A 57671-nucleotide genomic window follows, 5' to 3' on the forward strand; every position below is an offset into this window, starting at 1 on the left:
AAGGGGCTGCCAGCGCCGTGCGACATCCGTGATGAAGCGCAGGTCGCCGAAGCCGTCGCCAAGACCGTGGAGAGGTTCGGCGGCATCGATATTTGTATCAACAATGCCAGCGCCATCCAACTCACCGGCACGCTGGAGACCGACATGAAACGCTACGACCTGATGCACCAGATCAATACGCGCGGCACTTTTCTCGTCTCCAAAATGTGCATTCCATACTTAAGGTTGGCGGAAAATCCTCACATTTTGAATCTGGCACCGCCGCTCGACATGAAGGCCAAATGGTTCAAGAACCATGTCGCCTACACGATGGCGAAGTTCGGCATGTCGATGTGCACGCTGGGCATGAGCGCCGAGTTCGCCAGGGATGGCATCGCGGTCAATTCGCTATGGCCGATCTCTACCATCGACACGGCGGCGGTGCGCAACCTCTTGGGCGGAGCGACGGTGGCAGCGATGAGCCGTTCGCCCGACATCATGGCCGATGCGGCATACGCCATCCTGGTCAGGCCGTCGCGCGAGGCGACCGGCAATTTCTACATCGACGAAGAAGTGCTGCGTGCCGAGGGCGTCAGCGATTTCTCGACCTATGCGCCGGGCGCGACAGGCCCGCTCGCCGGCGACTTTTTTGTGCCGGACGAGGTGTTCGGGCGGACTGATACCAAAATCAAAGCTATCTACTGACGGAAGTATCTACCTACAGAAGTATCCTCAAAAGACCGGCACAGACGCATGCTCACTCCCCGGCTTTCTTGGCTTTGCCCAGGCCCATCAGCCGGTCGATATAAGCAAGCATGAATGCCGAGGCGACGAAGGCCAGATGAATGATGGTCAGCCACATCAGCTGGTCGGTCGTGTAGGAGACCGAGTTCAGGAACACCTGCAAGAGGTGGATCGAGGAGATCGCTACGATTGTCGAGGCGACCTTGACCTTCAGCGAGCCGACATCGATCGTGCCCAGCCAATGCACCTTGCCGTCATTTTCATCGAAGCGGCTGACGAAGTTTTCGTAGCCCGAGATGATCACCATCACCACCAGTGAGGCGACCAGCGCGGCATCGATGAGGCCGAGCATTTTCAGGATGGTGTCGGTGTCATCGAGCGTGAAGGCGACAGGAACGAACTCGAACAGCTTCTTGCCGAAGGACACGGCATAGATGGCAAGTGCCGCGCCCAGTCCGAGATAGAAGGCGACCAGCAGCCAGCGCGAGGCGAGAATGATCGATTCGATGGCAAGTTCGATGCGCTTCATGTGACGGTTCCGGGCTTCTTTGCGGAGCGCCGTATTTCGGGCAGGCTGCGGCGGTTTGCAAGGTCCTAAAAAAACGAAACCCCGCCGGGAGGGGACCGGCGGGGCTCGCGTGTCCCGCTGGAGTCGGGACAGGGCAGGGAAGCCATGTCCAGAATTTGGGATTGGTAGCCGCGCGTTTCAAGATTGATGACCGCGCGACTCAATGGTTGATCGAATCGCGCGGTTCACATTGCGGTTTATTGGGCGCTGGCCACCGGCGCCACCAGGGGGGTAATCCGGCGGATGGCGACGCGCCGGTTCTCGCGATTGGGTCCCGACGTGTTGACCTTGAGATACTCCTCGCCATAACCCTGCGTCGTCAGGTTCTCCGGCGGGATGCCAAAGGCATTGGTCAGAGCTTCGGCGACCGCCTCGGCGCGGCGGTCGGACAGAGCGAGGTTCGCCTCCGGCGTGCCGACTGCATCGGTATGGCCTTCGATCAGGAAGGTCTCGGCCGGGTTTTTCTTCAGCAGCTTCTCCATGGCGTTGGCAACACCCTCCAGCTTCTGGACCTCGGTGTCGGAAATCGAAGCCGAACCGAACTCGAAGTTGAGCGTATCGAGGTCGATCCGGCGGGCGATGTCACGCACTCGGGCCGAGCGCTTGACCTCGTCGACCGAATAGAGGCGCTGGACCCTCTCCACCGGCGGCCGTTCGAGGAAGGTGTAATAGTCGTCCGGATCCTCGACCTCTTCGGAATCCAAAATGTACTCCTCTTGCGGAATGGTAAGGCGCATCGGCGGCAGGTCGTCGCCCGGGTCGCGCCAGTCTGCATCATCGTCATAGTAGCGCTCGTCGACATAGCTCAGCACATATTCGCGCCCGTCAGGCGCGATGCGTGAACGCTGGATGACGTCGCCGTAGCGGTTGCGGATAGTGACGATCCGGACACCATTGTCACGCTCGACGATTTCCCGGGTGCGATCGCCCGACAGGTCCTCATAATAGACATTCCTGGCGCCGCGGTGCATGCGCGGGGCATCGCTGCTTTCCACGAAGGTCTGGTTGTTGAACTGCAGGATGACGCGGTCGCCGAATTCCCTGACGACGTTGGCGCCCTGCGGGCGCGGACGGCGGCGAACATCCTCGATGTCGGGCGCACGCTCGACGCGCTTGCCTTTTTCCTCGGTCACCGGAACGATCTTTTCAGGCTTGATCTCCTGCTGGGCTGCCTTGTCGTCGGTAGGTGGCGGTCCCTCCTCGATCGGAGCAGGCTTCGGGGCTTCCACCTGGTTCTCGCCCTGCTGGGCTGGCTGGTTGCCCTGCTGCTTACCGGCATTTTGGCCGCGCTCCTTGCCGCCCTTGCGCTTGCGCAAGACATCCTTCTGGCTGTCCAGTATGGGCGCCTCGTTCGGGTTGGCGGCGGCTTCGCCCTGAGCAGGGAGCCCACCCTCGGCGGGTGCTGCCTGTTCGCCCGTCGTCGTGGGCTGCTCACCGGTTGCGGGCTGCTGTTCGCCGGTCACCGGCTCTTCCACAACGGGCTTCTTGCCACGCTTTTTCGCCTGGTTCTCGGGCTGTTCGCCTTGAGCAGGAGCCGCTTGCTTCTCGGTTGGAAGTGGCTCGGCCTGTGGGAGAGGCTCACCGGCGGGGCGTTCCTTCTTGCGCGGCGCCTGTTCGGCCGGTGCCGCCTCGATCTGCTGGTCTTGCTTGTTCTTCCTCTTGCGCGGATTGACTTGCTCGTTGTTGTCGTTCGCGGGTGCAGCCTGCTCGGCCGGCTGTTCGGCAGGCGCGGCCTCCTGCTGTTGCTGGTCGCGCTTCTTTCTCCTCGGCTTGAGCTGCTGCTGATCGTCGTTCGCGGGTGCAGCTTGCTCGGCCGGCTGTTCGGCAGGCGCGGCCTCCTGCTGCTGCTGGTCGCGCTTCTTCCTGCGCGGTTTGAGTTGCTGCTGATCGTCGTTAGCAGGCGCGGCCTGCTGGTCAGCCGGAGCGGCTTCGATCTGCTGCTGGTCGCGCTTCTTCCTGCGCGGTTTGAGTTGCTGCTGATCGTCGTTAGCAGGCGCGGTCTGCTGGTCAGCCGGAGCGGCTTCGATCTGCTGCTGCCTCTTCTTCCTTCGTTGATTTCCTTGCTGCTCTTCGCCGGAAGGCGCGAGCTGTTCAGCAGGCGCGGATTCACTCTGTTTTTGCTGCTCGCGCTTGTTCCTGCGCGGCTTCTGCTCGGGCTCGCCCGATTGTTCGGCGGGCGCCGCTTCGGATTGTTTTTGCCGGTCGCGCCTCTTGCCGGGCTTCTGTTCCGGCTCCGACTTTCCGCCTTGAGCGCAAGCTTCGGCCGATTCGCCCTCGGCACAATTCGACTGCGCCGGGATAAACATTGCGCTGTTCCGGGCGGGGCCGAATGCAGCATTGCCTTGCAGCGGGAACGCGCCTAACGGCGCGGACGCCATCAACAGGCCAAGCGCCGTGCCTGCCAGAATCCGTGGTTGGCGTTTCATCATAAACACTCCTTGTGGCGTCCCATCCGTGCCCAAACTTTCAGCAACCATGTTTGGTTCCTGTTTGTAGGTCTTAGCGGTGGTACAGGGCGATTGACCGGCGTTTTGAAGGCGACTTCGTGTCATTCGTATGTTCCTGGCGTATCGTTCGGACGAGGCGCAAGTGTTGCCGTGCTTGACCTTGAGGCGTCCGAGGGCCACATGCCGACAATGGACAAGCCGTTCTGGAAGACCAAGACGCTCGAGGCGATGACCCCGGCCGAGTGGGAATCACTCTGCGACGGCTGCGGCAAATGCTGCCTGTCCAAACTCGAAGACGAGGACACCGGAGAAATCTACTGGACCAGCGTCGGCTGCCGGCTGTTCGACGCTGGAAGCTGCCGCTGTTCCGACTATGCCAACCGGCTGGCGCGTGTTCCGGATTGTGTCGGGCTGACGCCGCAGAATGTGCGCACCATCAGCTGGCTGCCCAAGACTTGCGCTTACCGGCTGGTCGCCGAGGGCCGCGATCTCTATTGGTGGCACAGGCTGGTGTCTGGAAGCGACGAGACCGTGCACGAGGCAGGCATCTCGATGCGCGGCCGAGTCAGCGCCAGCGAGACCGACCTTGCCGAGCCGGACGACTATTTCGACCATATTCTCGCGGACGAGCCTTAGGATTTTATCGCAAAATCGAGAATCCGGAATCGACGGCAAAACGGACGTTGTCCATCCACCATGCTATCCACCCTATGTAGCACCGCCGTCCATAGCACCGCCTTCAGAAGCGAGAGACTATCCCGGTTCTGCCTCATGAACTGGAGATGAATGGCCGGTTCGCAAAAAATTCAGACAGGCGGGTGCATTCTCCTCCCATCGGTTCGACGAAACGGGTGGAAACCCTCAACAAGGAGAGAAGACAATGTTCAACACCATCAAGACGGCGGCTCTTTCGGCTCTTGTCGGCCTTGGCACGCTTGCTGCCATCCCCGCTCATGCTGACAGCATCTATCTCGGCTTCGGCAACAACCAAGATCCGCGCGTCGGCGTCTATACCGGCGACGAAGATGATGGTTACTATCGCGAACATCGCCGTCATGGCGGCTGGCGCCGGTCCTGTTCGCCGGAGCGTGCCATCGACAAGGCCGAACGCATGGGCCTGCACCGCGCCCGCATCATCGACATCAACCGCCGCACGGTCAAGGTCGCCGGCCGCCAGTATGGCGACCGTGTCGTGATCGTATTTGCCAACGAGCGCGGCTGTCCGATCATCTATCGCTAAGGTCTTCGGGCCTGCGGCCGGTTGACTTGCAGCCGGTCGAGTAGCGGAGCCCTTTCCGCCAGGACGGAAAGCGCGGCTCAAAAACCCCGGAGGATCGATCCTCCGGGGTTTTGCATGTGCAAGCGATGATCATTTCAATTCGAAAGTCACCGTCACCTGTGCGGTATAGGAATTCTCGCCGGCTTGCACCGGGACCGACGCGCCAGCGGCATCGAATGCCTTGGCGTTGATCGGCATCGGCGGTGGTGCGAAATTCTGGTCGGTGATTTCCAGGACCCGGCCGATGCCGACGCCGGCCGCTTCGGCCAGCGTCTTGGCCTTGGCCATGGCATTGGCGACGGCCTTCTTGCGCGCCTCGGTGACGGCTGCCGCCGGATCGTCATTGGAGAAGGAGATGCCGCCGCCCTGGTTGACGCCGAGCGACACCGCCTTGTCGAGAATGTCGCCGGTCTTGTCGATGTCGCGGATGCGCACCGACAGCGTGTTGGTCACCTGATAGGCGACAAGCTCGGCCTCCTGGCTGCCGTCGGGCTTGTTGGTGTAGTTATAGCGCGGGTTGATCTGGATGCCCGCGGTCTGCAGGTCGCGCTCCTTGATGCCGGATGATTTCATTGCAGCGATCACCGCGGCCATGGCGTCGTTATTGGCATCGAGCGCTGCACGTGCCGTCTTGGCTTCGCGCATGACGCTGAGCGTCAGCAGAGCCAGATCGGGTGCTATCGCCGCCTCGCCTTCACCGGTGACGACGATACGCGGCGGCGGTGGTGAATCGGCGGCGGCCGCGATCGCCGGAAATGCGACTGCGGCGGCAATCGCCAGGGGCAAAATACGTCTGGTCATAAAATCTCCTCGATCTGCGATCCCAAGACAGCCGAGTAGGCGGTGTCCAATGGGCGACGTGCAATAGGTTATCAATATGGGCTGATTTGGGCGATCTCTGCCAGCTCCTTGGAACGCCTGCTCGGAAAGCCCTCGGAAAGCCTTGTGCGGTTCAGGGAAAAACACTAATCCAGCGCCGTGGGGCCTGTAGCTCAATGGTTAGAGCCGGCGGCTCATAACCGCTTGGTTGGGGGTTCGAGTCCCTCCGGGCCCACCATTGGCTTTTGTGGCCGTTGATTTAATTGGATTTTTTGGCCATTTTTGTCCCACCTCTTTCAACCCCCTCAGAAAGTGGGACAATTTTGTTCTCTTTTCGATCGATAACCAGCAGGTATTTCGCCGCTCTCGCTACCTTCCGGCGACGCGCTTTCTTGATGTAGTGGTCGGGCTGCTGGTACGTAGTCCACCCATATATCGCCTTCAGCTGCTCGTGCGTCGCGCCGTTCTCAGCGGCGATCGTCGCGCCGGCCTTGCGAATTCCATGAGCACTGCAGTGCGGCAGCTCAGCTTGATCACACCACTGGCGCATCTTGTTGCCCAGACCGTTCTCCGAGAACGGGCGACCATACTCATTGACCAGGAAGGTCATCTGGTCGGAGGGCGTGTGCTCAAGTTCCGCCTCTAGTTCGGGCAGAAGCGGGAGCTCCACCAACACCGCATCCTTGTTACGACTGGTCTTCCCAGGCTTAATTCTGATCCACTTCTCCCACTGCTCGGTCTCCTCGTTGTAGACGAGCGTGATGTGCTGTCGACCGAAGATCGCGACGTCGGACAACCGCAGGCCAGTAAACATGAAGATCGAGAGCGCACGTCTGGCTGCGGTACCCAGCGGATGCCGCTTCTCATATTGAACGATCTCCGACACGTCCCATGGGTGCCAGCCGTCGCCGCTCTTTAGCCGTCTGATGCCGCGGGCGGGATTGGAGTCGACGCCCGGAATCTCTGTGTCCTTTGCCCACTCAAACATCGCGCTGATGGCTTTTACGATATTGTTTGCCGCGCCAAGGGCGTCGAGCCTGGTGTCCCTGATCTCCTTAACATGAGACCGTTTCATACCGGCGAATGGCAGAGATCCCTTGGTGGGATACTGAGGATCCGGGTCACCTTCGAGGGGATGAGGTAATTCGCATACGCGCTCCAGAATTGCTCGTCGGCGCGCCATAGTGTCTTGGGTGATTTCCGTGCCGCCCCGACGGTAATACTCCTGGCAAAGCCACAGCAACGTGCCTTTCTTCGCTGGCTCGGAAGGCTTGGGGAGGCGCCGGCAAATCTCGGGAAGAGTGCCGGGCCGAACATAAGTGACCTCGGCGCGCGCGCACCGCAGTTCCTCGAGGAACTCGTCGCTGCCGGTCGGTTCACGGAGCCGGACCTTCTTCCGACCCGGTGCGCGAAAATAGTACCGATCATTGCCGTGGCGATCAGTGTCCTTCACTACGCCCTTAAGATCGATTTTCACGGGCTCATCCGTCATGTTCGTGGTTTTCGATCCCAAGGATTGTCTAGTGGCGGCGAATCTTCGTCAAGCTTTGGTGCTCCTCCGATTTGGCGGTGAGGGAGCTTTCGAAAGGCCAATACAAGTTCCTCGACGTCCCAAACAATGCGCCCCTTGCTCGGCATTCGTGGCTGGGGCATCCGGCCGTCCTGGACCATTTCATCAAAGGTCGTTGAGCTTACGCCGATGAACGTCGCAGCCTGCTCGCGATTGATTCCTACCGGCGGGAGCGAGGGCGGCAAGACGCTCGGGGTGCGTAGCATCGGTTTAGCGCGTTGAAAGCGCGTTTTTGACGCCTGCCAGTCTTCCTATGTACCTGTCCGAATATTGCAGACGCTCAATCATGTCCTAGCCCTGTGCTTGCAGGCTCACCCTAGGTCTCCAGACCTCAGGATCGCTCAAGACACCGGACTCTTTTCCAGCCTTTGTGTACGATGATGGGTATCTTAATGCGCTCGAGGCCAAGAACTGAATGGTCGGCGACTTGGAAGGGCAAAATGACCGTGGAACCACGAATCTGAGTCAGAGGCGGAATCATGGCTGTGGTTTCAGACGGTTATGACTCTCATGCATGCGTAACAACCAACAAGAATACCAACAAAATGTTTCTGTGGTTACTTTCATTCCTCATGGAATGCGCGACTGATTTGGTCCGACAGCGGCTTCACAAAATAAGAAAGCGCCGTACGCTCGCCCGTCTGGATCATCGCTTCGGCCGGCATGCCGGGCACGAGCGTCAGGTCCTTGAGCTTCGTCAGTTCCGCATGCGGAACCGACAGACGCACCAGGTAATACGAAACGCCGTTTTTTTCGTCCGTCGCCAGATCGGCTGCGATCCGGCTGACATATCCGTTCAATACCGGCGTGGTCCTCAGATTGAAGGCTGACATCCGCAGCACGGCCTTGTGACCAAGCTGGATTTGGTCGATGTCCTTCGGGGCGATTCGTGCTTCAAGCGCAAGATCGTCGCCTTCCGGCACGATTAGCATAATCGGATCGGCGGGCGTGATCACTCCTCCGACCGTATGAACTGCGAGTTGTTGAATGGCGCCTGACTGCGGCGCGACAATATCGATCCGTCGCAGTTCCTGTTCAGCCGCCACCTTGCGCTCAACATACTCCCCAACCTGCGCCTGAACCTCTCTGAGCTCCTGGCCGACTTCCGTCTTGAAATCCGGATCGATCTGCAGGATCTGCAGGCGCGTTTCGGCTATGCGGGCTGCCGTCTGTGCCTGATGTGCAATCTTCTCACCGCGTTCGCCGCCGAAAGTGGCAACCTGCGTCTTCAGACTGTTCAAGCGTTGGTCCGAGACAATGCCTTGGTCGCGCAGCCCACTCAGGGCAGCAATTTCCTTTTGGAGGATCTCGGTGCTTTTCTCACAAGCGATTGCCTGCGCCTTGAGCCCCTCGATCTCGTGCTCATATTGAGTGATGCGTTCCGCTAGCTGCGCCTGCCTTCCGTCGCGGGATTGTCTGCGGAATTCGAACAGCCGCGTCTCGCCATGTACTGCCGAAGCTACGTCCGGAACATCTCTGCGGGCGAGCAGCCAGTCCGGGAAGGCGATCTCCGCCAGATCGTCACGCTCAGCTTCGAGTCGTGCCAGGTTGGCGGCCAGCTCATCGAGCCGCTTGGTGACTACAGCGAGAGTGGCGCGCGTCTGGGTGGCGTCGAGCCGCATGAGGATGTCGCCGGCTTTTACTTTATCACCTTCGCTCACCAGGATTTCTCCCACCACCCCGCCGGTCGGGTGCTGCACCTTCTTCACATAGGAATCGACGACAAAGTGTCCGGACGCGACAACCGCGCCGGAGAGATTCGTGAAGGCCGCCCAGGCTCCGGCTCCTCCCACAAAGATCACGCTCGCCAGCAGGCCCGCCACCAGGTGCCGGCGAATGGACCTGGAAACGTCATTGTTCTGATGAATGCCGGACACCGGGATCCTCCATGTCAGCGCGCTCGTTATCCTGTGTAGACTCGATGGCCTTGACCCCAGCGCCTGATGCCATCGCTGCCCCCTTAAGGACTTTGGAAAGCGCCTCATCACGCGCACCGAATGCTCGCTGCCGTCCACCTTCCATCACCAACACCAAATCCACGGCGCGGATGGCGCTCGGCCGATGGGCAACGACAACCGCAATGCCCTTGCGCTCGCGCACGGAGGCGATCGCCTTGACAACCGCAGCCTCGCCTTCCGCATCGAGATTGGCATTGGGTTCATCCAGCACAACAAGGAAAGGGTCTCGATAAAGAGCACGGGCAAGACCGATACGCTGGCGCTGCCCGGCGGAAAGTGCCGATCCGGCCTCACCAATCGGAGTTTCGTAGCCGTGCTCAAATCGGAGGATCAGTTCGTGCGTGCCCGCTGCTTTCGCCGCGGTGACAATAGCCTCAGGGTCAGGATTATCTTCAAAACGAGCGATGTTTTCGGCAATGGTGCCGTCGAATAGTTCAACACCTTGCGGCAAATAGCCGATATGACGGCCTAGCGCTTCCCGGTCCCATTGATCGAGGCTTGCGCTGTCGATGCGAACCTTTCCGGCGACCGGCGCCCATGCGCCGACGATGGCGCGCGAGAGTGTCGACTTGCCCGAACCCGATGCACCGATGATCCCGAGTGCGCTTCCCGCCTGAACGGCAAACGCAAGGCCGGTCACGGTCGGCTTCCTTTCGCCGGGCGGAACGATTGTCACGCCTTCGAGGCGGAGTTCGCGTTCAGGTGCAGGCATTGGCATAACAGGAGCGGTTTCAGGAACCTTTCCCAAGAGGTCCTCCAGCCGCGCCCAACCCTGGCGCGCCATGAGGAAGGGTTTCCAGCTTGAAATGGCCAGATCGACCGGAGCCAGCGCACGCCCCATCGTGATCGAACTGGCAATCATGACCCCGGCCGTAGTCTCCTGCCTGATGACAAGGTACGCGCCGACGGCAAGAATGGCCGATTGCAGCAGCACGCGCAGCGACTTTGAAATGCCACCCAGCCCACCTGCCACGTCCCCGACTTTCCGGTTGGCGGCCAGATACTTGGCATTGGCCTTGTGCCATCGGGCAGCGATCCGCTTTGCGAGACCGAGAGCTTGCACGACCTCGGCATTGCGGCGCGCTGCTTCCAGTAGACCATTGCGTACCATGTTGTGGTCAATGGTATCGCGTATCGGCCCTTGCGAGAGAGTGTTGGTAAGGAGTGTCAGAGATGTGAGACCGATCGCCCCGATAAGTGCCGTCATGCCGATCCAGAAATGAAAGAGGAAGCAAATGCCAAGATAAAGCAGCATCCATGGCAGATCGAAGAACGCTGTCGGGCCGTTTCCACCTAAGAATCCGCGAACATTGTCGAGATCGCGTAGCGGCTGCAAGCCGTCGCCCGGCATGCGCGTTAAAAGCGGAAGGCGAACGATCGCATCGTGAACGCGTCCGGAAAACTGTTCATCGAAACGCTCGCCAATCCGCAGCAGCACGCGGGCGCGCAAAACGTCGAGCAGGCATTGGAACGCATAAAGCCCTGCAGCAAGCACGACGAGCCCCACTAGCGTCGATACGCTGCCACTTGCCAGAACGCGGTCGTAGACCTGAAGCATGAACAGCGGCGAGATCAGCGCAAGCACGTTGACCACGCCGCTGATCAACAGAATTCCCCAAATAGCGGAAGTCAGAGGGAAAGGTCTCAAAGCTGAATCCTTCAAGGAATGGTTACTCACGTAGGTCTCCGTGAGGATCTGGCGACCCAGCTCCCTATATTGCTCCCCGAGCGGCAACCGACTGCATCCGCTCGCTGATTCAGGATCAGTGCTCCCGCCGAATGTGTTTGGTTTGGCATCTAATGGAGCGGGTCAACAACAACACCGTCCGGCTGAAGGTTTGGAAGGGCAACGTCATCGTGGCCGGCCGCAAGGGCCCGAACAGGCTTCCGCCTCCACGCCTTCAGGGAGATTTCGGTGTACGACCAGCGCGACGTGCAGGGCTTCGTCAAGCTGTACACGCTGCGACTGCTCCCGGGCGCCCCGGCCCATCGCAAGTAGCGGAAACGGAAGCGCCCGCCCCCGGGGGGCGGGGCGCTGTTCCGTATGGGTTTTCTGGATCAAACGAAGGTGAAGTCCGACGCGGTCAGGCCTAGGTCGGCCACGGTGACCACACCGCCCAGGTGGACGAATTCATGCGCGTTGTTGTCGGCGGTGACATAGGCCAGAGTTGCGACTCTGTCGGTGTAGCTGCTTTGGTAGACAATGATGTCGCCGGCGTGCTCGCCGGAGATCGCACTCGCGGCTTCAGAAGCAGAGTTGAAAGATTCGCCAGTGATTACCACGACGTGTTCGCCGTTCGCACCTGAGGCCGCACCACTGTAGAAGCTGCTCACCGGGTAGCCGGACTGTATGCTGGCGTTGTTGACGAAGTTCGCGCCAAAACCGTCATTGTAGAGGCCCACCGCATCGAAGGCGAACTTGTCCTCCGCCGGGTTGAAATCGGTGATAGTGGTAATGTCCGACTTCGACCCGACAACCCCAGGCACCGGATTGTGGAACTGGAACACGAACGTGTCACTGTCGGTGCCCCCGGTCAGCGTGTCCTGGCCGTCACCCACGTAGAGGACATCCTGGCCGGGACCGCCGCTGAGCCTGTCATTGTCCTCACCGGAGACGCGCGGGTTGAAGCGGCCGTTGTCGCCGGAGAGATCGTCCCAGCCATCTCCGCCGAAGATGCGGTCGTTACCCTTGCCGCCGATGAGTCGGTCACTGTCCGGGCCACCCGAGATCTCGTCGTTGCCGCCACGACCGTCAATCCAGTCACCGCCCTGGAAACCCTCCATCCAATCGTCAAGCTCGGTGCCGATGAGTGTTTCGGCACCCGGGCCACCCTCGATAATCTTTGCCATCGAAAATACTCCTAATGATGCACCCTGCCTGACGCGTTCATATTGCTCATCGGATAATTAGAGAAATCGATTGCTTGGATAGACACACATTTACGAAATGGATGCATTCACGTTCACTTCGCCCTTCTGCTGAGCAGTTGCGGGCTCGCTGGCGGCGGGGACGCTGGTCGCCCAAGCAATCGATGAAGATTCGACACTCAAACCGGGACTAGGACGAACTTCGTAACGGGGCCGTCCTGGTTGGGCCCCAGACTTCTCTCTGTTTGCTCGACGCCGGCATACCCGCACCGTGAGCGCTGGACGAGGACAAGTTCCGCTGGCGGAGAACGGCGTGATCGGCTTGCCGCGCCGAAACTGATGGCGCTCGTCGAAGGCATGGACTGGACACGCGTTCGAGCCGAACGGCGACGGCGTCCGGCCGGAAGGCGGTGGCGAAGTGACTCAGGCGCAAAAGGCGGGCTTCAGGCCGTGCACAATAAGCTTCTGTCGGCGTCATGATGAGAAGCGCTTCGGCCCGTCCCCACGAAATCGATACGCTCAAGGCGATGTTCGTCGCCATGGCGGCGGAGAAGGCCGAACTGCAACAACTCCGGAGCGAAACACTCAAGGCCGAGATCGTCCGGATGGCGACACTCAACGAGCGTGCCCAGGTGAGGATCGCCGACCTTCATGGGATCGTCAAGCAGCTGGAGCGCGCCGCTTCGGTCGCAGCTCCGAGAAGCTCGAACGTGCCTAGCAGGCCTTCGCCTTCGAAATCCAGACCGGGCTCGGCGCGATTGAGTCCGAGCTCGAGGCCGCAAGACCGACAGGCGAGCCGCGACGTGCTGCGCGACCGCGCAAGGCGTTCCCGGCGCATCTGGAGCGGGTCGAGATCGTCATCCAGCCCGAGCCATGGGGGAAGAAGCGCTCCCGCAGCCAATCGTCCAGTCCGTCAAACGCGGTCGGCCGCACAGGCTTGCGAAACGGAACAGTCCCGCCCTCGCTTAGATACCGAGGCACCGTGTTGCGAGCGCACCCGAATTCGTTCGCCCGTCGGTTCCCCAGCCAAGCTCATGCAGCGGCAGCATCGCTGCCACCTCTTCAGGCTGAAGGATCTGCTCTCCCTGCATCGTTCTCGACAATGCAGGAATCGCCCAATCCCAATCGCCATCCATGCCTCCTCTCATAACCGAGGGGTCGTCGGCCGACAACTGAGACGTCCGGTGCTCTTAGGCGGGGTAATCATACGAGATGCCTCCTGCAACATCATTTCCCGCATCCATAGGCTTGCCGGATCATTATTGTGAAGCGCAGGCCATTGGACGGCCTCCGTGAATGCGGCAGGAAGTGGCGGCGGAAGTTCGACAATCCGCAGGGGTGTTAATTTTGCGAAATGCTGCGCCAGCCGTAAGGGCATTGTCCCGATGCGGTTGGTGCCTGATAGAAGGGGCGGGATCATGCTAAAGCCCTGTACGACGACCTCGATACGTCTCTCGAAACCGTTCTCGAGCAAATACCATTCCTCGATGGAGGGCTGCCGGGTGTCCCCGAATTTAAGCACAACCTGCCCCATCGACAAGTATCGGTCGAATGTAAGTGGCTCTGACAGCTGCTTGTTCGTGCCGCAGCCTACGCATACGAGCATATCTTCGAACAGGGCTGCGCGAGGATGTTTCGACATGAACACTTCGGGCATAATCAGAAAATCAACGTCGCCGCGCCGGAGAAGCTCCTCGGGGTCGTCGGAAATAAGCAGACATTCGAAGCGGACGGCGGGAGCTTCCCGCGCAGCACGCTTTACGATCTTCTTAAAAAATACGAGCGTGAGGTAATCGGAAAGGATGATGCGGAAGCGACGATCCGATCGGGCCGGGTTAAAGGCGTCCCAGGAAATAATCGACAGCTGGATGTGCAGCAATGCGTCCCGGACTGCTGTGGCGAGCCCCTCCGCGCGTGGTGTCAAAATGAGTTCGCGGCCGTTCATCGTAAATAGCTCATCGCTGAAATAGGCGCGTAACCGACCGACGGCGGCGCTCATGGCCGGCTGACTCAGGTTAATACTGCGGGCCGCGGCGGTGACTTTACGCTCCCTGATCAAAGCGTCCAGCACAACCAGGAGATTTAGATCGAGTCCCTTAAAACGCATGTATTGACCTATCCGACGCGTGGATGGGTATCGCCCAAAGAATCAATTTTACGAATGGTGAGTAGCGTCAACGCATCAGCCGACGACGAAATAGAGCAACCGATAGGAAGAACGGCAAAACCGTGTATATGCAAAGCGCGCCGATATGCAGGCCCATGCTGCCGGCCGGACGGCCAAGCATCGCCGGACGAATGAGGTCAATTGCATGTGCGAGCGGCAACAAGGAGGCGACGTCCTGAAAAGTGCCGGGCAATTGGTTGACCGGAAACATCGCGCCGCAAAGGAACAGCATGGGTGTTATAACAAGCGTATTATAAAATATGAAATATTCATAACTGGGCGCAAGCGCCGTGACGACCATCGCTAGACTCGCGAAGGCGAGGCCACTGAGAGCGATGACTGGCAGCAAGCAGAGGATGGATGGCCACGATGTGTAGCCGAGCGTGGTGGCAACAACAGTGATTGCTGTGCCCGCCATCAGGGCCTTGGTGGCTGCCCACGCCAATTCGCCGAGTAAGATATCGCCAAGCGTCAGCTGAGTGCATAACATTCCTTCCCAGGTGCGCTGGTTGTCCATGCGGCCGAAACTCCCGTAAACCGTTTCAGCAGTCGCCGATGCCATCGCGCTTGTGGCAACCATGCCAGCCGCGAGAAACGCAATGTACGACGTGCCCTCAATAGGACCTATCATTGTTCCGATGCCAAAGCCGAGACCGAACAGATAGATCATCGGATCGGCGAGGTTGCCGAGAACCGATGCAAGCCCGATTTTCTTCCATCCAAGATAGTTGCGGCGCCAAACCGCGACCCAATTCCACGCATTGGCGGGCATGGCCGCCGCATAACGTTCGCCCATTGTTCAGTCCTCCATCTCGCGCCCGGTTAGCCGCAAGAACACATCCTCGAGATTGGGGGGACGCTGCAGAAGGCGCAGACCCGCGCGCCCGCGTAGCTGCACCAGCACCTGCTCCGGATCGGGTGCATAGCAAAAAAGCGTCTCACCGCTCACCTCGATGCGCTGTGCGTACGGCCGGATCAGCGCACCCAGTTCATGCGGATTGCCGCCGTAGACCTCGACCACGTCACAGCCGATCTGCTCGTCAATGAGTGCGGACGGGCGGCCTTCGGCGATCTTGCGCCCCTCCTCCATAACGCACAGCCGATCGCACAGCCGCTCGGCCTCTTCCATGAAATGGGTAGTCAAAAGAATAGTCTTGCCCCGCGCCAGCAGCGATCGCAGCCGTTCCCAGATCAGGTGGCGGGCCTGCGGATCGAGGCCGGTGGTCGGCTCGTCCATCACCAGCAAGTGCGGGTCATTGATCAGCGCACGCGCGAGCGTCAGGCGCCGCTTCATGCCGCCGGACAGTTCGGCGACGCGCGCATCCGCTTTGTTCTCGAGGCGGGCGAACTCAAGCAGCGATGGTATGACCGCTTCGATCTGGCGTCTGCTCATCCGGAAGTAGCGCCCGAACACCAACAGGTTCTCGCGTACAGTGAACGCGGTATCAAGATTGTCGAACTGCGGGACCACGCCGATGCGCATACGTGCCAAACGCGCGCGCGCCGGCACTGGAGCGCCGAGCACAGTAATCTTCCCCGCATCAGGCGATGTCATGCCGAGGACCATACGCGCAATCGTGCTTTTGCCCGCACCGTTCGGTCCCAGGAGCCCGAAGCATTCCCCCGCCGCAACGCGGAACGACAGTCTGTCGACAACGAGCTTGTCATAAGTTTTGCTTACGTCAGTAAGATCGATCGCTACCATGGACATGGGTTCATTTTACCGAGAGGGACGCCAAGACTGGCGGTTGCTTGGTTGCCTGCCGGACCTGAAACTGTGACTCGTCTTCGCCATCCCAGCCGTCGATAACGAACTGATCGACATCACAAGGATTTAGCCCCTGTTCCGCCAAAGCGGCGACAATTGCGTCGAGATTATCGATGGTTTGATAACGCGGATTGTTGTGCCGCTTTTCCTGCTCAACGCAGAAGACGAGCCGTCCATCCTCGACAAGGGCGATCGCCCCATCATGGGTCAGCTTGGTACCACAGATGCGCATAGTGTCTCCACGTTAACGGCGATAGATTCGATTGATCAGGAAGCGGAAAGCGGGTTCCGGAAACGGACGAGCAAGCAGTCTTCGTTGACCGACTCGCCCCGACACTCAAGACGCTCTACCTCGATCAACGTTTCGTTCAGCATGGCGATGACCGGCTCAGCACCAGCGGCGTGACCCCAGCGACGGCAATTAGCATCCCTTGCCGATCCGAAGATCAGATGCCCGCCTGGCGCAAGCACCCGCACCAGGTTTTTGACGGCCGCGCGCATCTCGGCTATGTCTTCGAGGTAGTATAGGACCTCCGCCACAACGATCAGGTCAAACAACTCGTCGGTCGAAAACTGTTGAACATCGGAGACTATCCAGTTGATGCGCGACGGCTCCTTTATCCGTTGACGTGCTCGAGCAATCGCTTGCGCCACGACATCGATGACGGTGAGCCCTTGGCAGTTGGGAGCTAATTTTTCCGTGAATGCGCCGGCAGCGCACCCGACTTCGAGGGCATTTGTAATGGAGCCTTGGGCAAGCGCCAGCTGGAGCATTTGCGTGTGGCGCTCCCGCTCGAACGGATTGCCGTCGAGGCGCCACGGATCGTCTGCGGCCAATTCCCGATCGAGCAACTGATGATTCATGTTCTGGGTCAAACTCGTCCACCTCTCGTCCACCTAGGTAATTAGCGATCACTCGTCGCCGCAGATGTTGCTCGACAGCGCTAATCCCGAAGAATCCGCGCAAGATTGAGCCTGCGAAGCGGAGCCGCATGCGGTGAGAATTCTGCCCTGCTTGATCCAGTGATCGGAGTTTGGGTGGGGGCCTGTTTTCCCCCAGTGTTCGATGTAGGGACAGCAGAGCTTCGCGACAGCCAATCGCTATTGCTCAATGTACACAGCGCGTAGGCCTTCAAGGGAAGTAAGAGAAAGATGTTGATGAACGTGTGCAGGGAAAAGCCCAGAAATCGAAACTGTCGAGCACGAAATGCTACCACGCTGCATCGGAGCATGGTCATGGACACAATCATCAGTCCTGTCCACCAAGGCACAGTGCCTGTCAGTGCGAAATGTGCGAGGCCCGTTAGTACCGATAGGGCGAGGAGTAGCGGCCCGAGATTCTGTCCGACCACGTCCAACGTGAGATAGCTATTGAGGCCGGGCAGCAAGCGCAGCCCAAGCAGCGTGTCCCGGAATGTGCTTCGTGCCCAACGGAGTTGTTGGCGCAGATACGGTCCGAGTCTGTTCGGAACGACTGTGGCCGCGATGGCGCCCGGAACGTACTCGGTTCGAAAGCCTGCTTTCAGCATGAGGATAGTGAGATGGCGATCCTCCCCGAAGTCGCTTGGCTTGCCCCGAAAAAATTGCGACTCGTACTGGTCCAGTAACAAAAGGAGCGCAGACCGGCGGTACATGGCACATGGGCCGCAACAGCACATAACGGCACCGAAGCGAGCCTGTGCCGCGCGCTCCTCGTTGCAAGCCAGCCAGTACTCCATGTCTATCAGCCTTGTCAGCCAGCTCTCGCTCCGGTTACTGGCAATCAACTGACCCATGACTGCGCCGACCGCTGGATCTCGCATCTTCGGTACAAGCTTGGTGATGACGTCGGGCGCGAGTATCGTGTCTGAATCAACGTTAAGCACCAAATCCCCGGATGAGCGGCGTATCGCGGCGATCTGCGCCTTGCGCTTTCCAACATTCTCGGGAAGCAAAATGATGTCGAACCTAGGGTCGCGCGCGTAGGTTTCGTGGACAGTTCCTACGGCTTCGCGATTTCCAGAACCGTCATCAACCACATAGACCCGAAGTCTTCCGGCGTATTCTTGGTCTGCAATGGACGCCAGGCACTCTGAAAGCGTGCGCGGATCCTCGTTGAAGCAGGGGACGATGACATCCACGCTGGGCAGTTGATCGGAGCCGACGAGATCCTCCAACGCCGATGAGTCGTTTGTCGGCAGAGCATAAATCCCCTGCATGCTCTTATAAGCAGTCGAGAGCAGTGCATAAAGCGAAATGGCCACAGTGCTGGTTGTACCAAGAAGAGTCATGGGATCTCGTTTGTTCAGTGATGTTGAGGAAGTGAGCGGATTACAAATCCGCGCTCATGAAGTGCTGGAATCAGCCGGGACAGCGCCGTGACCGTCTGGTCGCGCAGACCGGCGTGAGCGCCCTGGCTCAACTCGCCGGGAGGGCATCCGTCGTGCAAGAGTACGATTGCGCCCGGCCGGACAGAGGCGAGCACGGTATCGATAATCGCGTCGGCCCCAGGGCGAGACCAATCTCGAGGGTCGACGGACCAATGGAGGGCCGTCAGCCCGGCGATCTGTGACGCTGTGAAGACTTCTTCGCTCCAGGCCCCGTAGGGCGCGCGAATATAGCGCACCGAGGCCTGAGGGCACGCCCTCATGATGGCGCCGTTCGCTTCAAAGATCTCACGTTGCACTTCGCCGAAGCCGCATTTGTACAGATCCGGATGAGTCATCGTGTGGTTGCCTAGCTCGTGCCCTTCTGCAAACATTCGTTGGATTAGATCCGGGTGCTCTAAGGCGTAGGCGCCGATGACGAAGAAACTCGCCGGCACCCGCTGCTCTGCCAACACATCCAGAATCTCCGGTGTGAAAAGTGGATTGGGACCGTCGTCAAACGTCAGATAAACGCTGCGACGGCCGGTGCCGTCAGAGCACTCACGGCGCACTTCGTACAAGCAATCGGGACGGCTCATAGCTCTGGTCCGTTCCGATCGATCATCGTGCCCGTGGGCCATTCGCTGATCGGCCGTCCAACTGGCAGAACAATGGTGAGTGCGTCATCGATGCGTGTGGGCGGCAGGTCGAGGCGCGCCTCTGGTCGGGTGGAGCGCACGCGAATTCCCGACAAAACGGCCATAGGGCTGTATCGCCGCCCGAACCTCTCAACATGATTCCGCAGCGCGTCCCGGACGGTTCCGAAAGCGAATGGAACGCCAAGCTCCTGCAGTATTGGAAGCATGACATGGATTGAATGGGCGATTCCGAGACCCTCAAGATCCGGACGTACCCCGTACAGGCCCAGCTCAGCCACCAACAGATCGACCGCGTCAACCTTGATGAAACGGCGCAGTATGCCCATGTGAGCCGCTACACCGCTCGAATCATAGGCGATTGCGCGGAGTTCAGGCCTGGCTCCGGCCCAGCTTCGACTACCTTCGAACGGTTCTGCGTTGGACGCCCCAGTCGGCCCGTAGGTATTACGAAAGAACTGGGCGAGCTCGACGTGGTCCGAGAGCTGCAACTCGTTTTCCCAGCACAATTTCCACTGCACCTGAGGGCGCATTCAGGACCTCTCTTCAAAATAGTTTCTTGCGGGCCGCATTACCCGGCCAAAGCGGCGGCGTTGTTGGCTGCACTCAACCGTTGTCGTTAGCGAAGGTGAGCCAGCCGGTGGGGCTCGCCAGTGAGCTCTCTCGATGTTCCCGCCCGTGTCGCGGCGCCGTCGATTTGAGCTTGACGTCGGTCATTTACGTTCCTCTAATGCATGGTTCGTAAATTCGTAAAATTGATTGTTTAGATGATGCCCATCCACACGCTGGATAGATCAGGATATGCGGTTTAAGGGGCTGGATCTGAATCTCCTCGTTGTGCTGGACGCTCTGATCAGGGAGCGTAAAGTCACTGCCGCGGCCAACAGTATTAACCTGAGCCAGCCGGCCATGAGCGCCGCCGTCGCTCGGTTACGCGCCTACTTCAGCAATGAGCTATTTACGATGAACGGCCGCGAGCTCATTTTGACACCGCGCGCGGAGGGGCTTGCCCCAGCAGTCCGGGACGCATTGCTGCACATCCAGCTATCGATTATTTCCTCCGACGCCTTTAACCCAGCCCAATCGGATCGTCTCTTCCGAATCATGCTTTCCGATTACCTCACGCTCGTGCTTTTTAAGAGGATCGTAGAGCGTACTGCGCGGGAAGCTCCCGCCGTCCGCTTCGAATGTCTGCCTATTTGCGACGACCCCGAGGAGCTTCTCCGGCGCGGCGACGTTGATTTTCTGATTATGCCGGAAGTGTTCATGTCGAAACATCCTCGCGCAGCCCTGTTCGAAGATATGCTCGTATGCGTAGGCTGCGGCACGAACAAGCAGCTGTCAGAGCCACTTACATTCGAGCGATACTTGTCGATGGGGCATGTCGTGCTCAAATTCAGGCACACCCGGCAGCCCACCATGGAGGAGTGGTATTTGCTCGAGCACGGTTTCGAGAGACGTATCGAGGTCGTCGTACAGGGCTTTAGCCTGATCGCGCCCGTCCTATCAGGCACCAACCGCATCGGGACCATGCCCTTACGGCTGGCGCAGCATTTCGCAAAAACAACACCCCTGCGGATTGTCGGACTTCCGCCGCCACTTCCTCATCCCGCATTCACCGAGGCCGTCCAATGGCCTGCGCTTCACAATACTGATCCGGCAAGCCTGTGGATGCGGGAAATGATGTTGCAGGAGGCATCTCGCCTGGCGCCTTTGCTTGAAAGCTATTGAGCGTCTCGGGCTTCCTGGAGGCGGTCGCGATCGCGTAGGAGCGGTTGCCATTCGGGCGTCAGGCCTTTGGCTCGGCAGAGCGGCGCAGTTCCTTGCTGAGTACGAGGGCCAGGAACGAGCAGAACACATGCCCGGGTTGGTGCTGAGTTGACTGCCGCCTCCGATTTCGCGTGCGAAGTCCCAGAAGATGTCTAGCCCCACTCAAATGCCAACTTTGCCGGCCTTGCCGCGGCTTTTCACGCGCGGCCAGGCGAGGAGATGCCGGTCGACGAGGTCAATCCCAATGGACTGTGCCGGCCTCGCTCGGCTACTGGCGTGAGGCATCCTTGACGACACCGCCCTGCACCGACAACGTCGAGATGTTGGCAATGAAGCCGGTCGCGATTGACGCTGCGGATGTAGGCAATTTACCTCGCGCTTCCGCCTGAACGCGTGGCCGATCCGTTCACCCAATTGGCTTCATCCTGGGCCGCGGCTGAGGCCTGTGGGGTGCGGCTACCCCGCGTGGATGGAATCATCAATCAACTTTCTCTCATTTATGAAATGAAACTTCCCCGCTTACGATAGAAGCCATCAGTTTCATATATTTTCCGGCAGATGAATGTCGAACGGCAGAAATGTCTGTCCTGGTGTTTGAGCAGTGCCGGTCTCGATAGCCCGCGTCATCAGCGTTATCAGCTCCTGGGAAAGCCGGCGCATTGGCGTGGCGACCGCCATCGTGATGATGTTATCAGCGAGTGCCGCCCGAGATTCCGGCGTGATTTCATTCACGATCGCGACGAGATCGCGACTTTTACCCTCTTCCCGGACCGCGGAGATGGCGCCCTCCATGCCGCCCCCGGCGACATAGAAGCCGACGAGCTCGGGTTCCCGCTGCATGAGATTAAGCGTTGCCTCGTAGGTGACCTGCCGTTTCTCCAGGTTCACGAGCGGATCGAGCACCTCGAACGTCGGCGCGTTCTCACGGCAATAGGAGCGAAAGCCGACGTCACGGAGCTCGTGCCCCTGGAAACGATGGCTGCCGACAAACACCGCCACCTTGCCGGGCCGTTTTGCGACCTTGGACACCATCCAAGCGGCCGTGCGCCCCACCTTGCGGTTGTTGAGGCCGATATAGCCCTGTCGCACGCCGGCGGCGAAGTCGGAAAGCAGCGAGAAAACGGGAATGCCTTTGGCCTTGAGGTCCTCAACCGCTGCTGTAATTTTTGGGTGGTCCGGTGCCACCATCGCGATCGCATGGCAGCGTGCGCCCAAATCCTTGAGCGGTGCGATTAGGTCGCTCGGCATATGTGACGGGGCGAATTGGATGAGCGGAATGCCGTGGAAGGACTGGGCCAAATTGACCGACGCTTCGACCTCGCGCGCAAAGTCTTGGTAGAAATGCTGGGCCGGTTTTCTCAAGATGAAGCCCAGACGGTAGCACGGTAGGTCTCGCCGCAAGCGCTGCTTGATGAGCCCGGCAGCATGATAGCCGATCGCGTGGGCGGCGTCGTGGACCCGCCGCGCGGTCTCCTCGCGCACCGGATGGCGGGCGTTCAGAACCCGATCGACCGTTGCTACGCTGACTCGGGATTCGCGGGCGAGATCGGCAATTGTGGGGCGCTTGGTCATGGGTCCTATTCTGATTGGTTTTTGACGCAGGCTGGCTCTCTGTCACCTAGCGCGATTCGACAATGGTTTCGGGTGGGCAAAGTGAAGACGCCCGCATACTGAATGATCGACAGCGTATTGGACTACTCCAGACGTAGACCGGCCGGGTATAACGGAAGGTTCATTCGCTTAGGGCGGCGATGATTTGCACTCACACATTTAGCGCTTCTGATACATGGTCCGTGAGGCGCCGTTTAGAGCCTGCGAGTCGATCGTTCAGGTCATGTGACCAGCTTGGCGAAGCCGGTCGCGGTGCGTCGCCCTTACTCGGCGGAGGATAGCCGGTTTGATGCCTCGGCAAGCTGATGACCGCAGAAGGCGGCTTTCATCTGCGCTTGGTCCAATTCTCCTTCCCAGCGGGCGACGACGAGGGATGCCACTGCGTTACCAACGCAATTCGTCAACGCCCGGCATTCGGACATGAAGCGGTCGATGCCGAGTATCAGGGCCATCCCAGCAACGGGAACACTCGGAACTACGGCGAGCGTAGCAGCCAGGGTGATGAAGCCCGCACCTGTCACACCTGCAGCGCCCTTGGAGGAAAGCATCGCAACGAGCAGCAGCAGCACCTGATCGCCGATTGACAGATCGGTGTTCGTCGCCTGCGCGATGAAGAGGGCCGCCAGGGTCATGTAGATATTCGTGCCGTCCAGATTGAACGAATATCCGGCCGGGATGACGAGACCCACAACCGAACGCCTGGCGCCCGCCTTCTCCATCTTCTGCATGAGCGAGGGGAGCGCGGCCTCCGAGGAGGACGTTGCGAGGACAAGCAGCAGCTCTTCCTTGATGTAGCGAATGAGAGAACAGATCGAAAAGCCGTTGTAGCGGCAGACCGCGCCGAGAACCCCGAACACGAAGAGGAAGGCGGTGAAATAGAACGTCGCGACCAGCATCGCGAGGTTGACGACCGAACCGATGCCATATCTGCCGATGGTGAAGGCCATTGCGCCGAAAGCGCCGATCGGCGCGGCTTTCATCAGAATGCCGACGAGCTTGAAGACAGGCGCGATGAGCGCCTGAAGGAAGGAAACGACAGGCTTGCCCGTCTCTCCGGCCATCGCGAGCGCCATGCCGAACAGAACCGAGAAGAACAGCACCTGCAGGATGTCGCCTTCCGCGAAGGCGCCGACTATCGTTGGCGGGATGATGTTCATCAGGAAGCCGGTGACCGACTGCTCGTGGGCCTTTGCGGCGTAGGTATTCACGGCCTGGACATCGAGCGAGGCCGGATCGATGTTGAGGCCGGCGCCAGGCTGGACGACATTGGCGACGATCAGGCCGACGATCAGCGCGAGCGTCGAGAAGGTGAGGAAATAGACCATTGCCTTGCCGGCGACCCGGCCGACCTTGTGAAGATCGTTCATGCCGGCAATGCCGGTCGCAATTGTCAGGAAGATGACAGGCGCGATGATCATCTTGACCAGCTTGATGAAGGCATCACCCAGCGGCTTCAGGCTCTCGCCGGTCCCCGGATAGAAATAGCCAATTGCGACGCCGAGCGCGATGGCGGCAAGCACCTGCGCGTAAAGCTTGGCATAGAAGGGTTTGCGGGGCGCGGGACTCGCGCCGCGGACTTGTGCAGCTGACACTGTTTCTCTCTCCCTGACCGGATCGAGGTGGCGTGACTTCTCCCGGGCTTCTCCCTATCGCGGCGCTCCGGTCGAACGCTGCACCAACGCCGCCGCAATACCCATGCCAAATGGATCCGCATGACCTGAACTGACGTTGGGCTCGCCAATGATGGGATGAGTCCGGTGGCACAAGACGGGAATGACAAGGCCGCCGTCCAGCACGCGCTTGATGTTCTCCGGCAGATTGCCGGTCGATCTCTCTGGCTTGCGGTTTTGCTGCACATCGTGGTGGGCTCCTCGGTTTGCCGACTTTGGGAAGGGCCGCATCGCTGGCACCAGAGCGGAGAATTGCCGTGTTCTTTGCCGCGCTGCCGCTGCAGCGACAGCTTGAAAGCGACGTCGAGACGTAGGGACTGACGCCGCTGGTGCTGACCGCGACGATGCGGTTCAGAAGTTCCGAGCACCGCCGAGAAAGCCGCGCTCGACCGCCACCTTCGCGCCTTCACACGCGACGCCGCCGCCTTAACTGCGTCATCAATATCGAGGAAATGGCGGTTGCCGCGACCGACCAGTGTCGTCGGCAGTGATTATCGCTCCCGCCCCTGGTTCGCAGGCGCTGGTGACTGGCACGGCCCGGCAACTCGGCGCGGTCAGCCGCTCGGGCACCGCATCGCCGGCGCCGTATTTCTGTCGTTCAACATCGCCGACAAAAATTAGAACTGATGAATTCTATCATAGGCCGCGAGGTTTCCTTTCACGAATGAAAGAAAGCTCGATTGACTATCCCGCCTCGCTCCAGTCTTTTGAAAATCAACGTGTGGTTGCCCCCGTGCAAGCCGAGAACGTGGCCAAGCTTCGTGGAGGGAGAGCCAAGCGATGCGTCAGGGGTCGACCCGCTTTTCACTCGACCACACGGCGGTGGCACGAGTTCACGTCAGAGCATTTTCGCGCTTGCCCGCGACGTCGCGGGCGCACATGCCGCCGGCATGCATTTCATGGCGCGAGATCGAGGATCATATGCACCACAACATTCCCAAATCAGAACAAAATGCCAGCGAGTGCCGCATTTCGCTTCCGGATGCGAAAAGGGCTTACCCAAAGTCCGAGATGAACACCGCGGTCCCTTTTGTGCCATCGCACGAGCACGCGCTTACCGGCATCTTCGAAATATCGAAAGTACTCACCAACCCCGCCCGGCTCGAAGTCACGTTGGCCAAGGTCGTCGATCTCCTGCCCTCGTTTGTGCAGATGCGGCACGGCATCATCGCTCTCTTCGACGCTGAGGGCGTACTGGACATCACCGTAGTCACCGGCTCCGACGAGAACAGCGATGAGCGCTCCCGGATGCGCCTGCCGCGCAAGGCAATCGATCTGATTGTGACGACGGACACGCCGCTCGTCGCCGAGAACATAGCGGTGCATTCGGCCTTCACTGCCGCTGACATAGAGGTGCTTGGGGCCTCCGACACCGTGTCCTTCATCGGCGTTCCCATTCGTGTTGATGGGAACGCCGTAGGCACGCTGACTATCGATCGCGCCTTGGACAGCAGGTCAACGTATCGGCTCGATTATGATGTCCGGTTGCTCACCATGATAGCCAACATGGTGGGACAGACAGTCAAGTTGCACCGCTTCTCCGCGGGCGACCGCGAACGACCGACGGAGGTGGAAGATGGGCTGCAAACGCAATTCTCTGATGTCAAGCACCCTGCACCGCAGCGCAAGAAGGTTCACGTCAAGGGAATGATTGGCGATAGTCCGGCGCTAAGCGCGCTGCTCGAGAAGATCGCAGTTGTAGCTAAGGCAAAGACCACGGTTCTGTTGCGAGGCGAATCCGGTACCGGGAAGGAGCTGGTCGCCAAGGCAATTCACGAGTTGTCGCCGCGCGCCAAGCGGCCCTTCATCAAACTCAATTGTGCAGCGCTGCCAGAGACAGTCCTGGAATCCGAATTGTTCGGTCATGAGAAGGGTGCCTTCACAAGCGCGTTCAATTCCCGCAAGGGTCGCTTTGAGCTCGCCGACAAGGGGACGTTGTTTCTGGATGAGATCGGCGAGATCTCGGCCTCCTTCCAGGCAAAGCTACTACGCGTGCTGCAGGAGCAGGAGTTTGAGCGCGTCGGCAGCAACCAGACCATCAAGGTCGACGTTCGCGTGATTGCCGCCACGAACAGGAACCTTGAAGAGGCGGTTGCAAGGAATGAGTTCCGCGCCGACCTATATTATCGCATCAACGTGGTTCCCTTGCTGGTGCCGGCATTACGCCAAAGGCGCAGCGATATTCCGCTCCTCGCAGCTGAGTTTCTCAAGAATTTCAACGATGAGAACGGCCGTACGCTGACCTTCGATCCGCGTGCGATTGAAGTACTGATGAAATGTGAATTTCCCGGCAACATTCGCGAGCTTGAAAATTGCGTGCACCGGACAGCGATCCTGGCGGAGGGACGATCAATCGGGAGAAACGACTTTGCGTGCTCCCACGACCAATGCTTTGCCGAGGCGCTGCGGAAGAGCAGATCGGGCAAGGCCGCGCTGCAACCAGCGCCAATCCTCCCAGAGGCAGTGAATCCGGCCACGCCGCCGGATGCGGCCGCTCATTCGGCCGCCACCACAGTCCCGCCTGCCGGAGCAACCCACTCATTGGGCGCGAGGACCACCGACGCCGAGCGCGTCATTGCTGCCATGGAAAGATGTGGCTGGGTGCAGGCAAAGGCGGCGCGCCTGCTTGGACTGACCCCGCGCCAGATTGGCTACGTGCTGAGGAAATACGGCATCGAGGTCAAGCGTCTGTGAAAGCATGACTCAGGCGGATTAGCTGAGACCGCTTAGCGGCTTGGCCCGCGCAGGGATGCAGATCCGCGTCCGCGTCAAGTCGATCTGACCGAGGACAGCCTGGCCGAATTCCCGTCGTGGCAGCCGGCGTTGCGACCATCTTGTGAAAGGCGACGCTGCCATCGTCAATCCGTCCGCCATGTTGCTCTCGTTGCGAGCTCATACGGATGCCCCTGTGCGACTGAAACGGAGATAAAATATGTCCGATGCAAAACTGCAAGCTGTGCTTTCGTCTCTTCCGCAAGGGACGCGACAGTTAGATGCTCTGCCGTCCAACGGACCAGCGCCGGACAAAAGTTTTGTCAAGCTGAATACGAATGAGAACCCGTTTCCGTTGCCGCCAATCATAATGCAAAGTGCAGTGGCGGCCCTCAATCGCCAGTATCTGTATCCGGACGACGATAACATCAGCTTGAGGGAAGCAGCGTCCAGTACCTATGGCGTATCCACGGATCAGGTCATCGCAGGCAACGGGTCGTCTGAACTGCTCGGACTCATCTACAGAGCTTTCCTCGCCCCTGGCGACAAGGTGGCGATGATATCGCCAGGGTTTTCGTTCAACCGCAAACTTGCCATGTTGCATGGTGCTGAGTTTCTCGAGATCGGATGTCAAACTCATTCGCTGCCAATGGAGCAATTGCTTTCCGGTCCGGCAAAAGACGCCAAGTTCATTCTGGTGGCCAATCCAAACAATCCGACCGGAACATTCCTCTCGATAAGCAATATCGAACGCCTCGTGGCACAATCGGATCGCCTGGTCGTCCTTGATGAGGCCTACGTCGACTTTGCACCCGATCACGGGCTGCGCCTCATCAACCGTTATTCGAACCTTCTGATCTTGAGAACATTTTCGAAGAGCTATGCCGCCGCCGGCATTCGCGTCGGTTTCGGTTTCGGTCACCCTGAGATTATTGGCAGGCTGCGCAACATCCAGAACGTCTTCAACATGAACGTGATCGGGCATGCGGTTGGTATCAGCGTGCTTGCGCATCGCGGCGCCTACGCAGAGAACCACAAGCACATCAGACATGAACGACAGCGAGTGAGAGCCGCACTGTCGCAACTTGGATTTTCCGTAACGCCCTCCCACGCAAATTTCTTGCTAGCCCGTGTGCCAGCGGGACAGGACGGCTCATGGTGGCAAGCAGCCTTGGAAAGTCAAAAGATACTCGTTGCCTACTTTCCGGACAATGGTTTGGAACATTGCATCCGCGTCAGCATCGGCACAAAAGAGCAATTGGATGCATTTCTTGCTGCCGCTCGCGATATAGTTGGAAGCTTAAGCATACCAAGCACCACAGGCAGGGGGGCGTCAGGCTCTGCTCGTTCGGTACGCTGACGCTAATCCGATATCACACATTGCTATCTTTAGACTTGCTTGGTCACCCAAGCACGACAACATTTTTCTTTAAAATCGGGGACAATATCGAGTGACAAACGTCTTTCCTTCAAACCTAGCCTTCGGCATCTTCGATCATCTGGACGAGGACGGCCTCGATATCGCCCGGCAGTACGAAGATCGCCTGATATTAGCAGAGGCGTGCGATCAGCTAGGGTTCTATGCCTATCATCTCGCAGAGCACCACTGTACCCCCCATGGGAGAGGTCCATCGCCGAATCTGTTCTTATCGAGCGTCGCCCAGCGCACCCGGCGCCTGCGTCTCGGACCCTTGGTGATGCTGCTTGCGCTTTATCATCCGCTGCGTGCGTTCGAAGAGATCTGTATGCTGGACCAGTTGAGCGGTGGCAGGCTCGAACTGGGCATAGGGCGCGGTGCTCTCCCGATCGAATTGGGTTACTTCGGGATTGGTGCGGACGCGGTGCCGGGCCGCTATGCGGAAGCCAGCGAAATTCTTGTTGAAATACTTGTTAATGCCATGAAGGTTGGCACGCTGTGCTATCAAGGCCGCCATTTTGAGCTCAATGACGTTCCTTTGACGCTAAGACCTCATCAGCGTCCACATCCGCCGACATGGGTCGCCGCCAATCGACCCGAGTCCGCAGCCTGGGCCGCTGCGAATGGAGCAAATATCGCGTGTGTAGGACCTTCCTCTTCTGTTCGCAAAACTACTGATGCGTTCCGCGCCTATCAAGAGGACAACACTGGCGCGGGCGATCGAGCGCCATTTATTGGATTGCTCCGCATGGTCGTGGTTGGGCGTTGTGACACACATGCCTATTCGCTCGCGGCACCTGCTTACGAAAGATGGCTCAAGAGCTTCCAATTCCTTTACGAGCTTAACGCTATCCCCACTCCACCCAACCTGCCGCTGACCTTCGATGCGGCAGTCGAGAGTGAATTGTGCGTGGTAGGATCAGCAGCGTCTGTGCGAGAAGCTCTGCTCAGTCAGTTGGAAGAGGCAGGTGCTAACTACCTTCTTTGTCAACTGGCATTTGGGAATCTGCCGCTAGATGCTTCCCTATACACCGCGACGACCATTCAATCCGAAATCATGGCTCGACTTGGCTGACCATGAAATTCGCGGTCTGATCCGAAGGTAAATCGTTGTAACAGCGCTCCCTCACATTGCTCGAGCGTGCACGTGGTGGGGATTGGGAAATCGTGAGGGAGGCCAAACTGACGACGAACCGGGGGCACAGATTGCCGGGTTTGTGCGTTGGCCGGTATCTGGGCACGGTGTGAGACTGCACGATCCTAAGGAGATGATGGCCGAGCGCGCCACCGTGCCGGCACGCATCTGCTCGTCGCGCTCGCGCTAGTCATTGCCCATAGCCGGCCGCAGAGGTTCTTCTCGACCGGGGCGGCGCCGGTGGCGGCTCCCGCATCCAGCTTCATCAGCGGCTCGGCGGTAGCAAAGCCGTCACTCGCTACGGCGCTGTTGAGGGCGCGCTCGCGAGCGGCTTTGCTACGCCGAGCGACACCACCTGGAGCGAGTTCGCCCGATGTCGCGGCGTGCACCGCGGTCGGATAACGACGCTGGAGGAAATCGTTCGCAGCCGGTCTTCACGATCCGCGCGAGTGCTTTGCATGAATGCTGCCTGCTTCCTCGTCTGCGGCGGCCTGAGTGTCCGGCACGCCCGAGTCAATGCCATTACCACAAGGCCGCCAAGACGTCAGGTCTGGGAGCCGGCTTGTACGGTCGTATCGTGTTCTGGAATATCGTCGAAGGAGGCGTAGTTGAGATTGTAGAGTTTGGAATACAGGCCCCCCATGGCTATTAGCTGATCGTGGTTGCCAGTCGCAATAACTTGGCCATTCTGAAGCACGATGATGCGGTCGGCACCCCGGATCGTGGCAAGACGGTGGGCGATGACGAGGCCAGTGCGCCCTTCAAGCAGCTTTATCAGAGCCTTCTGGATCTGCATTTCCGTGTAGCTGTCGATGTTGGCGGTAGCTTCGTCGAGCACGAGGATCTTGGCGTCGGCGACGAGGGCGCGGGCGAAACTGATAAGCTGGCGCTGGCCAAGAGATAAGTTGTCGCCGCGTTCGCCAAGTTGGGTCTCATACCCGTCGGCGAGGCTCATTATGAAGTCGTGGGCGCCGACCGCCTTGGCGGCCTCGATCACCTTGTCGCGCGTGGCTTCCGTCTTGTGGTATCGAATGTTCTCGAAGACCGTCCCGGTGAACAGGAACGGCTCCTGCAGCACCATGGCGACCTGGCGGCCGAGCGATTCCTGGGTGAGATCGCGCACATCATGTCCGCCGACCAGCACTTGGCCCTGCTGAACATCATAGAAGCGGTGGACCAGGGCCATCGCGCTCGATTTGCCAGAACCGCTCGGCCCGACCAGTGCGACCGTCTCGCCGGGATTGACCCGGAAGGAGACATTTTTCAGCACCGAACGGTTCGGATTGTAGCCGAAGGTGACGTCCCTGAACTCGACCGAGCCGTCCATTTCGGGCGAAAGCACCTCGGCATTGGGTTTGTCCTGAATATCGATCTTGACGTCGAGCACATCGGTCAGGCGCTTGCCTGAGGCCATCGCGCGCTGCATGATCGAATACTGCAGGGTGAGTGAGCGGATCGGGTCAAAGAAGCGCTGGATGTAAAATAGGTAGGCAACCAATACGCCCACATCTATGCGGCCATTCATGACCATCGAGCCGCCGACCACAATAACGGCGGCCATGGCGAGGCCGGTGAGGCCATCGACGATAGGCACCATGACCAGTGCATATTTGGCAGCGATCAGGTGGGTCCTGAGGTTGGCATGGGCCTTGTCGTCAAATAGAATGGAATTCACCTGCTGGCGGTCCATGGACTGGACGGTGCGCACGCCGTGAATGGCTTCGGCCAGCGCGCCGTTGACGACGGAATTAGTCTCGTGTGCAGCCATGAAGGCGTAGCGGGCACGCGGCAGCCAGAAAATGCGGACGATCACCAGGACCGGCAGAACCGAGAGCGTCAGGAGGCCGAGGCGGAAGTCGAGCCACAGCATTACGAAAACGATGCCGAAGAGAAGCGCAACATCGCCTACAGAATATACCGAGGTTTCGAGGAATTCCTGTATTGAGTTGACGTCGCCTTGCAGGCGCGACATGAGGCGTCCTACCTCGGTCTTGTCCATGAAGGAGAGCGAAACCTTCTGCAGATGGCCAAACATGGCGCGGCGGATGTCGAACAGGACAGTTTCGGCCACTTTCCCAACCACGGTTTCCTGCATGTAGCCGGCAGCGAAATTGACCAAAATCGCCAAAACGAACGCGCCGACGGCCGCAAGCTGGGCTGAGCGATCGGTCCTTGCCGGGTTGATGCCCTGGTCGATCGCGTAGCGGATGATCAACGGGATGAGAAGCTGCGTCCCGGTGAAGATCAGCATTGCTGCAATGGTGATGACTACCCTGGCCCGATAGGGACGGACGAACGTCCAGATGCGCCGGAGGATGCTCTTGTCGAAAGCCCGGCCGAACATCTCCTCCTCGATGCGGTGCGAGCCGACAACGGCGCGCGGAGGGCGTCTGCCGTCGTCACGTTCGGCTTCGAGTTCGCCGGCGCGGCCCTGCGCCATCAGCGGGCGCCCCCATACTGGGTCATAATGTCATCACCCGGGCGCGTCTGGAGATCGTAAAGGGCCCTGTAGCGTCCCCGCTTCGCCAAAAGCTCTTGATGCGTGCCGCGTTCTACGATTTCGCCGTTATCGACAAAAAGGATCTGATCGGCGTGCATAAGCGCACTCAGCCGGTGCGCGATGATGATCGTCACCCGATCCTTGGCGAAGCGCCGCATCGCCGCGCGGATGCGCTGCTCGGTGCCGGCATCGATCGCCGCCGTTGAGTCGTCGAAAACGACGACGGAGGGGCGCAGCATCATGGTGCGAGCAATCGTGAGACGCTGGCGTTGGCCGCCAGAGAGAGAGACGCCGCGTTCGCCCACGACCGTCTCGTAGCCTGCTGGGAGCCCGAGGATGTAGTTGTGGAGCTGGGCGAATTCGCCAGCGCGTTCGATTCGCTGTCTCTTCGCCCAGGGATCGCCATAAGCGATGTTGTTCTCGATCGTAGTGGTGAATAGGAATGCATCCTGCTGTACGACGGCGACCGCCTTGCGAAGCGTCGCGAGGGTGACATTGCGTATGTCCTGGCCGTCCAGCGTGATGGCGCCACCGGTCACGTCATAAAAGCGGGGGACCAGATGAGCTATCGTCGATTTGCCCGAACCCGGCGGACCGACGATCGCGATCGTCTCGCCTCTACGGGCCTCAAAGCTGAGGTTCTTCAGAATGGCGCGGTTTTCGGCGCTGGGGTAGGCAAACGAGACATTGTGGAAGCGCAGAGTGCCGTCGCTTATCTCGAGCGGTCTGGCCTCGAGAGCATCCCTGATTGTGATCTCCTGGTCGAGGAGACCGAAAAGCCGCGAACCGCAGCTAGAAGCGCGGGCAAAGGCATTGACCATGAGGCCGATCTGGCGGACTGGCATTTGCAGGATTGTCATGAAGGTCAGGAAGGTCGCCACCGTTCCGACGCTTATCTCGCCAGCGACGAGCTTGCTGCCACCGATCCAGAGCACCAATCCCATTGCGAAAAAGAAGGACAAGGTCATCGCCGACGTGCTGGGCACGTAGATGTCAACTCGGTCGTGGGCGAGGTCGAGCGCGTTCTTGGAAGCGCCGTCGAACTTCAGCATCTCATAGGCTTGAGCCGCAAAAGCGCGGACCACGCGGATGCCTGCGAGATTTTCCTCCATCACGCGGCTTAGTACTGAAAGCCGCTCATGCAGGTCGAGCCAGGTGGCGCGCAGCCTAAGCTGTGTGGCCGATGAGCGCCAGGCGACAAAAGGCACGAAGCTCAGCGCGACCAGGCCGAGCATGGGATCTGTCGAGATCATCATGTAGGCGCCGATCCCGATCAGCATGGTGAGCAGGAGCACGCGAACGAGCGCGGTGGAAAAATACATCCGCACGCCTTGGAGATCGAGCATTCCGATGGTGATCAGATCGCCTGAATGGACCCGGTCGTGAAAGGAAAAGCTGAGACGCTGGATCTTGTCGTAGTAGGCGAGCCGCAGTTCGTACGCGACATGATGCCCGACGGCTTCGCCAAAATAGTTCTGCGCCATCGTGAAAAGGCCGCGTAGCGCGCTGACGGCGAGCAGCAGGAGAGCAGGGGTCCAGAGCGCTTGTCCTGCCGCGGTCCCCGCGACACCGCCCCCGATGGCTGTCTGGGTCAGGTCGACGGCCCGGCCGAGAAGCTGGGGAATGAGCAACTGGAGGATTGCCGCCAGGACCGTCGAGCCCATAGCGAAGGCGACCTGCCAGGGGTGCCGCAAATTCATACGCGTGATGCGCAACAGCGTACTCAAATCCCGGCCCCAGCGCGCCGCTTCCAGATGGGTCAACGAATTCAGAGCGTTCGTTGCGCTGCCGATAGCATCACTGCTCACGGGTGTATTCCCGACTGCATTTTGCGCCTTCGAGGCAAGCCGAAGGACCAATCATCAAAGGGGCCCGCCATTGTTAATCCTGTCCACCACCTGCAGCAGGGCGCGTTCCTATAAGCCGAGCCGCGGCTTCACTTACTGGCATGTCGATCACCGTGATTCCGCTTGCCGCAAGGAAACGCGCTTCGTTTCTGGTCAGCGTTTCCGCGTCCATTACCGCGCAATATGGACCTTGGGAGCGCTTCATGATCTGCCTGGCGTAGGTGCGCAGCATCTGATCGTTGAAGCGGCAGCCAACGAAGAAAAATCCACGGGTGATGCGCCGTTCCTTCACCACGTCTGGGATCGGTGTCTGGATATCGATTTCGGTCAGGACTTCGACATAGTCGGAATCTGCGACGAGAAAGTTTTGCGCCGGGCTAATACTCCCGTGAGGTGTATAGAGAACCGTCTTTGCCCCCGATCGGGGGTCGAGTTCCCTCCCGGACAAATCGTAGGTTTTCGTCCAAATGTTACCGATTTCGTTCGCCCGCGTGACGCCTTGTATCTCAACGACGTCCGTTCGGCCGGTTTCTACGAGAGCCGTGCGCATCGCGCCGTCGTACCAGCTGTCGACGATGAGGGAGAGCGGCAGCCTTGCGAGCCAGGCGTGGAGGAGGGTGGGCGCCACCGGCGCTGCGAATATGTCGGTCATCCAAGCTTGAAGCGTCCGGCGATGCCGGCGCTGTTCGATGAACTGCGCAACCGACCACATATTGGTGCGGATCCTGGAAGGGGCTGGCGCCCGTGCATTGAGTGCCGCGGCAACGACCTCCGGCGTATGCGGCACAGGCGGTTCCGCACAGTTGAACCCAAGAAGACCCGGACCGAGATAGGGGATCACCTGATCGGCGGCGAGCGCTTCCTTCGCCAGGTCAAGCAGCTTTTCGGCAAAACTGTCCCGTACGATGACCAGGTGGCCCGATGTCAGGATCGTGTTCATGCTCGTTCCTCGCGACGCACCTATCAAGGGGCAGCATCAGTCCTCTTCGGAAACCTTCTTTGCCTCGACGGTGATCGGCAGACGCGTATCCCGTGGAAGATCGGGTAGGAGGAGCCGCCACCCGTTCCTGAGCGTCACAGTTCCGCCCCACAACTCTTCCTTCTCGAGCTTGATGATCGGCTCTTCGAGGTCCTTCTTCGGGACATACGCCGACAAGCCAGCATCGGTCCTGCGGATCATGACTTTCATCTGGCCGTCCCTTCATTGGTATTGCTATCAGCACTGCAGGGCACCTCGGCTTTGTCGAGGCTCATCAGTTCACGCGCTCGCATGCCGACGACTGTGCCACGGTCGATCCATTCGACCGCATAGATGAAGAACTGCTGGAGAAAGGTGCCAATGTCGCGCACATATCCCTCGTCGCCCTTCCGCACGAGATTTTCGCCGATCTCCCTGCCAGGATAGGTGCCGTCATTTTTTATGTGGCGAGTGGCACGTACCCGCTCTCCCGGCATGAATCGTGGAGGCCTGCGGATTTCGACCTCCTCTTCGCGTCCGAGCGACATGTCCGTTCCCTGATTTCTCTTGAGGCTGCAGATTGTGAACAAGGGCGTTCCAGGCGTCCTGCGAAGGCATCCCCGACCATGTCGGCAGCCCAATGTTCGTCACGCAGGAACGCAGGTCTTCGGCACCGGGCATACCGAGGCACATTGCTGCGCATCGAAGACCCCCTCGCACTCGGTGCACTTTTGCGGCTCGATCACATAGCTCTCGCCTTTGAACTTGATCGCGCCGGAGGGACACTCGAATTCGCAGGCGCCGCATTGGGTGCATTGGGATGCGATGATCTTGAAAGCCATTTTAACTCCTGGTCCGAATGGATGAGACGCGCTCAGGCCGTCGCCGCGAGTGCGGGGGTCCCAGAGGCGGCCGCGTAAATCGCGCTGATTGCGGTCTCGATATAGTCGTGGGCATATGCGTCGGTGCCTTGGATTCCAGCGTCGGCGAGCTGATCCTGCGGGCAGTTTCCGATCTTGGCGCACAGCACGACATCTATGCCCTCAAGCGCAGCGATGACGCCATCCAGGGCGGCTTCTCCGCCCCAGCCGCCGAGACAATACTGCTCGACCTTGCGATGCCCGACAAAGCTGATCCCTCTCGGCGAGGCTTGATAAACCTGGAATTCCTTCGCATGGCCGAAATGTTCATTGACGCGGCCGCCGCCCTTGGTCGCCACTGCGAAGAGAAGGGACTTGCCGGGGCTCGCTGCCTTGACCAATCCGATCGCTTCTCTCCTAGCCGCTACGTGATCACGGCGCTCCTCCGCGACCAGCTCCCGATAGGCCTTGCGATTGCTGGCATCGTAGGTGACCTCGCCGGGAATTCGGTCGACTGTGAATTCCTGGCCACGATCCTCACCGAGCAGGCCGACGGCATCTGCCCGGCACTGCCGGCAGTGGCGCATCAACTGGGCGCCGCCTTCGACACGATCCTGAAGAGCCTTCATCTCCATTGCGTTTGGGCCGCGTTGCCCGCTCAGTCCGTAGTGCGTGCCGTGCGCCGGGTCCGAAATCAGCGGCATGAGGTTGTGCAGGAACGCGCCTCGCTCCTTGACCCATCTATTCACCTCGATCAGATGCTCATCGTTCACGCCGGGGATCATCACCGAATTGATTTTGGTGAGGATGCCGCGCGCGGTCAGCATCTCCAGACCCAACATCTGCCGCTCGTGCAGGATCCGGGCGGCTTCGATGCCGACGTAGCGGCGATGGTCGTAAAAGATCCAAGGATAGATCTTTGCACCGACCTCAGGGTCGACCATGTTGATGGTGATCGTCACGTGATCGACATTCATGTCGGCAAGCTCATCGACATGGTCCGGCAGCGCGAGCCCATTTGTGGAGATGCAAAACTTGATGTCTGGGATTTCCCTGGCGACTCGTTCGAACGTTGCCTTCGTCTTCTTCCAGTCGTAACAGGCATCGCCAGGTCCGGCGATGCCGAGCACGGAAAGCTGCGGCACCTCGTTGGCGACCGCGATCACCTTGCGTAGCGCCTGGTCGGGCGTCAGCTTTTCGGAGACCACCCCAGGCCGGCTTTCGTTGGCGCAGTCATATTTGCGATTGCAGTAGTTGCACTGGATATTGCAGCCGGGCGCGACCGCGACGTGCATGCGCGCGAAATAGTGATGCGCCTCTTCTGAAAAGCAGGGGTGATCCTTGATCTTCTCCCAGATAGCCGGATCCGTGTCGTCCGGCTTTATCGACGAGCCGCAGGACGAAGACGCGCAGCCACCGGCTTTCACGGTGGCAAGCAACTGGTCACCGAATGTCGTGCTGAGGCTCTCAAGCGAAATTGCCGGTGCGGACATCGAACGGCTCCGTTGCTGGGTGAATGTCGCAGTTCAAACCGCAAGAGCTATGCCAGCTCAAAGAGCGGTTTTGGTTCACGAATTGGCTTTCGTGTCGGATTCCGTCGGATTGCTCCGACACACCTTTGTCGGGCTTCCGACAGTGGACAAGCAAATCGGGTCGCGAAGGCTACCAGCCTTGGGCGCGAAGGGTGTGAGGGAGACTACTCCGGGCTTACGTTTAACGTCATCACGGCGTCTAGAATTTCTTCACCTCGATGCCATATCGGCGCAGCGCGTAGCCGATTTGCCGCGGCGTGAGGCCGAGGATACGAGCCGCCCTGGCCTGAACCCAACCGGCCTTGTCCATCGCGTCGATCAGCCGGTCGCGTTCCGTCAGACGCGGGGGACAAGCGGGATCGTTTGGATCGCCGGCCGCAAGGGGAGATACGTTGCCTGCGGAGGCACCGATGCGACTGGCCGGCAGCCGCAATCCGACCGGCACTGCGTTGACCCGTGCGAGATCGTCGATGGTATTGCCGCCATTCGAGCGGTCGGCTCGCTTCCAGAGGAGCCAGGAAAGGCACTGGCTCTTCTTACAGGCGAAATCGGATGGCGTGATCGTCCTTGAACGCGCAAGTGTTGCCGTCCTTTGGACGCAGTTCTCCAGCTCGCGGACGTTACCAGGGAAGTAGCATTGCGAGATCAGGTCAAGCGCCGACGGCGCGAAGGCGAGTGCGCGATCGTTCTCCTTGTTGAATCGATTGAGGAAGGCGTTCGCAAGGCGTGGAATATCGCCGGGTCGCTCTCTGAGCGGAGGCAGGATAATTGGCACCACATTGATGCGGTAATAAAGGTCGGCCCTGAACTCCCCTTTTATGACGGCCGTCTCGAGGTCCTTGTTGGTGGCGCATATGAGGCGCACGTCGACCTGTAGCGTTTTGGTGCCGCCGACTCGCTCCAACTCGCCTTCCTGCAAGACACGCAACAGCTTGGCTTGAAAGGCCGGCGAAATCTCGCCGATTTCATCAAGTAGCAGCGTTCCCTCATTTGCCAATTCAAAACGACCGGCGCGCTGGGAGATAGCACCCGTGAAAGCGCCCTTTTCATGCCCAAACAGTTCTGACTCCAGAACGCTTTCAGACAGTGCGGCGCAGTTCAATTTGACGAAAGACTTCTTCCTCCGACGTGAGAGCTTATGGATGGCTTGCGCAAAGAATTCCTTGCCGGTTCCGCTTTCACCCCGCAGTAGCACGGTGGAATTGGTCCCTGCTACGACCGAGACGGTTTCGAGCACCTGCTTGAGTGCGGGGCTTTCCCCGATGATCCCGTCGATTTTGACATCCGCATGCCGGGCAGGGTCGTAGGTCCTCCCCTCGTTGGGCGATTTCTCCGGTCTCCATTGCTCATGGACAGACCGCTGACGATCTGTACTCAGGATGCGATGGAGACGAATCGTCCGGCCGACAAGGTTGGCGACCATCGTCAGGAAGTATGTGTCCTCGTCGTCGCGAAAGTCGGTGGCGCCGTCTCCGGCGCGGTCGATCGACAATGTCCCAAGGATTTTATGATCAGCCTTTAGCGGGATACCGATAAAGGCAATTGGGATGGTGCCGCTGCTCGAAGATGTTTGAAGGTCAGCCTGAAATAGTTGGGACTTGCGGACGTCCGGTATGAAGAGTGGCGTCCCCGTAGCGACGATTTGATCTGTTATGGCCTGTGGTATGACGCGGCGAGTGCCTGATTGAGGTGCGTGGGTATTGCCGGCAGTTGCGGCTATCTCCGGCTCTCCTTCAGCGTCGAGGACGACGATTGCTCCGTGACGCATCTGCAGAAACGAAGGCAGGATGTTCACGACATTGGCGAGCGTAATCTCCAGCACGCTGGGGGCGGTCAGCACCTTCGATATCTCGTAGAGTCCCCTGAGCGCGATATCTGCTTGGGGCATGCTTTTGATGGGCGGTTCAGGGCGGGTATCCCGAGGTGCTACCTCGTCGACCCGATCTTGCGGTACGTGAGCCATGGAAACACCTCAGCGGTTGTCGTCCAGAGTGCTCCTCCTTTTGTGTCTGAGTCTGAATTCTGAAAGCACAGTATTCACGAGCTTCTCTTCGTGGCGCGGCAATTCAAGCAAAGATAGACTTGGCGTTGGTCGCGACCTCAGGTGTACCAAGATTGACCCTCTTGATACGGTGCGTGCGTCCTCATCCGAATTTGAAGAGGACTCCGAAGCCGCCGCGTGGATAGTTCCACTCGATCTCGCCACTGGTCTCACACAAAATCCGGCAGGTGCCGCACTCCATGCAGCCGTCGGCAGTGATCTCCACTTGACCTTTGTCGTTCAACTCATAACATTTCGCCGGGCAGACGTGGGTCAGCGCGAGCAAGTTCGCGCTTGGCCTCTCGTGCGGCCGCACTTTGATATGCGGACGGCCGGAATCCACCAAGTAGCGGTTCTGGTAAAGCTTGTCCTCGACACGTGACTTCGTCACTGCGATCGTCATTTCGTCTCCCCTCAGCGCCACGCCAATGCAAGGCGAACCGCGTCGCTGACCAGCCCCCAGCGCGAGCGCGCCTTGATGAAGGCCGCCGTGGTCGCCTTTTCCTTCTCGATCTTCGGCGTGCCGTCGACACGCATGAAGTTCTGCGCGGCTTGCGACATCAACCGCGGATAAGCCGTGAAGTAATTGCAGGAATTGGTGTGGAGCAAGGCCGGCATGTCTTTGTATTTCCTTAGGTCCTTGACCACGAAGGACTTGTCCAGCATGGCTTTGTAAAGGGCGAGATTCCGTTTGGTCATAGGACCGTTGCGGCTCTTGACCTCGATGATTGCCTCAGCCGCGATGCGGCCGGAGGTCATGGCGAGGTTCGAACCCTCGCGGTGAATGGCGTTGTTCAGTTGCGCGGCATCGCCGACCACGACCCAACCGTCGCCAAAGAGCTGCGGAATAGCCTTGTAGCCGCCTTCGGGAATGAGATGCGCGGAATATTCTTTCACTTCCGAGCCGGCGATCAGCGGCCGGATCGAAGGATGGGTTTTTAAGGCGTCGAGGAGAACGTAAGGGCTCTCGACCATCGCGGCGAAATCGGAGACGAGGCAGCCAATGCCCAGTGAGATCGACTCCTTGTTGGTGTAGAGGAAGCCGAGCCCGGCCATGCTGCGGGAGGTCGTGCCCACCGCCTCGATCACGCAGCCTTCATCGCCTTTGAGGCCGAACCGCTGCTCAATGACCTCTTCGGGCAGGAAATGCATTTCCTTGACGGCGAGCGCCACGGTTTGCGGCTTCGGCATCTCGCGCAGGCCGGCCCGCGTGCCAAGGAGTCCGCATACACCTTCTGCGAGGACGACCACGTCCGCGTAGATGGCTCCGCCGGCCCGGTCTGTGCGGACGCCGATCACCCTGTCCTTGGCGTCACGGATGAGTTCCGTCACGGTCGTCTCGCACAGAACCGTCGCGCCGGCCTCGCGCACCTTACGCGAAAACCATTTATCGAACTGGGCACGGATGATCGTGTAGCGGTTGGGCTTCGCCTCATTGAAGTCGTCCGACCGATAGTGAATCCCGGTATGGGATGTGTCGTCCATCACCCAAAGCCGCTGTTCAACCAAATGCCGCTCGAGAGGCGCATCGTCCCGGAAATCCGGGATGATCTTCTCCAGCATGTTCGCGTACATGATGGCACCCTGGACATTCTTGGAGCCCGGATATTCACCCCGCTCCAACTGCAGCACCTTCAGGCCGTGGCTGGCCATGGTGTAAGCAGCTGCGTTTCCGGACATGCCGGCCCCAATAACAATGGCGTCGAATTGTTCCTCAATCATGTCCATCCCTTAGCTCGCAAGCTTATCGCGACTGTGGGGCGACAGCCGCCGGGTGAAGGCTTCCGTCAGTGCGGGCAGGAAGCGGATCGCGTCGGTGACGATCCCGAGGTGAGCGAAATCGAAAATCGGCGCGTTCGGGTCGGTGTTGATGGCCACGATGAGATCCGCCCCCTCCACGCCAACCCGATGCTGGACGGCGCCGGAAATCCCAGCCGCTATGTAAAGCTTCGGCCGGATGGTCTTGCCAGTTTGGCCGATCTGCCGATCAGCCGGCATCCAGCTCTTCTGGACCAACGGGCGCGAACAGCCATGCTCGGCACCAATTGCCCGCGCGAGATTCTTCACCAGCTGCAGGTTCTCCGCCGCGCCTAGACCCAGGCCTCCCGCAACCACGACGTCGGCATAGGCAAGATTTGCCTTTGCCGACTGACTATCCGGCAGGAAGCCCAGGACTTTGGTAACGATCTCGTCCTCGGCTACCGAGAGCTTGTGCCGGATGACACGCCCGACCGGTTTATCCGCCCGCGGTGGCATGGGCATGACCCTCGGTCGCACTGTCGCCATCTGGGGGCGGAAATTGAGCGTATAGATCGTGCACAGCAAGGAACCGCCGAAAGTCGGACGGGTGGCGGCGAGCGAACCGTCGGTATCCACATCAAGTTCGGTGCAGTCGGCCGTGAGCCCTGTCTGCAAGGTCGTCGCCACGGAGCCGGCAAGATCCCTGCCGAGTGTGGTGGCGCCGAGAAGAAGGATCTCGGGTTTGTGGGTATTGACCAGATCCGTCATCGCCTTGGTGAATGGCTCGTTCCGATAGTCGGCGAGCAACGGCGCCTCGACGATGTAGACAAGGTCGGCGCCATAAGCGAACGCTTCGGCAACGGCGTTCCCGATGGCCTCTCCCGGCGGTCCAAGCACGACGCCTGCAAGCTGGACCTGAAGCTTGTCTGCTAACTTGCGGCCTTCGCCGAGCAGTTCGAATGATACGGGATGGACCTGACCGCGTTCGAGCTCGATGAAAACCCAAATGTGCCGGTAGTCCTTGAAATGCGCGGGCAGCTCCTTCTTTATGCCGGCACGGCCGGCGGCAGGGCGAGGGGTTTCTCGGTTCGCGGTCGACATCGTCTGCTCCTTGCCCTCTCACGCGCCGCCGTTGAAGGCGAGCTCATGTTCCAATGCCGGCTGGCGGGTGAAGATTGCCGTGATGAGTTCGTCAGCGACATCGCGCAAGGCCATCTCGGCGGTGTCGATTTTTGTCGCCTTTTCCGCTCGCGCAGGAGGCGCGAAAACGCGCTTGACCACCGTCGGTGAACCGCGCAGGCCGCATTTGGTGAGATCCTCAATGCCGGCGTCGGCCGCACTCCATTTCAAGACCTGGCTGCGCGCGGCGCACAGGGCGTCCTGGATCGAGCCCCGGCGGATTTCGTTTGTGCCTTCCAGCATGGTGATGAGGCAAGGGAGCCTGCTCTTCAGCATCTGTGTGCCGCCTTCGGAGCGGCGCTCGACCCTGATCTCGCGTGCAGCAAGGTCAATAGAGGCGATCTTCGCGACATAGGTCAGTTGCAGGAGTCCGAGGCGCTTGGCGATGCCGGGCCCGACCTGGGCGGTGTCGCCATCGATCGTCTGCTTGCCGGTGAAGACGAGGTCTGGCGTGCCGAACGTCTCGCCAACCTTCGCGATTGCCTGGGAAAGGGCGAACGAGGTCGCCAGCGTGTCGGAGCCGGCAAAATAGCGGTCGGTCAAGAGCACCGCTCGGTCGGCACCGTAACCGAGCGCCTTGCGCAGCGCGTCCTCTGCCATGGGCGGACCCATAGTGAGCACGGTGACTTCGCCACCATAGGCGTCGCGCAGTCTGAGGGCTTCTTCGAGGGCGAACAGGTCGTAAGGGTTGATGATGGTCGGAACACCCTGGCGCATGATCGTGTTCGTCACCGGATGGACCCTTATCTGTGCCGAGTCCGGCACCTGCTTGATGCAGATTACGATGTGCATTGGCGGTTTCTCTAGGCTCCTGTCCGGATGCGGGCTTGGCGGTTATCTCTTTGGTGCGCATCATTCGTGCCAACTGTTTTGCGCTGCCCCCTATTCCTAGAACTTAGCTTGGTTGCTTCTGAGGGCGCCGTGGTGATGACCGGATTTGTCGGCTTCTCGACATTGTCGCGTCGCAACCCGTGTCGCGGTCATTCCTGTCCGAACCGCTTCAGTACGGAGTCGAACGGGACAAAGGTGCGGCCCGGCGTGGCAGGTTTGTTCGGATCGTGGTCTTTGAGCACCTTGAAGACCCGATGGGTGAGCGGCGAGGAAACCGCGAAGTCCTCGTAAGCGCGTTCGAGCGTCGCGCGCACCCGCGCGGCAATCACCTGGTCGGGCAGACCGGAGAAATCTTCTTCGGCAAGGTATTGGCCCACGCGCTTCATGATATGGAGCCGCGAGACATTCAGCACCTTCGGATCATAGGAGACGCCAAGGACTGCGAAGAACTCCTCCGCAGCCGACAGGCGCTTCAGTCGTGCGAGGATGTCGGTGACATTGATGGGGCGGCTGTCAGCGGAACAATTCATTGCATTCTCCCTGGTCGGAAAACTGTGGTGTCGGTGCGCTCGCGCACGGCTGACCTGGACCCGCACAGCTCCGCGAGGGATGCCTCGCTGCACATTCCATCGTAGAGCTCGACCAGTTGAGTTGCAGTGACGGTCGATTTGGTCTCGGCCGCCTCGCGCCGGACGCGGGCCACCATCGCGGCTGCCAGATCCGGGTCGAGATCGCGACCGCTTTCGCTCAGCACATGGGCAATCGCAGTGGCGCCGGAATGCTTGCCGATGACGATACGCCGGCAGCGGCCCACGAGAGCCGGATCGAGCCCTTGATAAGTACGCGAGTCCTTCAGCAGCCCTGCGACGTGAATGCCGGATTCGTGGGTGAAAACATCGGCGCCGACGACCGGCTTAATGGCCGCGGTCTGCCGGCGGGCGGCCCAAGCCACCTGGGCGGCGAGGTCGGGCAATGCGGTCAGCTCGATGCCGGTATCCGCGCCGTCGAGGACCGCCATCGCGGCGGCCACCTCTTCCAGCGCGGCATTGCCCGCACGCTCGCCGAGCCCCAGGACGGTGACGGAGGCATGGCGCGCGCCTGCGCGGATCGCGGCCAGCGTGTTGGCGGCAGCAAGTCCGAGATCGTTGTGCGCATGAACTTCAAGGTCGATTGGAGACTGCGCCACGAGCTGGGCGACAAGTTCGAAGGTCGAAAACGGGTCGAGAACGCCGACTGTGTCGGCTAGCCTGACGCGGCTTGCGCCGGCGCGTGCAGCCGTCTCGATGACGCGGGCGAGATGATCCCGATTGGCCCGCGAGGCATCCTCGCAGCCCACCGCGACGAAGAAGCCGGCGGCGGCTGCGCGCCTGACCATATGCTCGATGACTTGGAGCGCTCCCGCCTTATCGAGGCCGAGCTTGGCGGCAAGTTGTATGTCCGACGCAGGCAGCGATAGATTGACGGCGTGGACGCCGCTCTCGATCGCTGCATCGAGATCCAACGACGTCATCCGGCACCAGGCCATGAGCCGAACCGGGAGACGCCGCGCGACCGCGGCGCGAATTGTTTCGATCTCGTCGGCGCCCATGACCGGCGTGCCGATCTCGATCTCTGTGACGCCGGCCGCCGCAAGAGACTCGGCGATCTCCAGCTTTTCCGTCGTGGTAAAGGCGACGCCGGGCGCCTGCTCGCCATCGCGCAAGGTCGTATCGTTGAGAAAGACATGACGGGTCATGAACGGTAGCCTGTTCTGCTGCCGCTCAGGCACAGACCGGATTGAACGTCTTCGGAGCTTCGCTTACCCGGCCCAGAACTGGGAAAGCCACGCAGCTTCTCCACGATTGCCGGCATGACCTCGAGCACCCGGTCGACGTCCGCTTCGCCGTTGTCCCGCGCCAAGGAGAAGCGGACTGCCGCGTGTGGCGTTTTCATCGCGCTCAGGACATGGCTCGGTTCCAGAGAGCCGGAGGTGCAGGCGGAGCCGGAGGAACACGCGATGCCCACGCGGCTGAGGAGGAGTGGAATTCCATCACTTTCGACATGTTCGAAGGAGATGTTTGCGGTGTTGGGCAACCGTTCCAGGGGATCACCAGTGACACAGGTGCTTGGGATGCGCTGGAGAATCCCGTCCTCTAAACGGTCGCGGAGCGACTTTACCCGTGTGGTCTCGTCGTCCATGAATTTCAAGGCGAGTTCGGCCGCCATGCCGAGCCCGACTATGCCGGGCGTATTCTCGGTGCCAGCACGCCGGTTGTGTTCTTGGTGGCCCCCCTTGATCAGCGAGTGGAAATTGACGCCACGTTTTACGAAAAGCGCGCCGATCCCTTTCGGCCCGTGCAGCTTGTGGCCGGAGAGCGACAGCATGTCGATTGCGGTCGACTTCAGGTTCATCGGAAGCTTGCCGACCGCCTGCACAGCATCGGTATGGAAAAGGGCGCCCACTTCCTTGGCCAACTCGGCAAGCCTGGCCACGGGGAAGATCACACCAGTCTCATTGTTCGCCCACATTATCGAGACGATTGCCACCTGTGGGGTGAGGGCGGCCATATAGGCGTCGAGGTCGAGCCGGCCACGGCAATCCACCGGGATCCTGTGCACCTTGAGGCGGCGGGTCTTCTCAAGATGCGCGCAGAGCGTCAGCACGGCGGGATGCTCGACCGCCGACGTCACGATCTCGGTTCGGTTGGGCGCCGCCTCGAGCGCCGAAAGAAGCGCTGCATTGTCGCTTTCTGTCCCACCCGAGGTGAAGGTGATCTCATCGTCGAACTCCGCGCCGATCAGAGCTTGCAACTGCCTCCGCGCCTTTCTCACCGCCGCACTGACTGAGGCGCCAAGAGCGTGCGCCGACGAAGGGTTGCCGAATTGATCCCTAAAGAACGGCAACATCGCTTGCACGACCTCAGGATCGACCCGTGTGGTTGCGTTGTTGTCGAGGTAGACAGGTTTCATGTGCGATCCTCAGTTGACCGGAATGACGCGAGCGCGCGACCGCGTCATTGAGCCTCTGGCGTATGCCGTTGATGATGATGGGCCCGAACTGGCAGCCGGCGGCGTCGACATGGACAAGTCCGCAGTCGCCGCCGTCAGCCCGCAGGCAAGGACGCCCGAACACGACAACGTTATCGATAAGCCGAATTTGGCGCAGCAGCGCGATTTGGCCGCCAGCAGCTTGGGTGCCACCAGGAACCGAACTGTTTCGGGAGGCGACGTTCTTTGCATCCTACCTGAAGCGATTGCCGGTCCCAAGATCGGCTTCGACCTTGCCTTGTTCTTGAGGACAGGGACATCTGTTGTGCCGGCCATATAAGCCTCCTCTGCCGCAAATGAGTCCGTCGGCGGCAATCGCTTCATGGACCCGCACAGGCGCTTCGGGCGATCAACTGAAGGACTTGCCGCAGCCGCACTTCTCGCGCGCGTTGGGGTTATCGAAGACAAAGCCGGAAGATTCGAGCCCGGTGAGGAAGTCGACGGTCATGCCGGCGACATGCGGTTGGGAGCCCGCGTCCACGAACAGCTTGATCCCATCTGTCTCGGTGATCGCGTCGCCCTCGCGCGACACGCTCTCCAGGCCCATTAAGTATTTGAAGCCGGCGCAGCCGCCGGCCTGGACCATGATGCGAAAGCCTTCCGCCGGCTCGCTGGCGCGGGAAAGAGCAGTCTTGATGGCGGCAACAGCGTTGTCGGTGAGCGTAATCATGGCTCCATTCTCCTCAGTCCGGGACCTGCTTGCGCATCAGGTTGCATCCACCGTGCCAAAGCGAAAAATGTTTCAACACAGCGCGGCATCTCTGACCCTGCGGTGGTTCTTGTGAGTCCATTGCTGCGAAGGTGTCGGCCAACCGACACGTACTGTCGGGTTTGTCGGGTCCGCCACGCGGGATGTTGGGCCTGAGTTGTTGGCTGAACTCACATTAAACCAATGACCATTACAGAAGACTCCTTCTGAGCTTGCTTCGGCGCAATTGGCACAGTTTTTGAAGCTCCACTGGCGAGGCGGCAAGAGACTGCCGATCCACAATCGTGTCGTGGGTGCCCTCGCGATCGATGCGGCGAAGCAAGGGAGCAACATGTCAGGACTGGGTCAGACACGCTTTGTTTGGCGAAGCAGCGCCGCCCGTGGCATCCGAATGACCGATTGGCCGATTGCGACAACACCCACAATCGCTCACCACCGCCCGGTGGCCACCGACCGGCTCGATGAGATTCCATCGGCATGTGCCTGCACGTGTCACTCGGGTCTCGCCGCTCCGATAGCACCCCCGGTTTTCGCGCGGGTGCGACGACGTGCGCACGCTGTCCAGCGACACTTTGTTCACGGGCCAGCAGCAGATCAGGGTCGAGCATTTCGGCGCGCCTTATCGGCTGAAGATTCCCGGGCAGTGCAGCTGATCCTCACACGTAGGTGGAAGCAGGGGTAAGACATGGACCAGCGCGAGAAACCATCGCCGGACGAAATCCGGCGGGCGTGCGAAGACAATCCGAAAATCCGGGAGCATGATCTCGCCGCTCGATTGGGCATTTCGGAAGCCGAATTGGTCGCGGCGCATTGTGGTCACGGCGCGGTGCGCATCGAGCCGCGCGTCGATGATCTGCTGACCGGCCTCGAAGCGGTCGGCGAGGTGATGGCGGTCACCCGCAACCAAAGTGCCGTGCACCAAAAGATCGGCGTCTACGACAAAGTGGTCACCGGCAACCCGCATGCCATGGTGCTCGGCGACGAGATCGACCTGCGCATCTTCCCGAAAGCGTGGGCGTATGGCTTCGCCGTCGAGAAGCGCGAGGGAGCCGAGATCCGCCGCAGCCTGCAATTCTTTGATGCCACCGGCGAGGCGATGCACAAAGTACATCTCAGGCCCGCCTCGAACCTGCACGCCTATCAGAATCTGGCGGCAGAGCTTGTATCCTCCGACCAGGAGCCGATCATATCGGTCGAGGCGAGCGGGGCGCTCGATAATGCAGTGAGTCCAGACCAAGCCGCCACGGTCGACGACCTACGCGAGCACTGGAGCCGGCTGAGCGACGTGCATCAGTTCTACCATATGTTGAAGACCCTGAAGCTCAGCCGCTGCCAGGCGATGCGTATGGCCGACGAGGATTACGCCTGGCTGCTCGACAATGATGCCGTTGGCGCCCTGTTCCAACAGGCGGCCGAAGACGAGATGCCGATCATGTGCTTTGTCGGCAATCGTGGTTGCATCCAGATCCATTCCGGCCCGATCAAGTCGGTCAAGCAGATCGGGCCGCGGATCAATGTGCTCGACGAGAACTTCCATCTCCATCTTAGGACTCATCACATCCGCGAGGTCTGGGCCGTGCGCAAGCCGACGAGGGACGGTCACGTCACGTCCGTTGAAGCCTATGGCGCCGACGGCAAGATGATCGTCCAGTTCTTCGGCACGCGCAAGGAAGGCGAACGCGAGCGCAGCGACTGGCGGTTTCTGGCCGAGAGTCTGCCACGCGTTCCCGGTCCGACCGACCGGGATGTGTAGAGTGCCGACAGGCCCTCGGATTGAACCGCCCGCCATAGGACTCGGCACCACGTTCCGACAGCGGCTCGCGAGGAAATATAGGTCCATGTGCGATAGAGCTTGCCGTGTTAGCGCATACGCACGGTCAGGTGTGCACGCCGGAATTGACCGCATCGATACAGTCAGGCTCGTCGCCGGCCGGATCGCTGCGCACGAGTGCATCGCTCGTCTGACCGGAAATCTTGCAGCGGCTACAACAACGCATATGCCATCAGCGCCGAACCGAAGCGGAAGCGCGGCCGGGTCTTGTCGGACCGCACCCGAACCTTGCGCTGGATCGCGTCGTTGCTCAATCCGGGCCGTGCGAGCGATCTCCTCGCTCGTCGACCGGAAGGCTGTGCAGCAGCAGCCAAGCCGAACAGCCCGATGTCGCGGACTCGACAAAACCGACCACGGATGTCGGTTGTCGGACGTTGTCCTAAGAATGATGGACAGGTGATCATCAGCGGCGGGCCTAGTGCAGGCTGGCATTGCTTGGTGCAGCGCCATGGGTACGCCTATCCGGCACGCGACTTGCTTCGACAATTTGATCAGCAGGGCATCAGCAGTGCGTCACGGAGCTCAGAGGTGATTGACCAGCCTCTCAACCCTAACGGGGATAAGCGGCGGCTTTGCTTCATGACCGCAGCGCGGCGGAGATGCCCCTTCTGATCGACTTCGCAACCGATCTCATCCGCGCTGGTGCAGGTGGGCTGTATCAGGCGACAGAATCTAGAAGGCGCCCGACAAGAGACGTGCCCATGCTGGACATCGACTTTATGAACAGCGGTGCAATCTCAATCGAGCCATGAACGCCAATGTAGAGAAAACAAAATGGCGACCAACCCCGTTCCAGATCATGTCCCGCCCGAAATGGTGAGGGACTTCAGCCTGTTTACATCGCCAGGGATGCCACCAACACCCAACGGGGATCCACACGCAGCTGTCGCTTGCGTACATGACGGGCCTCCGATCTTTTACTCCCGCTACAACACGCAAGATGGCCGGGGTACCTGGGTCATCACCCGTGCCGCGGACCAGCGGAAGGTGCTGCAGGACGCAGAGACTTTTTCCAGCCATCGCAGCATCTTCTCCTCCATACTGGGTGAAAACTGGCCGACGATCCCGCTTGAGCTCGATCCACCGGCCCATGGCGTCTTTCGCTCACTGCTCAATCCGCTGCTTTCGCCAAAGCGGGTGTTGGCTTTGGAACCGGCTGTCCGCGAACGGGCGGTCGAGCTGATCGAAAGGATCGCCGCGTCGGGCACAAGCTGCGACGTGATGAAGGATTTTGCCTTTCCTTTCGCGGTGAGCACCTTTCTTCGCTTTCTGGGGTTGCCCGATGACCGACTCGATACATTCGTCGGCTGGGGGAAAGATCTGCTCCACGGCGACGATAAGGAACGACCTGTGGCTGCCCGGACGATCGTGGCATTCATCGACGAACTTGCAGCCATGCGCCGCCAGGAGGCGGTTGACGATTTCATGACCTTTATCGTGCAGGCACAGGTCGAGGGCCGCCGGCTGACGGACACCCAAGTCCGCGGCATCGGCGTGCTTGTCTTCGTCGCTGGGCTCGACACGGTGGCAGCAGCTATAGGCTTTGACTTGGTGTACCTCGCGCGCAACCTCAAAGATCAGCAATTGCTGCGGAGCGAACCGGACCGCATCCCGCTCGCAACCGAAGAATTGCTGCGGGCCTATCCGCCCATTCAGTTGATCCGCGTGGCTACGAAAGATATCGACTTCGAAGGCGCGCCGATCCGGAAGGGGGACTATGTTTCCTGCGCCACCATGATTGCCAATCGTGACCCGGCGGAATTCGAATGCCCCAACACGATCGATTTGGAGCGCGAGGACAACCGCCACGCAGCGTTTGGCTATGGTCCCCACCGTTGCCTTGGCTCACACCTTGCCCGGCGGGAGATTGTCATTGGCCTGGAGGAGTGGCTGGCGCGCATCCCGGCTTTCAGGATCAAGCAGGGTACGGCACCCATAACCTCTGGCGGCCATGTGTTCGGGATCGAAAATTTGATCCTGGATTGGTCCTAGGCCCGCCCCGAGCCGGGGCACAGACAATGGAGGCACCGCCATGCGCATCATCGTCCAAAATGCCAAATGCCAGGGTCACGCGCGATGCGCGGCGCAAGCGCCGGACATCTTCAAGCTTGATGACGAGGGTTATATCCTGCCTGGTGACATTGAAGTTGCGGAAGGGGAGGAGCTGCCGGCATCGCGAGGCGCGCGATGCTGTCCTGAACGTGCGCTGGAACTCACCCGCCGCTGACGCTTTTGAATCAGACGTCATTCAACCGTGAGTCTGGCGGGCCTGAATGGGGTCGACCATTTCGCCGCATTGGAAAGAACAGCACGCGACCTCTGTCCCAGCACGGTCCACGTCCAACTCCGCGGGGGCATTTCCGGCGCCAGTGTTCCCCATGAGGCGCAAACGGCAGGGCGGGGGCTCGCGAAACGCCTCTTCCAATCACAGAATTTGCGACAGAGCCGATGGACCAGACGAAAATTGCCGAACTACTCGACCGCGAGGCGATCCGCGACTGCGTATACCCGAAGAACTGCCGGACCCATGTTGCGGCAGGCCGGATCTCTGCATGATTTGATAGGACAAACCAGGAGAACGCACCATATTTGCCCAACATTATGCCCGGCTCAGCACCGGCCAATGGCCGCAGATCGAGCTGGAGAGGAGGTTCGACCAGCATGTGCTTGCCTGTGTGCTTTCAAGTGCGCTCGAGGAGATCGAGGCCGGCGAGGCGACGGCGACGGAGGCAACCGGCCTTTCACGCGCCGAGCTGCGCGATGTCCTGTCCCGCTGTTTCCCTGCTATTCCTATCAACGCGTTTGCCTTGAAAGAGGTGAGCGAGCCCGAGCCGGATCTGGAGGAAGAACTTCTGCATGGACTGCTGCTGGCGCATGCCCGACCTGGCGACCCGACGAGCGCCCGCTTCGCCAGGATCATCGCCCGGCGTGCCATGCGCTATGACCATCTCTGGCAGGACCTCGGCCTTTTTAATCGGACCGAGCTCGGCCGCCTGCTCGCCTCGCATTTTCCGACGCTGGCGGCCGGCAACACCCAAAACATGAAATGGAAGAAGTACTTTTACCGCAAGCTCTGCGAGGCCGAAGGTTTTTCGCTGTGCAGCGCGCCCAGTTGCCGGGAATGCAATGATTTCGAAAGCTGCTTCGGCCCGGAGGAAGGCGAAAGCCGCCTGACACAGATCGAGAACGGCATCGCCTCGGATTGAGAGCCGCTTTCGTCAGTCGTACAGCGCCAGCGCTGGCGCCCGCCATATGTCTCCTGTCGAATGTCGACGGACGCCTTCGAGGATTTGAATGCTGCCTGCTGTCCGATTGCTCGCGATGCTCGCTTGAATCTTGACCTCGAACAGATTGCCCGCGTTCTCTACATCGCGGAGAAGCATCGGGACCGACCGGACAGATTGCAAGCAAAACCGACAACGGAGGCGGCGCTAGCTGCCCTGTGGTGGATCGTCCTGACGGCCCAGCGGACCACCGCCAGCATGTCCCTGCTGGCCTCCCGCGTGGTAAGCGATAGGGACGCGCGAGGCTGGAAGATCGCCGATTCCCGGCGGAGGACATGAAGTCCAAACGGTATCACGCGCTGCCGCTGCCCCCACGCGTGGTGCTTTTGCTGGAACGGGCGCGGATCGGCATCGACAGCGATTCAAAATGGGCCTTCCCGTCGAAGAAGGTGCGTCGGCGGGTAGCGAGGAAATCGAAGACCTACCCATCCATGGCACGACCGTGAACCTAATGATCCGGAGACTTCGGGGATAGGATACGGTCGTGAAGAAACGGGAGTCCGTCGACCTGCTGGAAGGCATCCCGCATTTCTCCCCGCATGACCTTCGGCGCAGCCTCACGACGATCCTGACGGACCTGAAAGTGCGCGGAGACGCGGCCTCCGCCGTGCTGGACCACTCATCCGGAACACCGGGGAGGTCGAATTTCAGGAGGCGGACGTCACACGGCTGGCCCGTTCCCTTCAAGGCCGTCGGCCAAATGCTGCCTCTTGGCCGTGTGCTGTCTCTCGGCCAAGGCGATGGCGTTCCCCAAAAGGCCAGCAGCCAAACGCCGCTGTGGTATCAGGAGATGGAATCGAAAGAAGCAATGAAAAAATCGCTGCCGCGTCCCGGCTTCCGAACTCCGGAAATTGAGCGACGAATGACGGCCTCGAAGTCATAGCTCCTTGTGCCGGGAAAGCCCGCTACGCTTTCGGCCCCAAGCGGAAGCCATTCGCGCTCGACCGAATTCATGGCCAGAAGCGGACCTTGGAGTGTTGCAGAACTTTCTTCGCGCAATGTTGCGAAAGTATTTCGCCTTTACAGCCCCAGAACACCTCGCCTATGACTGGGCCCGAAACTTTGGGGGGGCACCATGGCTGCATACGAAATATCTATCCAAAACTACAACAGCATCGACCTCGCGGCTAAGCCAACCCTTTACCCTGACTTCAATGTCAATATTCGGGGCTGGGAGAATGACAACGAGGAAGAGGCAAGAGCGTTTGCCTCGGGCTTGTTGGGAGCGACTCGGGGCATTTCCAGGTATCTCGACCTAAGCCGTCTCGAGTCTATCGTGGTTGGCACGGACTATTACGAAGCATTGGCGAGCGTTGACCGTGGCCAAGGCAGCCCAGCCGCTGATCCAACATCCAACGAGTACGGACAAGGTGCCGCAATGGCTATGCACGTCATGCGGAACGGCGAGATATGGAGCGTGGTGATCTGGATGCCACTAGTCCGCCGGGTGGTTGACGAAGGCCACGAGGACCACAAGCGCGCGCTCCACACCATCTTTCACGAACTTGTTCACGTTGACGATCTTCGGCTGTTTACGAAGACCTACCCAGGTGGTTGGAAGGAGGCCAAGCCGCGCGACGGTCGCGACGACGCACTTCAGAGAATGGTCAACCCGTGCCAATCCGAATACTCCGCCCAGCGGCGTTCCGCATGGGTTGCGCCGGAAGTCGGCCTCGAACTCCTGGACATGCTCGGTAATGCGTTGAAGGAGGTGGACGATCAAATCCGAACCGCTCGGCTCCAGTATCGACTTCATGGAGACATGAATGTCTTCTGGCCGATCGTGATCGAGAGGCTGACATTTCTGTTTCAGGCTGTCGGGTATGGGATCGGCCATGCCGACTCGGTCCCCGGGCTGAACGAAACTGCGAACTGCGAGTTGCCGATCCCCTTCAAATCTATGCCACAGCCCATTATCAAGATTCGGAAGCGCGACCGCGAGCGCGCTGAGCGCATCCGATTGGCCGGCGGGCCGAAGCCATCCCTCAGAGAACGCGCTGTCGCACTTGCCCGCGAAAAGGGTGAAGTGCGAACGTGCGACCTAACTAGCATTGGAATTCCCCGCTGTTATCTGGCGCGTATGTGCAACGAGGGTCTGCTCATCAAGGTCGGCTAACCTCGTCAAGCATACTGGGCAGGCGCTGTGGCAGCGCGACCTGGAAGGTTCTCTTGCCCGCTTCCTTCTTCGCCCAATAGCCGCCGTCAGGTGTCCGGATTTCTGCCCGGGCGCAGGTCTGCGTATATAGGGGTATCTCGGGAAGCGAGCCTGGTGTTGGACATCGCCGTAGTGTAAACGTCAGTTCAAAAGGGGGAACGGTGTGGGTATCTGGAACTCAAGTCCGCACCCTGTTTCAGATCTACGCGATTGGCAGAGGTCAGGGCGGCTCGAAGTTCGTCCTTCGTTCCAGCGGAAAGAGGTGTGGAGCTCTGCCGCGCGGATCATGCTGATCGATACGATCCTGCGACAGGTGCCGATGCCGAAGATGTTTCTTTGGAACGAGGTCGTAAATGAAAGCACGCACCGTCGCGTAATTGATGGTCAGCAGCGTATTTCAGCTATCCTCGGGTTCCTTGACGACAAGTTTGCCCTTGAGTCCCCATACGCGGGTCCCTACCTCGGCAAGAAGTTCAGCGAGCTTCCAGTGGCTGAACGACAGAAGATTCTCCAGTATCGGATTGACTTCAATGAGGCGCTCGACTTTGACGAGGCAGAGGTTCGCGAGGTCTACTCACGAGTGAATAAGTACTCGCTTCCGCTCAACAAGCAGGAACTTCGCAAAGCGGACTATCCTGGCACCTTCCTTGATGTGTCGACTGAACTCTCCCTTGACGAGTACCTGGAAGAAGCGAAGGTTTTCAGCATCGCACAGCGACGGCGGATGGGGGACGTCGAGTTCATGTCTGAGGTGCTCGCCGGCATGCTCGAGGGGCCGCAGGACAAAAAGGGCGACCTAGACTATTTCTATTCTCGATATGCCAATTGGGAAGTCGCGGCTGCCGCAAAAGCGAAAAAAGAGTTCCAAGCGGCGTTGCAAGACATCAAGCTTGTGTTCGACGAGCGGGCGCTCCCGCTCCGTAGTACACGCTTTCGCCAGAAGTCCGACTTCTACTCCCTGTTCCTCTCCTTCGTCGAACTCCGCCGGGCAGGGTGCACGCTCGAGAGAAAAGACCTCGTCCCGCTACGTCAGGATCTAAAGCTGCTCGACAAATACATCGCGCCCGAGTCTCCAGTCGACATCCTCAGCGAGTATGCGATCAAGTGCGTTTCGCAGGCCAATTCGGTATCGAGTCGATCCTGGCGTAAGAATTTCCTGCTCAACATCCTGGAGGGAACATACCGGCAGCGTCGGCCGGACGCGCGGACGGTCGAGATGTTCACAACGATTCTTGTGCAGCTACAGCGCGATGAGGTGTCACTTCTAGACGTGTGCTCGGGTTGTGACAGACTCATGAGCGAGCATGAGACATCGGAACGTGTGCTGGAATGGCCGAAGGACGTCGTTAGCTATCAGATCACTAACTCGTGTTGGCGGTCCGCGAATTGTGCGGCGTCCGGGAGCTCTTGAGCTGTGGCGATCCTCTTCTCCGGTAATGGTGAGGTAGAGCCTCGCGAGTTCGTTGAAGTCGATGACCAACTCGTCTCGTTTGCCGGGCGGCACTTTGAAATTGCCGAGCGGATAGCGGCGGGCGGCAATGGCGTAGTGCACCGTTGCATAGATATCGCCGATGGTCTCGAGTTCGCGATTAAATTTCAACTCGATCTGCGGCAGCGGCGCCGGCTGCGGTTCGCGCGCGAGCAGGTCTTACTAAGCGAGCTGAAGCACGATCACCTGATAGTCTACGAGGACCACGGCAACGTTGCCGGCCGACAGAAGCGACGCTTCGGGGTGGCGAAAGATATCGACATACCTTTCCTCATCATGGGCCTCGGCAGCAAGACGCTGTCTGCCCTCGTGAAGGCCGAGGAGATCCCACCTGAGATATTCATCGCGCAATTCAGGGGCCTCGCGCATGCATTGGGTCGGATACACACCCGAGCCTTCCATAGGGACATTAAGCCGGACAACATCTTGGTCGTTGGGGATCGCTGGGTCCTTAGCGACTATGGCCTTTGCGACCCACACGATTGTGCAGAGGAGGAACGGGTTACCCCTGATTGGGAGGTTGTCGGCCCCCGTTTCTGGATGTCTCCGGAAGCGAATAACCGCAGCATTGGCCGTCAGGACGCAATCAATGCCGCATCGGATGTTTTCCAGCTCGCATCCGTATTCTGGTTCGTAGTGAACCGAAGTCACCCTACAGGAGTGTTGTCGCGATTAGATTGGCACGGTCCAGACGCACTGTTCGGGCCGATCTTCAAGGCGCTGCATCACGATGCATCGATACGTCCCGCCGACGGGCGAGCGTTCGCTGCACAAATTGACACGGCCATTCTTAGCTAACCACTCACTCGACACACTTCAGCGAGTGGTGAGCCAAGCGTCGAAAAGAGCATTGAACTCTCTTGCTAGTATTAGCCAATAGTATTAGCCAACCTAGTTGCGCACGGGAACATTCAACCCACGGCGTGCCTCGCGCGGAGGGTGAGCCCACTCCTTGAGGTTCAATGGCTTGGGGTCACTCGCTCGTTAGTACCGAACGCCATCGACAAAAGAAGCCAATATCACTGCAATGCATTTGGCACGCCAGATTGATCCCGCCGCCACCCAAAGTTGGTTGGAGGTGCCGACGGCATCGTTCCCCTTATGTTCTACCTTGTGTCAAGAATCCTGCGGGGGTGAACGGCGCGGCCGGTCCTTGAGATCATCGCCGTTAAGCGCTCCGCACGCTAAGGTGCTACAGAATCGAGAAGTCACATGAGCGAAAACACAACGACTCTTCCTGTTTACTTAGATGGACACGCAACATCGCCGCTGGCTCCGGAAGCGGAGGCCGCGATGGCGCCGTGGTGGCACCGCCGTGCAGCCAACGCCCATTCTCCTCATCGTCGCGGGACTGAAGCGGCTGCCGCTGTAGAGCAGGCCCGCGTTGAAGTGGCTAACCTTGTTGGGGCTGCCCCGCAGGAGATCGTGTTCACCTCAGGTGCGACGGAGTCCAACAATATCGCAATCCTCGGGATCGCCGATGCGGCCGATCGCGCCGGCGACGGGCGTCGTGAAATCATAATCTCGGCGATTGAGCACAAGAGTGTGCTGAGTGCAGCTAAAAGTCTTGAGGAGCGCGGTTTTAGTGTTCAGGTCTGCCCGGTAGGAAAGGATGGTCGGCTCGACATCCTAGCATTCGAGCGTTTGCTGTCAGACCAGACGCTTCTTGTGTCCGTCATGGCCGCTAACAACGAAGTTGGGACGGTCCAGCCGATAGGTGCGGTGCTTCCAATGGTTCGGGCGCTCGGCGCGATGATCCATGTCGATGCGGCTCAACTCGCTGGCAAGCTCGCGACGGACGTGGCCGACTACGATTCCGCCAGCATTTCATCGCATAAGATGTACGGTCCGATGGGTGTCGGCGCACTGTTCATATCCGCGGCCGCGCAATATCGCCCAAGACCGCTGTTCCATGGCGGAGCGCAGGAGGCCGGTCTTCGTCCGGGGACCCTGCCGACGCCGCTGATCGCCGGTTTTGGCGCTGCGGCGAAGGTCGCGGCTAGCAGACTGGAGCAGGATAGCGTCCATGTCCGCGCTCTGGCCGACCGCCTTGTTGCCGGTCTGGAGGCGCGTCAGGTGCGCTTTCGAACGAACGTACCGAACGAACATCAGTTACCTGGAAGTCTAAGTTTGGGCCTCTTCGGTGTAGACGCCCCATCTCTAATCGATGCTTTAGCGGATACCGTTTGTTTGTCAGAAGGATCT

The 57671-nt window shown here is 59.8% G+C and carries 51 protein-coding genes, 1 tRNA gene and 2 pseudogenes (2 of these 54 cut by a window edge); 19 read left to right on the forward strand and 35 right to left on the reverse strand.

What is annotated here, in order from left to right; genetic code table 11:
* Positions 1-684: the 3' portion of an SDR family oxidoreductase gene (locus NKH42_RS15705; RefSeq protein WP_352506778.1), read on the forward strand. 183 nt of this gene lie to the left of the window's left edge; only the last 684 of its 867 coding nucleotides appear in the window; the start codon falls outside the window, past its left edge; its stop codon occupies positions 682-684.
* A gap of 52 nt (positions 685-736) precedes the next feature.
* On the opposite strand, the gene NKH42_RS15710 is transcribed toward NKH42_RS15705, so the two are convergent.
* Positions 737-1252, reverse strand: a complete 516-nt coding sequence (locus NKH42_RS15710; protein WP_254820365.1) for a TIGR00645 family protein — start codon at positions 1250-1252, stop codon at positions 737-739.
* Between the two features lie 236 nt (positions 1253-1488).
* Positions 1489-3717: an OmpA family protein gene (locus NKH42_RS15715; RefSeq protein ID WP_352704279.1), complete on the reverse strand. Its 2229-nt coding sequence runs from the start codon at positions 3715-3717 to the stop codon at positions 1489-1491.
* A gap of 210 nt (positions 3718-3927) precedes the next feature.
* Between NKH42_RS15715 and NKH42_RS15720 the strand changes: the two genes are divergently transcribed.
* The gene (locus tag NKH42_RS15720; protein ID WP_254820372.1) at positions 3928-4374 is read left to right on the forward strand and encodes a YcgN family cysteine cluster protein; all 447 of its coding nucleotides are present in this window, start codon (positions 3928-3930) and stop codon (positions 4372-4374) included.
* A 244-nt stretch (positions 4375-4618) separates the two neighbouring features.
* Complete coding sequence (locus NKH42_RS15725) at positions 4619-4978, forward strand: hypothetical protein (RefSeq protein ID WP_023678277.1); 360 nt, start codon at positions 4619-4621, stop codon at positions 4976-4978.
* 129 nt (positions 4979-5107) lie between these two features.
* Here the strand turns inward: NKH42_RS15725 and NKH42_RS15730 are convergent, their stop codons facing one another.
* Complete coding sequence (locus NKH42_RS15730) at positions 5108-5818, reverse strand: SIMPL domain-containing protein (protein WP_352506781.1); 711 nt, start codon at positions 5816-5818, stop codon at positions 5108-5110.
* 180 nt (positions 5819-5998) lie between these two features.
* On the opposite strand from NKH42_RS15730, the gene NKH42_RS15735 reads away from it, so the two are divergent.
* Positions 5999-6074, forward strand: a tRNA-Ile gene (locus NKH42_RS15735).
* Positions 6075-6095: 21 nt separating this feature from the next.
* Here NKH42_RS15735 and NKH42_RS15740 read toward each other — a convergent pair.
* From NKH42_RS15740 to NKH42_RS15800, 13 genes and pseudogenes are all read right to left on the reverse strand, one after another.
* Positions 6096-7313 (reverse strand): tyrosine-type recombinase/integrase, encoded by a 1218-nt coding sequence (locus NKH42_RS15740; protein ID WP_352457555.1) that lies wholly within the window; start codon positions 7311-7313, stop codon positions 6096-6098.
* 656 nt (positions 7314-7969) lie between these two features.
* The gene (locus tag NKH42_RS15745) at positions 7970-9283 is read right to left on the reverse strand and encodes an HlyD family type I secretion periplasmic adaptor subunit (RefSeq protein WP_352704239.1); all 1314 of its coding nucleotides are present in this window, start codon (positions 9281-9283) and stop codon (positions 7970-7972) included.
* Positions 9258-11027 (reverse strand): type I secretion system permease/ATPase, encoded by a 1770-nt coding sequence (locus NKH42_RS15750; protein ID WP_352450798.1) that lies wholly within the window; start codon positions 11025-11027, stop codon positions 9258-9260. Before NKH42_RS15750 ends, NKH42_RS15745 begins: the two co-directional genes overlap by 26 nt.
* A gap of 395 nt (positions 11028-11422) precedes the next feature.
* Complete coding sequence (locus NKH42_RS15755; RefSeq protein WP_352483785.1) at positions 11423-12214, reverse strand: calcium-binding protein; 792 nt, start codon at positions 12212-12214, stop codon at positions 11423-11425.
* A gap of 891 nt (positions 12215-13105) precedes the next feature.
* A pseudogene (locus NKH42_RS15760) lies at positions 13106-13368 on the reverse strand (hypothetical protein); the annotation flags it as partial.
* Positions 13369-13376: 8 nt separating this feature from the next.
* Entirely contained in the window at positions 13377-14339 is a 963-nt protein-coding gene (locus NKH42_RS15765; protein WP_352483784.1) for a LysR family transcriptional regulator, read from the reverse strand.
* A gap of 67 nt (positions 14340-14406) precedes the next feature.
* Complete coding sequence (locus NKH42_RS15770) at positions 14407-15195, reverse strand: ABC transporter permease (RefSeq protein WP_352494954.1); 789 nt, start codon at positions 15193-15195, stop codon at positions 14407-14409.
* Between the two features lie 3 nt (positions 15196-15198).
* Positions 15199-16110, reverse strand: coding sequence for a nodulation factor ABC transporter ATP-binding protein NodI (gene nodI / locus NKH42_RS15775; protein ID WP_023719311.1), 912 nt, complete (start codon positions 16108-16110; stop codon positions 15199-15201).
* Between the two features lie 43 nt (positions 16111-16153).
* Positions 16154-16399: pseudogene (locus NKH42_RS15780) on the reverse strand (carbamoyltransferase N-terminal domain-containing protein); the annotation flags it as partial.
* Between the two features lie 35 nt (positions 16400-16434).
* Positions 16435-17031, reverse strand: a complete 597-nt coding sequence (nodS, locus tag NKH42_RS15785; protein ID WP_031194123.1) for a nodulation methyltransferase NodS — start codon at positions 17029-17031, stop codon at positions 16435-16437.
* Positions 17032-17111: 80 nt separating this feature from the next.
* Positions 17112-18437 (reverse strand): chitooligosaccharide synthase NodC, encoded by a 1326-nt coding sequence (nodC, locus tag NKH42_RS15790; RefSeq protein WP_352494955.1) that lies wholly within the window; start codon positions 18435-18437, stop codon positions 17112-17114.
* Between the two features lie 14 nt (positions 18438-18451).
* A complete protein-coding gene (nodB, locus tag NKH42_RS15795) occupies positions 18452-19111 on the reverse strand; it encodes a chitooligosaccharide deacetylase NodB (RefSeq protein WP_352704242.1) in 660 nt (219 codons plus the stop codon).
* Positions 19108-19701, reverse strand: coding sequence for a NodA family N-acyltransferase (locus tag NKH42_RS15800; protein ID WP_352615318.1), 594 nt, complete (start codon positions 19699-19701; stop codon positions 19108-19110). Before NKH42_RS15800 ends, nodB begins: the two co-directional genes overlap by 4 nt.
* Before the next feature lie 268 nt (positions 19702-19969).
* Here NKH42_RS15800 and NKH42_RS15805 point away from each other — a divergent pair, with 268 nt between their 5' ends.
* Positions 19970-20899, forward strand: a complete 930-nt coding sequence (locus NKH42_RS15805) for a LysR family transcriptional regulator (protein WP_352457033.1) — start codon at positions 19970-19972, stop codon at positions 20897-20899.
* Positions 20900-21478: 579 nt separating this feature from the next.
* Here NKH42_RS15805 and NKH42_RS15810 read toward each other — a convergent pair.
* The 3 genes from NKH42_RS15810 to NKH42_RS15820 all read right to left on the reverse strand — a co-directional run bounded on the left by NKH42_RS15810 (position 21479) and on the right by NKH42_RS15820 (position 24405).
* Positions 21479-22510, reverse strand: coding sequence for a LacI family DNA-binding transcriptional regulator (locus tag NKH42_RS15810; protein WP_352704244.1), 1032 nt, complete (start codon positions 22508-22510; stop codon positions 21479-21481).
* A gap of 302 nt (positions 22511-22812) precedes the next feature.
* Positions 22813-24141 (reverse strand): dicarboxylate/amino acid:cation symporter, encoded by a 1329-nt coding sequence (locus tag NKH42_RS15815; RefSeq protein WP_352615322.1) that lies wholly within the window; start codon positions 24139-24141, stop codon positions 22813-22815.
* A gap of 54 nt (positions 24142-24195) precedes the next feature.
* Positions 24196-24405, reverse strand: coding sequence for a hypothetical protein (locus NKH42_RS15820; RefSeq protein ID WP_352704246.1), 210 nt, complete (start codon positions 24403-24405; stop codon positions 24196-24198).
* A gap of 735 nt (positions 24406-25140) precedes the next feature.
* On the opposite strand from NKH42_RS15820, the gene nifA (NKH42_RS15825) reads away from it, so the two are divergent.
* The 3 genes from nifA (NKH42_RS15825) (at position 25141) to NKH42_RS15835 (ending at position 29423) form a co-directional block, all read left to right on the forward strand.
* The gene (gene nifA / locus NKH42_RS15825; RefSeq protein ID WP_502906425.1) at positions 25141-26913 is read left to right on the forward strand and encodes a nif-specific transcriptional activator NifA; all 1773 of its coding nucleotides are present in this window, start codon (positions 25141-25143) and stop codon (positions 26911-26913) included.
* Between the two features lie 238 nt (positions 26914-27151).
* Positions 27152-28291 carry a histidinol-phosphate transaminase gene (gene hisC, locus NKH42_RS15830; RefSeq protein WP_352974229.1) on the forward strand — a complete coding sequence of 380 codons (1140 nt, stop codon included), beginning with the start codon at positions 27152-27154 and terminating at the stop codon, positions 28289-28291.
* 91 nt (positions 28292-28382) lie between these two features.
* Positions 28383-29423 (forward strand): LLM class flavin-dependent oxidoreductase, encoded by a 1041-nt coding sequence (locus tag NKH42_RS15835; protein ID WP_023678254.1) that lies wholly within the window; start codon positions 28383-28385, stop codon positions 29421-29423.
* Between the two features lie 604 nt (positions 29424-30027).
* On the opposite strand, the gene NKH42_RS15840 is transcribed toward NKH42_RS15835, so the two are convergent.
* The 16 genes from NKH42_RS15840 to NKH42_RS15915 form a co-directional block, all read right to left on the reverse strand.
* Positions 30028-31923 carry an ABC transporter ATP-binding protein gene (locus NKH42_RS15840; RefSeq protein ID WP_352974231.1) on the reverse strand — a complete coding sequence of 632 codons (1896 nt, stop codon included), beginning with the start codon at positions 31921-31923 and terminating at the stop codon, positions 30028-30030.
* Entirely contained in the window at positions 31923-33791 is a 1869-nt protein-coding gene (locus NKH42_RS15845; protein ID WP_352974232.1) for an ABC transporter ATP-binding protein, read from the reverse strand. The genes NKH42_RS15840 and NKH42_RS15845 overlap by 1 nt, the downstream gene beginning before the upstream one ends.
* Before the next feature lie 73 nt (positions 33792-33864).
* Positions 33865-34770 (reverse strand): SIR2 family NAD-dependent protein deacylase, encoded by a 906-nt coding sequence (locus NKH42_RS15850; RefSeq protein WP_352974233.1) that lies wholly within the window; start codon positions 34768-34770, stop codon positions 33865-33867.
* A 36-nt stretch (positions 34771-34806) separates the two neighbouring features.
* On the reverse strand, positions 34807-35019 hold the full coding sequence (nifT, locus tag NKH42_RS15855; protein ID WP_352457024.1) for a putative nitrogen fixation protein NifT: 213 nt from the start codon (positions 35017-35019) through the stop codon (positions 34807-34809).
* On the reverse strand, positions 35016-35336 hold the full coding sequence (locus tag NKH42_RS15860) for a nitrogen fixation protein NifZ (protein WP_352450751.1): 321 nt from the start codon (positions 35334-35336) through the stop codon (positions 35016-35018). The genes nifT and NKH42_RS15860 overlap by 4 nt, the downstream gene beginning before the upstream one ends.
* A gap of 99 nt (positions 35337-35435) precedes the next feature.
* Complete coding sequence (locus tag NKH42_RS15865; protein ID WP_023678248.1) at positions 35436-35630, reverse strand: 4Fe-4S dicluster domain-containing protein; 195 nt, start codon at positions 35628-35630, stop codon at positions 35436-35438.
* 32 nt (positions 35631-35662) lie between these two features.
* On the reverse strand, positions 35663-37141 hold the full coding sequence (nifB, locus tag NKH42_RS15870) for a nitrogenase cofactor biosynthesis protein NifB (RefSeq protein WP_352974234.1): 1479 nt from the start codon (positions 37139-37141) through the stop codon (positions 35663-35665).
* A 238-nt stretch (positions 37142-37379) separates the two neighbouring features.
* Positions 37380-39143, reverse strand: a complete 1764-nt coding sequence (gene nifA, locus NKH42_RS15875) for a nif-specific transcriptional activator NifA (protein WP_352974237.1) — start codon at positions 39141-39143, stop codon at positions 37380-37382.
* Positions 39144-39324: 181 nt separating this feature from the next.
* Positions 39325-39624 carry a ferredoxin family protein gene (locus NKH42_RS15880; RefSeq protein ID WP_023678245.1) on the reverse strand — a complete coding sequence of 100 codons (300 nt, stop codon included), beginning with the start codon at positions 39622-39624 and terminating at the stop codon, positions 39325-39327.
* An 11-nt stretch (positions 39625-39635) separates the two neighbouring features.
* Positions 39636-40943 carry an FAD-binding protein gene (locus NKH42_RS15885; protein ID WP_023678244.1) on the reverse strand — a complete coding sequence of 436 codons (1308 nt, stop codon included), beginning with the start codon at positions 40941-40943 and terminating at the stop codon, positions 39636-39638.
* 9 nt (positions 40944-40952) lie between these two features.
* On the reverse strand, positions 40953-42062 hold the full coding sequence (locus NKH42_RS15890) for an electron transfer flavoprotein subunit alpha/FixB family protein (RefSeq protein ID WP_352506800.1): 1110 nt from the start codon (positions 42060-42062) through the stop codon (positions 40953-40955).
* Between the two features lie 18 nt (positions 42063-42080).
* Entirely contained in the window at positions 42081-42932 is an 852-nt protein-coding gene (locus NKH42_RS15895; RefSeq protein WP_352506801.1) for an electron transfer flavoprotein subunit beta/FixA family protein, read from the reverse strand.
* A gap of 188 nt (positions 42933-43120) precedes the next feature.
* Positions 43121-43501, reverse strand: coding sequence for a nitrogenase stabilizing/protective protein NifW (gene nifW, locus NKH42_RS15900; protein ID WP_352506802.1), 381 nt, complete (start codon positions 43499-43501; stop codon positions 43121-43123).
* Complete coding sequence (gene nifV, locus NKH42_RS15905) at positions 43498-44706, reverse strand: homocitrate synthase (RefSeq protein ID WP_352506803.1); 1209 nt, start codon at positions 44704-44706, stop codon at positions 43498-43500. The genes nifW and nifV overlap by 4 nt, the downstream gene beginning before the upstream one ends.
* Positions 44703-45920 carry a cysteine desulfurase NifS gene (nifS, locus tag NKH42_RS15910; RefSeq protein ID WP_352720366.1) on the reverse strand — a complete coding sequence of 406 codons (1218 nt, stop codon included), beginning with the start codon at positions 45918-45920 and terminating at the stop codon, positions 44703-44705. The genes nifV and nifS overlap by 4 nt, the downstream gene beginning before the upstream one ends.
* 427 nt (positions 45921-46347) lie before the next feature.
* Positions 46348-46668, reverse strand: coding sequence for a HesB/IscA family protein (locus NKH42_RS15915; protein ID WP_023678237.1), 321 nt, complete (start codon positions 46666-46668; stop codon positions 46348-46350).
* A gap of 587 nt (positions 46669-47255) precedes the next feature.
* Between NKH42_RS15915 and hemP the strand changes: the two genes are divergently transcribed.
* The 11 genes from hemP to NKH42_RS15970 all read left to right on the forward strand — a co-directional run.
* Positions 47256-47360 (forward strand): hemin uptake protein HemP, encoded by a 105-nt coding sequence (gene hemP, locus NKH42_RS15920; protein WP_352480503.1) that lies wholly within the window; start codon positions 47256-47258, stop codon positions 47358-47360.
* A gap of 32 nt (positions 47361-47392) precedes the next feature.
* Complete coding sequence (locus NKH42_RS15925; RefSeq protein WP_352494970.1) at positions 47393-48460, forward strand: hemin-degrading factor; 1068 nt, start codon at positions 47393-47395, stop codon at positions 48458-48460.
* Positions 48461-49312: 852 nt separating this feature from the next.
* Positions 49313-50530 (forward strand): cytochrome P450, encoded by a 1218-nt coding sequence (locus NKH42_RS15930; protein ID WP_352974238.1) that lies wholly within the window; start codon positions 49313-49315, stop codon positions 50528-50530.
* Between the two features lie 40 nt (positions 50531-50570).
* A complete protein-coding gene (locus NKH42_RS15935) occupies positions 50571-50765 on the forward strand; it encodes a ferredoxin (protein WP_352494972.1) in 195 nt (64 codons plus the stop codon).
* A 358-nt stretch (positions 50766-51123) separates the two neighbouring features.
* Complete coding sequence (locus tag NKH42_RS15940; protein ID WP_352974300.1) at positions 51124-51744, forward strand: nitrogen fixation protein NifQ; 621 nt, start codon at positions 51124-51126, stop codon at positions 51742-51744.
* Positions 51745-52097: 353 nt separating this feature from the next.
* Complete coding sequence (locus NKH42_RS15945; protein WP_352974241.1) at positions 52098-52268, forward strand: site-specific integrase; 171 nt, start codon at positions 52098-52100, stop codon at positions 52266-52268.
* A 38-nt stretch (positions 52269-52306) separates the two neighbouring features.
* Positions 52307-52705 carry a hypothetical protein gene (locus NKH42_RS15950; protein WP_352494974.1) on the forward strand — a complete coding sequence of 133 codons (399 nt, stop codon included), beginning with the start codon at positions 52307-52309 and terminating at the stop codon, positions 52703-52705.
* A gap of 192 nt (positions 52706-52897) precedes the next feature.
* A complete protein-coding gene (locus NKH42_RS15955; RefSeq protein ID WP_352503035.1) occupies positions 52898-53938 on the forward strand; it encodes a type IV toxin-antitoxin system AbiEi family antitoxin domain-containing protein in 1041 nt (346 codons plus the stop codon).
* Between the two features lie 202 nt (positions 53939-54140).
* The gene (locus tag NKH42_RS15960; protein ID WP_352503036.1) at positions 54141-55388 is read left to right on the forward strand and encodes a GmrSD restriction endonuclease domain-containing protein; all 1248 of its coding nucleotides are present in this window, start codon (positions 54141-54143) and stop codon (positions 55386-55388) included.
* Between the two features lie 3 nt (positions 55389-55391).
* Complete coding sequence (locus tag NKH42_RS15965) at positions 55392-56264, forward strand: protein kinase domain-containing protein (protein ID WP_352494977.1); 873 nt, start codon at positions 55392-55394, stop codon at positions 56262-56264.
* Between the two features lie 414 nt (positions 56265-56678).
* Positions 56679-57671: the 5' portion of a cysteine desulfurase family protein gene (locus NKH42_RS15970; RefSeq protein ID WP_352974243.1), read on the forward strand. 228 nt of this gene lie beyond the right edge of the window; the window shows 993 of its 1221 coding nt (coding positions 1-993); its start codon is at positions 56679-56681; its stop codon lies beyond the right edge, outside the window.

The sequence above is a fragment of the Mesorhizobium sp. M1142 genome (assembly GCF_040318565.1).
GTDB lineage: Bacteria > Pseudomonadota > Alphaproteobacteria > Rhizobiales > Rhizobiaceae > Mesorhizobium.

Bases quoted from the DNA above. Each gene is read 5' to 3' on its own strand.
- NKH42_RS15725 (WP_023678277.1), top strand. From the start codon at position 4,619: ATGTTCAACACCATCAAGACGGCGGCTCTTTCGGCTCTTGTCGGCCTT.
- NKH42_RS15720 (WP_254820372.1), top strand. From the start codon at position 3,928: ATGGACAAGCCGTTCTGGAAGACCAAGACGCTCGAGGCGATGACCCCG.
- NKH42_RS15730 (WP_352506781.1), bottom strand. From the start codon at position 5,818: ATGACCAGACGTATTTTGCCCCTGGCGATTGCCGCCGCAGTCGCATTT.
- NKH42_RS15930 (WP_352974238.1), top strand. From the start codon at position 49,313: ATGGCGACCAACCCCGTTCCAGATCATGTCCCGCCCGAAATGGTGAGG.
- NKH42_RS15935 (WP_352494972.1), top strand. From the start codon at position 50,571: ATGCGCATCATCGTCCAAAATGCCAAATGCCAGGGTCACGCGCGATGC.
- nifV (WP_352506803.1), bottom strand. From the start codon at position 44,706: ATGACCCGTCATGTCTTTCTCAACGATACGACCTTGCGCGATGGCGAG.
- NKH42_RS15800 (WP_352615318.1), bottom strand. From the start codon at position 19,701: ATGCGCCCTCAGGTGCAGTGGAAATTGTGCTGGGAAAACGAGTTGCAG.
- NKH42_RS15840 (WP_352974231.1), bottom strand. From the start codon at position 31,923: ATGGCGCAGGGCCGCGCCGGCGAACTCGAAGCCGAACGTGACGACGGC.
- NKH42_RS15865 (WP_023678248.1), bottom strand. From the start codon at position 35,630: ATGGCTTTCAAGATCATCGCATCCCAATGCACCCAATGCGGCGCCTGC.
- NKH42_RS15850 (WP_352974233.1), bottom strand. From the start codon at position 34,770: ATGAACACGATCCTGACATCGGGCCACCTGGTCATCGTACGGGACAGT.
- NKH42_RS15895 (WP_352506801.1), bottom strand. From the start codon at position 42,932: ATGCACATCGTAATCTGCATCAAGCAGGTGCCGGACTCGGCACAGATA.
- nifA (WP_502906425.1), top strand. From the start codon at position 25,141: ATGCACCACAACATTCCCAAATCAGAACAAAATGCCAGCGAGTGCCGC.
- NKH42_RS15805 (WP_352457033.1), top strand. From the start codon at position 19,970: ATGCGGTTTAAGGGGCTGGATCTGAATCTCCTCGTTGTGCTGGACGCT.
- NKH42_RS15710 (WP_254820365.1), bottom strand. From the start codon at position 1,252: ATGAAGCGCATCGAACTTGCCATCGAATCGATCATTCTCGCCTCGCGC.
- NKH42_RS15860 (WP_352450751.1), bottom strand. From the start codon at position 35,336: ATGTCGCTCGGACGCGAAGAGGAGGTCGAAATCCGCAGGCCTCCACGA.
- nifW (WP_352506802.1), bottom strand. From the start codon at position 43,501: ATGAATTGTTCCGCTGACAGCCGCCCCATCAATGTCACCGACATCCTC.
- nifA (WP_352974237.1), bottom strand. From the start codon at position 39,143: ATGGCTCACGTACCGCAAGATCGGGTCGACGAGGTAGCACCTCGGGAT.
- nodI (WP_023719311.1), bottom strand. From the start codon at position 16,110: ATGTCCATGGTAGCGATCGATCTTACTGACGTAAGCAAAACTTATGAC.
- NKH42_RS15880 (WP_023678245.1), bottom strand. From the start codon at position 39,624: ATGACGATCGCAGTGACGAAGTCACGTGTCGAGGACAAGCTTTACCAG.
- NKH42_RS15945 (WP_352974241.1), top strand. From the start codon at position 52,098: ATGAAGTCCAAACGGTATCACGCGCTGCCGCTGCCCCCACGCGTGGTG.
- NKH42_RS15885 (WP_023678244.1), bottom strand. From the start codon at position 40,943: ATGATTGAGGAACAATTCGACGCCATTGTTATTGGGGCCGGCATGTCC.
- NKH42_RS15765 (WP_352483784.1), bottom strand. From the start codon at position 14,339: ATGCGTTTTAAGGGACTCGATCTAAATCTCCTGGTTGTGCTGGACGCT.
- nodS (WP_031194123.1), bottom strand. From the start codon at position 17,031: ATGAATCATCAGTTGCTCGATCGGGAATTGGCCGCAGACGATCCGTGG.
- NKH42_RS15915 (WP_023678237.1), bottom strand. From the start codon at position 46,668: ATGATTACGCTCACCGACAACGCTGTTGCCGCCATCAAGACTGCTCTT.
- nifS (WP_352720366.1), bottom strand. From the start codon at position 45,920: ATGAAACCTGTCTACCTCGACAACAACGCAACCACACGGGTCGATCCT.
- NKH42_RS15955 (WP_352503035.1), top strand. From the start codon at position 52,898: ATGGCTGCATACGAAATATCTATCCAAAACTACAACAGCATCGACCTC.
- NKH42_RS15925 (WP_352494970.1), top strand. From the start codon at position 47,393: ATGGACCAGCGCGAGAAACCATCGCCGGACGAAATCCGGCGGGCGTGC.
- nifB (WP_352974234.1), bottom strand. From the start codon at position 37,141: ATGTCCGCACCGGCAATTTCGCTTGAGAGCCTCAGCACGACATTCGGT.
- hisC (WP_352974229.1), top strand. From the start codon at position 27,152: ATGTCCGATGCAAAACTGCAAGCTGTGCTTTCGTCTCTTCCGCAAGGG.
- NKH42_RS15770 (WP_352494954.1), bottom strand. From the start codon at position 15,195: ATGGGCGAACGTTATGCGGCGGCCATGCCCGCCAATGCGTGGAATTGG.
- NKH42_RS15755 (WP_352483785.1), bottom strand. From the start codon at position 12,214: ATGGCAAAGATTATCGAGGGTGGCCCGGGTGCCGAAACACTCATCGGC.
- nodC (WP_352494955.1), bottom strand. From the start codon at position 18,437: ATGACTCTTCTTGGTACAACCAGCACTGTGGCCATTTCGCTTTATGCA.
- nifT (WP_352457024.1), bottom strand. From the start codon at position 35,019: ATGAAAGTCATGATCCGCAGGACCGATGCTGGCTTGTCGGCGTATGTC.
- NKH42_RS15810 (WP_352704244.1), bottom strand. From the start codon at position 22,510: ATGACCAAGCGCCCCACAATTGCCGATCTCGCCCGCGAATCCCGAGTC.
- NKH42_RS15715 (WP_352704279.1), bottom strand. From the start codon at position 3,717: ATGAAACGCCAACCACGGATTCTGGCAGGCACGGCGCTTGGCCTGTTG.
- nodB (WP_352704242.1), bottom strand. From the start codon at position 19,111: ATGAGCCGTCCCGATTGCTTGTACGAAGTGCGCCGTGAGTGCTCTGAC.
- NKH42_RS15890 (WP_352506800.1), bottom strand. From the start codon at position 42,062: ATGTCGACCGCGAACCGAGAAACCCCTCGCCCTGCCGCCGGCCGTGCC.